This is a genomic window from Lutibacter flavus, from assembly GCF_900188355.1.
Classification (GTDB): Bacteria; Bacteroidota; Bacteroidia; order Flavobacteriales; family Flavobacteriaceae; genus Lutibacter; species Lutibacter flavus.
On sequence record NZ_FZNX01000002.1, the window covers coordinates 1 to 57,671 of the forward strand.

General features: G+C 30.7%; 52 protein-coding genes (1 of these 52 running past the window's edge). 25 read left to right on the top strand and 27 right to left on the bottom strand.

Annotation, left to right across the window (positions count from 1 at the left end):
• Window positions 1-3,250 (bottom strand): proprotein convertase P-domain-containing protein (locus tag CHB63_RS06225; RefSeq protein ID WP_176420279.1); only part of this gene is annotated, 3,250 nt, incomplete at its 3' end.
• Between the two features lie 528 nt (window positions 3,251-3,778).
• Window positions 3,779-5,119 (bottom strand): serine hydrolase domain-containing protein, encoded by a 1,341-nt coding sequence (locus CHB63_RS06230; protein ID WP_089377604.1) that lies wholly within the window; start codon window positions 5,117-5,119, stop codon window positions 3,779-3,781.
• 102 nt (window positions 5,120-5,221) lie between these two features.
• Between CHB63_RS06230 and CHB63_RS06235 the strand changes: the two genes are divergently transcribed.
• From CHB63_RS06235 to CHB63_RS06290, 12 genes are all read left to right on the top strand, one after another.
• The gene (locus CHB63_RS06235) at window positions 5,222-5,833 is read left to right on the top strand and encodes a TetR/AcrR family transcriptional regulator (RefSeq protein WP_089377605.1); all 612 of its coding nucleotides are present in this window, start codon (window positions 5,222-5,224) and stop codon (window positions 5,831-5,833) included.
• Window positions 5,834-5,837: 4 nt separating this feature from the next.
• The gene (locus CHB63_RS06240) at window positions 5,838-7,094 is read left to right on the top strand and encodes a TolC family protein (RefSeq protein ID WP_089377606.1); all 1,257 of its coding nucleotides are present in this window, start codon (window positions 5,838-5,840) and stop codon (window positions 7,092-7,094) included.
• Between the two features lie 10 nt (window positions 7,095-7,104).
• Window positions 7,105-8,004: an HlyD family secretion protein gene (locus CHB63_RS06245; RefSeq protein ID WP_089377607.1), complete on the top strand. Its 900-nt coding sequence runs from the start codon at window positions 7,105-7,107 to the stop codon at window positions 8,002-8,004.
• Between the two features lie 89 nt (window positions 8,005-8,093).
• Complete coding sequence (locus CHB63_RS06250; RefSeq protein WP_089377608.1) at window positions 8,094-8,996, top strand: ABC transporter ATP-binding protein; 903 nt, start codon at window positions 8,094-8,096, stop codon at window positions 8,994-8,996.
• Window positions 8,997-9,262: 266 nt separating this feature from the next.
• Window positions 9,263-10,033, top strand: coding sequence for an ABC transporter ATP-binding protein (locus tag CHB63_RS06255; protein WP_089377609.1), 771 nt, complete (start codon window positions 9,263-9,265; stop codon window positions 10,031-10,033).
• 54 nt (window positions 10,034-10,087) lie between these two features.
• Entirely contained in the window at window positions 10,088-11,194 is a 1,107-nt protein-coding gene (locus tag CHB63_RS06260; protein ID WP_089377610.1) for an ABC transporter permease, read from the top strand.
• Window positions 11,195-11,317: 123 nt separating this feature from the next.
• The gene (locus CHB63_RS06265; RefSeq protein WP_089377611.1) at window positions 11,318-12,439 is read left to right on the top strand and encodes an ABC transporter permease; all 1,122 of its coding nucleotides are present in this window, start codon (window positions 11,318-11,320) and stop codon (window positions 12,437-12,439) included.
• Between the two features lie 100 nt (window positions 12,440-12,539).
• The gene (locus CHB63_RS06270; RefSeq protein ID WP_089377612.1) at window positions 12,540-13,754 is read left to right on the top strand and encodes an aminotransferase class V-fold PLP-dependent enzyme; all 1,215 of its coding nucleotides are present in this window, start codon (window positions 12,540-12,542) and stop codon (window positions 13,752-13,754) included.
• A 157-nt stretch (window positions 13,755-13,911) separates the two neighbouring features.
• The gene (locus CHB63_RS06275; protein ID WP_089377613.1) at window positions 13,912-14,973 is read left to right on the top strand and encodes a zinc metalloprotease; all 1,062 of its coding nucleotides are present in this window, start codon (window positions 13,912-13,914) and stop codon (window positions 14,971-14,973) included.
• A gap of 77 nt (window positions 14,974-15,050) precedes the next feature.
• Window positions 15,051-15,458, top strand: a complete 408-nt coding sequence (locus tag CHB63_RS06280) for a hypothetical protein (RefSeq protein WP_089377614.1) — start codon at window positions 15,051-15,053, stop codon at window positions 15,456-15,458.
• Between the two features lie 558 nt (window positions 15,459-16,016).
• Entirely contained in the window at window positions 16,017-17,075 is a 1,059-nt protein-coding gene (locus CHB63_RS06285; protein WP_089377615.1) for a zinc metalloprotease, read from the top strand.
• Window positions 17,076-17,155: 80 nt separating this feature from the next.
• Entirely contained in the window at window positions 17,156-17,563 is a 408-nt protein-coding gene (locus tag CHB63_RS06290) for a hypothetical protein (protein ID WP_089377616.1), read from the top strand.
• A gap of 2 nt (window positions 17,564-17,565) precedes the next feature.
• Here CHB63_RS06290 and CHB63_RS06295 read toward each other — a convergent pair whose 3' ends face one another.
• Together CHB63_RS06295 and purN are read right to left on the bottom strand one after the other, a co-directional pair.
• A complete protein-coding gene (locus CHB63_RS06295; protein ID WP_089377617.1) occupies window positions 17,566-18,198 on the bottom strand; it encodes a ribonuclease H1 domain-containing protein in 633 nt (210 codons plus the stop codon).
• A 6-nt stretch (window positions 18,199-18,204) separates the two neighbouring features.
• Window positions 18,205-18,771, bottom strand: a complete 567-nt coding sequence (gene purN / locus CHB63_RS06300; RefSeq protein ID WP_089377618.1) for a phosphoribosylglycinamide formyltransferase — start codon at window positions 18,769-18,771, stop codon at window positions 18,205-18,207.
• A 174-nt stretch (window positions 18,772-18,945) separates the two neighbouring features.
• On the opposite strand from purN, the gene CHB63_RS06305 reads away from it, so the two are divergent.
• From CHB63_RS06305 to pyk, 5 genes are read left to right on the top strand one after another with little or no spacing between them, the layout of a single operon-like run.
• Entirely contained in the window at window positions 18,946-19,182 is a 237-nt protein-coding gene (locus tag CHB63_RS06305; RefSeq protein WP_068209181.1) for an acyl carrier protein, read from the top strand.
• 7 nt (window positions 19,183-19,189) lie between these two features.
• Entirely contained in the window at window positions 19,190-20,440 is a 1,251-nt protein-coding gene (gene fabF, locus CHB63_RS06310; RefSeq protein WP_089377619.1) for a beta-ketoacyl-ACP synthase II, read from the top strand.
• A 12-nt stretch (window positions 20,441-20,452) separates the two neighbouring features.
• Window positions 20,453-21,220, top strand: coding sequence for a ribonuclease III (rnc, locus tag CHB63_RS06315; RefSeq protein ID WP_089377620.1), 768 nt, complete (start codon window positions 20,453-20,455; stop codon window positions 21,218-21,220).
• A 60-nt stretch (window positions 21,221-21,280) separates the two neighbouring features.
• Complete coding sequence (locus CHB63_RS06320) at window positions 21,281-21,736, top strand: IPExxxVDY family protein (RefSeq protein WP_089377621.1); 456 nt, start codon at window positions 21,281-21,283, stop codon at window positions 21,734-21,736.
• A 2-nt stretch (window positions 21,737-21,738) separates the two neighbouring features.
• Window positions 21,739-23,175, top strand: coding sequence for a pyruvate kinase (pyk, locus tag CHB63_RS06325; RefSeq protein ID WP_089377622.1), 1,437 nt, complete (start codon window positions 21,739-21,741; stop codon window positions 23,173-23,175).
• Here pyk and CHB63_RS06330 read toward each other — a convergent pair.
• The 3 genes from CHB63_RS06330 to CHB63_RS06340 all read right to left on the bottom strand — a co-directional run bounded on the left by CHB63_RS06330 (window position 23,172) and on the right by CHB63_RS06340 (window position 27,009).
• Window positions 23,172-24,281, bottom strand: a complete 1,110-nt coding sequence (locus CHB63_RS06330) for a DUF2891 domain-containing protein (protein ID WP_089377623.1) — start codon at window positions 24,279-24,281, stop codon at window positions 23,172-23,174. The two genes, pyk and CHB63_RS06330, sit on opposite strands and share 4 nt — an antisense overlap.
• 3 nt (window positions 24,282-24,284) lie before the next feature.
• The gene (locus CHB63_RS06335) at window positions 24,285-26,597 is read right to left on the bottom strand and encodes a M28 family peptidase (protein WP_089377624.1); all 2,313 of its coding nucleotides are present in this window, start codon (window positions 26,595-26,597) and stop codon (window positions 24,285-24,287) included.
• Window positions 26,598-26,661: 64 nt separating this feature from the next.
• Complete coding sequence (locus tag CHB63_RS06340) at window positions 26,662-27,009, bottom strand: hypothetical protein (RefSeq protein ID WP_089377625.1); 348 nt, start codon at window positions 27,007-27,009, stop codon at window positions 26,662-26,664.
• Window positions 27,010-27,284: 275 nt separating this feature from the next.
• Here CHB63_RS06340 and CHB63_RS06345 point away from each other — a divergent pair, with 275 nt between their 5' ends.
• The 3 genes from CHB63_RS06345 (at window position 27,285) to CHB63_RS06355 (ending at window position 31,656) form a co-directional block, all read left to right on the top strand.
• Window positions 27,285-27,620: a single-stranded DNA-binding protein gene (locus CHB63_RS06345; protein ID WP_089378108.1), complete on the top strand. Its 336-nt coding sequence runs from the start codon at window positions 27,285-27,287 to the stop codon at window positions 27,618-27,620.
• Between the two features lie 526 nt (window positions 27,621-28,146).
• The gene (locus tag CHB63_RS06350) at window positions 28,147-30,729 is read left to right on the top strand and encodes a hypothetical protein (protein WP_141107274.1); all 2,583 of its coding nucleotides are present in this window, start codon (window positions 28,147-28,149) and stop codon (window positions 30,727-30,729) included.
• A 90-nt stretch (window positions 30,730-30,819) separates the two neighbouring features.
• Window positions 30,820-31,656 carry a BT1926 family outer membrane beta-barrel protein gene (locus CHB63_RS06355; protein ID WP_089377627.1) on the top strand — a complete coding sequence of 279 codons (837 nt, stop codon included), beginning with the start codon at window positions 30,820-30,822 and terminating at the stop codon, window positions 31,654-31,656.
• A gap of 171 nt (window positions 31,657-31,827) precedes the next feature.
• On the opposite strand, the gene CHB63_RS06360 is transcribed toward CHB63_RS06355, so the two are convergent.
• On the bottom strand, window positions 31,828-33,954 hold the full coding sequence (locus CHB63_RS06360) for a Tex family protein (protein WP_089377628.1): 2,127 nt from the start codon (window positions 33,952-33,954) through the stop codon (window positions 31,828-31,830).
• Window positions 33,955-34,197: 243 nt separating this feature from the next.
• Window positions 34,198-36,309 carry a methionine--tRNA ligase gene (gene metG, locus CHB63_RS06365; RefSeq protein WP_089377629.1) on the bottom strand — a complete coding sequence of 704 codons (2,112 nt, stop codon included), beginning with the start codon at window positions 36,307-36,309 and terminating at the stop codon, window positions 34,198-34,200.
• A 102-nt stretch (window positions 36,310-36,411) separates the two neighbouring features.
• On the opposite strand from metG, the gene CHB63_RS06370 reads away from it, so the two are divergent.
• Complete coding sequence (locus tag CHB63_RS06370; protein ID WP_089377630.1) at window positions 36,412-37,308, top strand: S66 peptidase family protein; 897 nt, start codon at window positions 36,412-36,414, stop codon at window positions 37,306-37,308.
• A 130-nt stretch (window positions 37,309-37,438) separates the two neighbouring features.
• Window positions 37,439-37,798 carry a YraN family protein gene (locus tag CHB63_RS06375; protein WP_089377631.1) on the top strand — a complete coding sequence of 120 codons (360 nt, stop codon included), beginning with the start codon at window positions 37,439-37,441 and terminating at the stop codon, window positions 37,796-37,798.
• A 2-nt stretch (window positions 37,799-37,800) separates the two neighbouring features.
• Here CHB63_RS06375 and CHB63_RS17125 read toward each other — a convergent pair whose 3' ends face one another.
• Genes CHB63_RS17125 through CHB63_RS06385 form a run of 3 tightly spaced genes read right to left on the bottom strand, consistent with a single transcriptional unit; the run spans window position 37,801 to window position 39,639 of the window.
• Window positions 37,801-37,959 carry a hypothetical protein gene (locus CHB63_RS17125; RefSeq protein ID WP_176420281.1) on the bottom strand — a complete coding sequence of 53 codons (159 nt, stop codon included), beginning with the start codon at window positions 37,957-37,959 and terminating at the stop codon, window positions 37,801-37,803.
• Between the two features lie 21 nt (window positions 37,960-37,980).
• Window positions 37,981-38,292, bottom strand: a complete 312-nt coding sequence (locus tag CHB63_RS06380) for a peroxiredoxin family protein (protein WP_089377632.1) — start codon at window positions 38,290-38,292, stop codon at window positions 37,981-37,983.
• Window positions 38,293-39,639: a TlpA family protein disulfide reductase gene (locus tag CHB63_RS06385; protein WP_089377633.1), complete on the bottom strand. Its 1,347-nt coding sequence runs from the start codon at window positions 39,637-39,639 to the stop codon at window positions 38,293-38,295.
• Between the two features lie 76 nt (window positions 39,640-39,715).
• On the opposite strand from CHB63_RS06385, the gene CHB63_RS06390 reads away from it, so the two are divergent.
• Window positions 39,716-40,510, top strand: coding sequence for an SDR family oxidoreductase (locus tag CHB63_RS06390; protein ID WP_089377634.1), 795 nt, complete (start codon window positions 39,716-39,718; stop codon window positions 40,508-40,510).
• Here CHB63_RS06390 and CHB63_RS06395 read toward each other — a convergent pair.
• On the bottom strand, window positions 40,507-40,860 hold the full coding sequence (locus CHB63_RS06395; protein ID WP_089377635.1) for a hypothetical protein: 354 nt from the start codon (window positions 40,858-40,860) through the stop codon (window positions 40,507-40,509). The two genes, CHB63_RS06390 and CHB63_RS06395, sit on opposite strands and share 4 nt — an antisense overlap.
• Before the next feature lie 64 nt (window positions 40,861-40,924).
• Here CHB63_RS06395 and CHB63_RS06400 point away from each other — a divergent pair, with 64 nt between their 5' ends.
• Window positions 40,925-41,440, top strand: a complete 516-nt coding sequence (locus CHB63_RS06400) for a CvpA family protein (protein ID WP_089378109.1) — start codon at window positions 40,925-40,927, stop codon at window positions 41,438-41,440.
• A 57-nt stretch (window positions 41,441-41,497) separates the two neighbouring features.
• A complete protein-coding gene (locus CHB63_RS06405; protein ID WP_089377636.1) occupies window positions 41,498-42,619 on the top strand; it encodes a TlpA disulfide reductase family protein in 1,122 nt (373 codons plus the stop codon).
• Between the two features lie 155 nt (window positions 42,620-42,774).
• Here CHB63_RS06405 and CHB63_RS06410 read toward each other — a convergent pair whose 3' ends face one another.
• From CHB63_RS06410 to CHB63_RS06475, 14 genes are all read right to left on the bottom strand, one after another.
• Window positions 42,775-43,527: an SH3 domain-containing protein gene (locus CHB63_RS06410; protein ID WP_089378110.1), complete on the bottom strand. Its 753-nt coding sequence runs from the start codon at window positions 43,525-43,527 to the stop codon at window positions 42,775-42,777.
• A gap of 1 nt (window position 43,528) precedes the next feature.
• Window positions 43,529-45,298, bottom strand: a complete 1,770-nt coding sequence (locus tag CHB63_RS06415; protein ID WP_089377637.1) for a BatD family protein — start codon at window positions 45,296-45,298, stop codon at window positions 43,529-43,531.
• A gap of 93 nt (window positions 45,299-45,391) precedes the next feature.
• Complete coding sequence (locus CHB63_RS06420) at window positions 45,392-46,201, bottom strand: tetratricopeptide repeat protein (protein WP_245856837.1); 810 nt, start codon at window positions 46,199-46,201, stop codon at window positions 45,392-45,394.
• On the bottom strand, window positions 46,191-47,240 hold the full coding sequence (locus CHB63_RS06425) for a VWA domain-containing protein (RefSeq protein WP_141107275.1): 1,050 nt from the start codon (window positions 47,238-47,240) through the stop codon (window positions 46,191-46,193). The genes CHB63_RS06420 and CHB63_RS06425 overlap by 11 nt, the downstream gene beginning before the upstream one ends.
• Window positions 47,241-47,351: 111 nt before the next feature.
• Window positions 47,352-48,356 (bottom strand): vWA domain-containing protein, encoded by a 1,005-nt coding sequence (locus CHB63_RS06430; RefSeq protein WP_089377639.1) that lies wholly within the window; start codon window positions 48,354-48,356, stop codon window positions 47,352-47,354.
• A gap of 2 nt (window positions 48,357-48,358) precedes the next feature.
• Entirely contained in the window at window positions 48,359-49,948 is a 1,590-nt protein-coding gene (locus tag CHB63_RS06435) for a hypothetical protein (RefSeq protein ID WP_089377640.1), read from the bottom strand.
• Between the two features lie 15 nt (window positions 49,949-49,963).
• Window positions 49,964-50,836 (bottom strand): DUF58 domain-containing protein, encoded by an 873-nt coding sequence (locus tag CHB63_RS06440; protein WP_089377641.1) that lies wholly within the window; start codon window positions 50,834-50,836, stop codon window positions 49,964-49,966.
• Window positions 50,837-50,884: 48 nt separating this feature from the next.
• Complete coding sequence (locus tag CHB63_RS06445; RefSeq protein ID WP_089377642.1) at window positions 50,885-51,892, bottom strand: AAA family ATPase; 1,008 nt, start codon at window positions 51,890-51,892, stop codon at window positions 50,885-50,887.
• A gap of 114 nt (window positions 51,893-52,006) precedes the next feature.
• Entirely contained in the window at window positions 52,007-52,753 is a 747-nt protein-coding gene (locus tag CHB63_RS06450; RefSeq protein ID WP_176420283.1) for a UDP-2,3-diacylglucosamine diphosphatase, read from the bottom strand.
• A 55-nt stretch (window positions 52,754-52,808) separates the two neighbouring features.
• Window positions 52,809-54,434, bottom strand: a complete 1,626-nt coding sequence (locus CHB63_RS06455) for a S41 family peptidase (RefSeq protein ID WP_089377644.1) — start codon at window positions 54,432-54,434, stop codon at window positions 52,809-52,811.
• On the bottom strand, window positions 54,431-54,853 hold the full coding sequence (locus CHB63_RS06460) for a deoxycytidylate deaminase (protein WP_089377645.1): 423 nt from the start codon (window positions 54,851-54,853) through the stop codon (window positions 54,431-54,433). The genes CHB63_RS06455 and CHB63_RS06460 overlap by 4 nt, the downstream gene beginning before the upstream one ends.
• Window positions 54,854-54,907: 54 nt before the next feature.
• Window positions 54,908-55,492: a HupE/UreJ family protein gene (locus CHB63_RS06465; protein ID WP_089377646.1), complete on the bottom strand. Its 585-nt coding sequence runs from the start codon at window positions 55,490-55,492 to the stop codon at window positions 54,908-54,910.
• Window positions 55,493-55,540: 48 nt separating this feature from the next.
• The gene (locus tag CHB63_RS06470; RefSeq protein WP_089377647.1) at window positions 55,541-57,028 is read right to left on the bottom strand and encodes an aminotransferase class V-fold PLP-dependent enzyme; all 1,488 of its coding nucleotides are present in this window, start codon (window positions 57,026-57,028) and stop codon (window positions 55,541-55,543) included.
• Between the two features lie 15 nt (window positions 57,029-57,043).
• Window positions 57,044-57,671 carry the final stretch of a protein-disulfide reductase DsbD family protein gene (locus tag CHB63_RS06475; RefSeq protein WP_089377648.1) on the bottom strand. 1,319 nt of this gene lie beyond the right edge of the window, so only the last 628 of its 1,947 coding nucleotides appear in the window; its start codon lies off the right edge, out of view; it ends in the stop codon at window positions 57,044-57,046.

The following is a 57,671-nucleotide window of genomic DNA, read 5'->3' on the forward strand; positions in this document are numbered from 1 at the left end:
CATCAATAGTTCCTGTTACTGCTGTACAATTATTCGCATCTGTAATACTATATAATTGCCCAGTTCCTGCAGATACGCCTGTAAAGACTCCTGTAGTATTTGTTTCACTATTAAAGGTATAACTTATTGGTGCTGTTCCGCCTAAAGCAACTATCGTTACCGTTCCTGTTCCGCCATTACAGTCTATCGCTGTTGTTACTCCTGCACTTGATATTGAAATTGCTGCAGGCTCAGTGATGGTTACTGGTGAAGCTAAACTTGCTGCACATCCATTGGCATCTGTTACAACTACATTATAATCTCCAGCCGCTAATCCTGTTAAATCTTCTGAACTAGAGGTAAAACTATTTGGCCCTGTCCATGCGTAAGTCAATGTCCCTGTTCCGCCTGTAGTTGTAATATTAATTGCTCCTGTTAAAGCTCCATTACATAATACATCTGTTTTTGAATCTAATGCAACTGTCCAGGCATTCACCGTTAATGTTATGGTTTCTTCAGTAGGACAAACATTGTTTACTGTTGTTACTTCTACTCGGTAATCATTTCCATTCATTCCGGTTGTAACACTATTAAGTGTAAGTGTGTTACCTGTACCTATTGAAGTTGTACTTGCTCCTAAATACCAATTATAAATATAATCACCAGCAGGGATTGATCCTGGTGCAGCAATAAAATCTGTTTCTCTAACTCCTGTAGGTGTTGCTGTGAATGTTATATCACCATCAACACAAACTGTTGCTGGTGTTGGACTTGAAGTAATTGCCACACTAGAAATAACATCACTTACTGTTACTCCAGCGGTTGTAGCTTGCCCTGTAATTTCTGTACCTGCTGTAGTACCTCCTGTTGCCGCTGTAGGAATACCGTTGGCATTTACAGTTGTTCCTAAATTAGCCGAACTACCTCCATTACTTCCACCTACTAATGTAGCAATAGTAGCTAAATTATTTATACCTTCTGTAGCATCCGGACAACCATCGTTGTCACTATCTGTATCTAAACTATTAATAATACCATCTCCATCTGTGTCATTAAAACTATCTGGACACTGTAAAAGGCCAAAAACGATATTATCAACACCAACATCATTTCCTGCCGAACCATTAGGTTGATCATTTATAATTACTATATCAACAGCGTCAATTGCAGCTGTAAAGTTTAAAACAACCCTTCTCCAGATGTCATCATTTGCAACTCCAATAGAAGTTGATGAAATTGAATGAAGAACAGTCCCTACACTATTTTGAATTTCAAGTCTAAAAATTGGTAAATCAGCACAACCAATACATAAACCTGCTAAATCCAATCTATATCTATAATCTGCACCTATAATCAAGTCGCTTAACGTCTGACGATAGAACTCAGTATTACCAGTATTAATCATATTAATAGATAAATACCTACCATTTGAAGAACCGCCAGCTGGACCTGTAAATTGATCAATGTTTGCATCTATATCTCCGTTTTGATCTGTACGATTGTATTGTGAAAGTCCAGAAGAGAGGGAGGAAACAACAGCATAAGAACCATCTGGAATTGCACCATTAGTATCATATAAGTGACTTATAACATTACTATTAGTTGCTCTTGCAGTACCTGTCCCAAAATCTTCACTAAATAATACTGATATTTCTTCCTTTTCTGAAATAAGGCAATTTCCATTCTCTATAACATCTAAAATGCCATCATTATCATCATCTAAATCACATATATCACTTATATTATCACCATCCGTATCTAAATTTCCAGATGCCGTAGCATCACAAGGATCTATACATGCCGAATTATCACCTGAGTCAGTCACAGCAGCTGTTGTAGCTTGTGGACTTCCTAAAATAGTTGGTACTCCATCACCATCTACAGTTATTCCTAAATTATCATTACTTCCTCCTATACTTCCTCCCGGAAGTGTTGATGTATCATTAGCTGTAAAACTGCCACCACCTTCAATAGCATCCGAGCAACCATCATTATCACTATCTGTATCTTTATAATCTGGTATTCCATCGTTATCTGTATCTTTAGGTACGCAAAACGATAAATCGCCAATTGCCATACCTTGATTAGCAGAAGGGTTTGAGCCAACCTGCTTATAATAAATGGTCATTGAATCAACCGGAACCGAAATATTTAATATTAAGTTCTCATCAACTCCACGACCTAAGAATGTATTATTTCCAGTATAACTAATATTTGTTGCTAAAGTATAATCAGATGGAGTTAAACTATAGGGAGCTCCATCAGAAATTATATCAATCGTTAATTCATCTTGAAAATTAGGCCCTGCATCTAAGTCAAACAAGGTGAATGATAAATCGTTTACAGCTCTCGAAAAGTTAAACGTATGAACTGTTTGCCCCCCTATAATTGATGCTTGTAACCAATTATAACCATAACTAATATAATTATTATTAATTTTCCAGTTTCCTGTTGTATTTGTTGTTCTACTAATGGTAAGGGTTACACCATTAAAAACTAAAGGCGGTACAGCTGTTGCAACTGTTGGATCCTGTCCGCCTGTACCATTACCACTAGTACCTTCAACAAAATGATCTTCCCAGTTTAAAATTGAGGAAGTACAATTAAATTCATCGGCATCTAAAATACCATCATTATCATCGTCTAAATCACAAATATCACTTACATTATCTCCATCAGTATCGAGATTTCCGGAAGCAGTGGCATCGCAAGGATCTATAGCTGCTGTTCCAAGAAATTGAAGCTGCGCCCTGTTAAATGTTCCCGTATCTAGACTTACAACATCCCAAATTCTTAAAGTCCAAGTACCTAACGAATTTTGCCCTTCAAAATTCGTTAGCACATTTAAATCTACACTACGTGTATAATATGGTGATGCTGTATTATCATTAGTTCCATTATCTAATGTTCCTGTACCATTGTCATCTAATAATATATCATAGTTGTCATCACTATCATTAGAGCTAGTAATAAGGTTAACAACTGTGCCTAAGGGTGATGTTAAAGTAGCTACTATATCACCACGCCAAGTATGAGTTGTGTTAAAACCTACATTTATATCATTAATTGTAAAATTATCAGTAACATTAAAAGTTCTGACCAAAGCAGTAGCTGAAGTTGAATTATCAAGAATTGTTCCCGAGATAGTATTATTGAATGTATAGGCCGTTTGCCCAAAAGAAATACTTCCAAAAAATAATGCGATTATAAAAATAAAATTTACTTGCTGTTTATTAAATTTTATAAGACTTTTAAAATAATGTTGTTCCAATATATTATTTTTTACTTTAATCAATAACTTCTTTACCTATATAATTACACCTCCCAAAATAGCATGAATGCATAATTTTGGGAGGTGTATTCATTAATTATTATATTTGAAAAATTCCAAATTTATTAGTTTTTAAAATTTAAATTTTTATTTAAATTTTTTCTAAGTAAGGATAAACCTTACTTAATGTGGGTTAAAACATTAATAATTATTAGATTAGTCGCCAAAATTAACGATTTTAACCCAATTTTCAAAGATTTATTAACAGTTTATTAACAGTTTGTTATGGATTTAAAACAAATTACTTTATTATTATAACAAACAACCTATACTTAATTTTTTTATGACACGTATTTTAGCACAAAGTCACACATCTGTCAATTAATTGACAGATGTGTTATGTATCAAAAGTTGCATTTAAAATATTTTATAAATAGATTTTATTTAAGAAAGTTTAAATACAAAAATAATCTAAACCTTTAGTGTAATTTTCTAAAAAGAATTAACACCATTAAAAAAGAGATTTTTTTAATTTATTGAAGCTAAAATTTCGCTTAAAAAGGTATCTACTTTAAAAACTGGATTTTCAGTTAATCCAAATCTCACTATTACAACATCTTTAGAAGGAATTATAAACACATGTTGTCCTTGGTATCCATTGCAAGAAAATAAATCTTTTGGTGCATTTGGGTACACACCGCCAGCATTTAGCCAAAATTGCGCTCCATATTCTCCATTAGCGCCATTAGTTGGAGTTTTAGAATAATCTATCCAAGATTCATTTAAAATTTGCGTTCCATTCCAATTCCCTTTATGTAAATACAATAAGCCAAACTTAGCCCAGTCACGCGCTGTTGCCCAGCCATATGATGAACCAATGTAATATCCAGTAGCATCAGTTTCAATTAACATAGAACTCATACCAATTTTATCAATTAGTTCTGAATACCAAAAATCTAGATATTGTTGATGCGTTTTAAATTGATTTCGAATAAAGCCTGACAATAAATTTGTAGTGCCTGAAGAATATACCCAACTTTCATTTGGTTTTCCAATTAGTGGTTTGTTTAATTGGATTTTAGTCATATCATCTTCTAAAAAAAGCATTTTAGTAACATCTGAAATGGTATTGTAATCTTCAACCCACTCCAAACCACTATTCATTTGTAATAAATTATTTAAGGTGATATTTGAACGCTCATCATCTTGCCATTCTGGAAATAAATTTGTTTGATTTATATTAATTCTGCCTTGTTTTTCAAGCACACCTAAAACTGCATTTGTAATACTCTTAGTCATAGACCATCCTAATAATTTGGTGTTTTTATTAAATCCAGGTGCATATTTTTCAGCAATAATTTGATCTTTATAAATAACAACTACAGCTCTAGTTCTTTTTATTTCTTCGTTTTCATTATCAAAAGCATTATTTACAGCTAATTGTAATTCATTATAATTTATAGTATTAAAAACTGTGTCTTTTTGAGGTAACTCTCCGTAAGGATATTGTAAATTGGTTTTATTAAAATTTCTAACTGGTTTAAATGAAGTTGTTTCTATAATATCTTCGGGAACAAGAATACATCCAACACCTTCTTTAAAAACAGCTTTTCTCTTTTTTAAGCCAAAAACAGTTGAAGTAACCGATTTCTCTTCTATATTAACCACATTTTCAGCATAAAATACAGGGTTTATATCATTGTCGCCTTCTTCTATTGACTGTAAATCTCTTCCTGCTTCAAACGTACAAGAACAGACACTTTTTGCAGAAAAACCCGTAATAATGTTTAGCCGAGGGTAATTAGAATAAACTACATAAGCAAAAAATAAAACAATTAGTAATAAACTAAATTTTATAAATTTTTTCATCGATTTTTCTTTTAAAGTATTTTATAAATCTAACTTTTTTTTGTCAGTTTAAAAAAAGAATTTACATTTGTTAACCAAATGGTTAAACTAAATAGTTAATTCATGAAAAAATCTAAGGATACAACAACAGAATCTGAGATTTTAAACGCGGCAAAACGTATTTTTCAACGTAAAGGAATGTCTGGAGCCAGAATGCAGGAAATAGCGGACGAAGCAGGTATAAATAAAGCGCTTTTGCATTACTACTTTAGAAGTAAGCAATTGCTTTTTGAAGCTGTTTTTAAAAGTTTATTTTTTATGTTAGCACCTGAATTAAATAAGGTACTGAATGATGATTCAAATCTTTTTGATAAAATAAAAAGTTTTACCGCCAATTATATTTCATTTGTAATTAAACACCCGTTTTTACCAAATTTTATTATTCAGGAATTAAATAGAAATCCAGAATTTGTTACAACATTAATTACTAACGAATATTTTCCTAATATTTCAACTTTTAAAAATCAGGTAAAGGAAGAAATTGCTCAAGGAATTATTAAACCTATAAAACCAGAGCAATTATTTATAAATGTTTTAGCCTTAAATGTTTTCCCGTTTATAGCATCTCCCCTATTAGAAGGTTTACTGGCAATAAACGATAAAGATTTCAACAAATTAATGGAAGAAAGAACTACTCAGGTAGCCGATTTCATAATTAACGCTATTAAAATTTAAGCCCATGAAAAATTTAAGCAAATTTATATTCTTGCTACTTTCAATAAGTGCTTTTGCACAAGAGAAATTAAGCTTAGAAAATTGCTACATTTTGGTTGAAAAAAATTATCCTTTAGCAAAACAAACCGATTTATTAGCAAAACAAAATGAATTAGATGTAGCAGTTATTAAAACTGAAAAATTTCCTCAATTGGATTTTTTAGCACAGGCTACCTATCAATCGGATGTTACACAAATACCAATTGCAATTCCAAATTCAACTATTGAACCTCCCAATAAAGACCAATACAAAACAACAGTTTCCGTAAATCAATTAATTTATGCGGGTGGTTTAATTGATGCTTCGGCTGAAGTTAAATTGGCATCGCTAAAAACAAAACAAAAACAAGTTGAAGTAAGTTTATACCAATTGAAAAAACAAATAAATCAACTCTATTTTTCCATCTTATTACAGCAAGAAAAAAAGGCGTTATTAACTTCTAAAAAAGAACTGTTAGAAGCTAAATTAAAAGAAGTAAAAGCTGGTGTAAAGTATGGTGTATTATTATCATCATCCAACAGTGTTTTAGAGGCTGAATTATTAAAAATAGAACAACAATTTACAGAAATAGAATTTAATAAAACCAGTTTATTTGAAACGCTTTCGCATTTAATTGGAGCTGAAATTTCTAACACTACAGCATTAAAAAATCCAGAATTTTTATCCAAATTAACATCCGAAATTAAACGCCCCGAATTGGACTTGTTTAAATTAAAAAAAGAACAGATTGAAACATCGGAGCAATTAAATTCATTGCAAAATGTTCCCAAAATTATGGGTTTTGTAATAGGTGGTTATGGAAACCCTGGTTTAAATATGTTAGATAATTCGTTTCAAACATTTTATATGACTGGAGTAAAACTTAACTGGACAATTTTTGATTGGAAAGCAACAAAAAAACAAAGCGAATCCCTTTTAATTAATAAAGATATTATCACTACAGAAGAAGAAATTTTTAAACTAAATACAAACATTGAGCTTAACCAACAGCAAGCTGAAATTAATAAAATAACATCATTAATTGAATCTGATAACAGCATTATAAAATTGCGGAATAAAATTGTAAAATCAGCTGAATCTCAATTAAAAAATGGTGTAATAACGGCATCCGCATATATAACAGAATTAACCAATTTATATGAAGCTCAAAACAATTTAAATACACACAAAATTCAGTTGTTGTTAGCAAAAGCAACTTATAAAGTAACTCAAGGAAATTAAAAAGTAACACATGAAAATTACTCAAATAATAACAGGACTAATTATAATTACAAGCTCATTTATTTCATGTAATAATGATGGAAATAAAGCAGATGGTTATGGTAATTTTGAAGCAACAGAAATCACAATTTCTTCTGAAAATAATGGGAAACTAATTCAGTTTTCAATTGAAGAAGGTCAAACTTTAAAAATTAACGAGTTTGTCGGTTTTATAGATACAATTCCGTTGGCATTAAAAAAAGAACAATTATTGGTTTCTAAAAATATAATAGCATCAAAATCCAGAGGTGTATTATCACAAATAAGTGTGCTAAAAGCCCAATTAAAAACTACAGCTATTTCAAAAAATAGAATTGAAAACCTTATTAAAGAAAATGCAGGAACACAACAACAACTTGATGGAATTAATGGAAAAATTGATGTTATAAATCAGCAAATTAAAAGTGTTGAAATTCAAAATGCACCTGTTGTAAATGAATTAAAAAACATTGATGTACAAATAAGCCAGTTAGAAGATCAATTACAAAAAAGCAACATTATTAATCCAATAAACGGAACAGTTTTGGTAAAATATGCTGAACCTAATGAAATTACTTCCTTTGGAAAACCTTTGTATAAAATTGCCGACTTAAGTACCATGCAATTAAAGGTTTATGTAAGTGAAAAACAGTTGCCTTCAATAATAATAGGACAAGAAGTTACGGTTAAAATTGATGCCGAAAATGGCATGAAAGATTATAATGGATCGATTTCCTGGATTTCATCTGAGTCTGAATTTACACCTAAAATAATTCAAACAAAAGAGGAGCGGGTTAACTTGGTTTATGCAGTTAAAATTAACGTTAAAAACGACGGAAGTTTAAAAATTGGAATGCCTGCTGAAATGTGGATTTCTAATAGTTTGCAATAACATTGAACAGTTTTGAATAAACATCATTTTATGTTGTCACACTGAGCTTGTCGAAGTGTTTCTTTTAGAATTTTATAGCACCAATTACCATGGGAATAAAAATAGAAAACATATCCAAATCCTTCAAGAAAATTGAAGCTTTAAAAGACATCACTTTTAATGTTAATGATGGAGAATTATTCGGCCTAATTGGCCCGGATGGCGCAGGAAAAACAACCCTTTTTAGAATTTTAACTACGCTTTTAATTGCAAATGAAGGAACTGCATCAATTGTTGGTTTTGATGTTGAAAAAGATTTTCAAAAAATAAGGAATATTATTGGTTATATGCCCGGAAAATTCTCTTTATATCAGGATTTAACGGTTGAAGAAAATTTAAAGTTTTTTGCTACAATATTTGGAACCACAATTGAAGAAAACTACGACTTAATAAAAGATATTTACATTCAAATTGAGCCCTTTAAAAATAGGAGAGCAGGTAAATTATCGGGTGGAATGAAACAAAAACTCGCATTATCATGCGCTTTAATTCACAAGCCAAAAGTATTGTTTTTAGACGAACCAACTACTGGTGTTGATCCTGTGTCAAGAAAAGAGTTTTGGGAAATGTTAAAAAGGCTGCAACAAAAAGGAATTACTATTTTAGTATCAACACCTTATATGGATGAAGCCGCTTTGTGCGATAGAATAGCACTAATACAAGATGGTAGGATATTACAAATTGACACACCAGAAGAAATAATAAAACATTACCCTAAAACAATATATAATGTTTGCGCTGATAATATGTATAAACTAATTGAAAGTTTAAAGAAATATACACACAATTACAATGTATATCCTTTTGGCGAATTTGTGCATTACACAGATAAAAGAATTGATTTTAACCCAAACGAATTGCTCCATTTTTTAGAAGAACAGCAACTTAAAAACATACAAATTAATAAGACCCAACCAACCATTGAAGATACTTTTATGGAATTGGCAAAATAAATTAAAAACTAATAATGGGGATAAAATTCCGTCAACCTGAACTTGTTTTAGGTTCACATAGTAATTGAAAATAGTAATTGAAAACAACATAAGGAGATTCTGAAACAAGTTCAGAATGAAGAGTTTAATAACGAATAAAAAATGAAGAAAGAAACTGTAATACAAGACAATTGTCATTCTGAATGTAGTGCAAACCAAATGAAGAATCTTCTGCTTGAAAAGATGAGATTTTTCACTATCGCTCAGAATAACACAAATAATATTAAATGAAAGAAGAAGCTGTAATACAAGTTGAAAATTTAACCAAAAAATTTGGTGACTTTACGGCTGTAAATGCAATTTCATTTGAAGTAAAAAAAGGAGAGATTTTTGGTTTTTTAGGAGCGAATGGAGCTGGCAAAACTACCGCTATGAAAATGTTGATTGGTATTTACAAACCAACTTCCGGTAATGCACAGGTAGCAAGCTTTAATGTTTATAAAAACCCCAATGAGATTAAAAAAAATATTGGCTATATGAGTCAAAAATTTGCATTGTATGATGATTTAACCGTAAAAGAAAACATTACTTTTTTTGGTGGAATTTATGGATTATCGAGATCTCAAATCAAAGAAAAAACAGCTCAACTAATTGAAGAGTTGAATTTACAAGAAACAGTGAATCAATTAGTAGGAACTTTACCTTTGGGTTGGAAGCAAAAAATTTCATTTTCAGTAGCATTATTACACAATCCTAAAATTGTTTTTTTAGATGAACCAACCAGTGGAGTTGATCCAATAACCAGACGACAATTTTGGGAAATGATTTATGAAACTGCTAATAATGGAACTACCATATTTGTAACTACGCATTATATGGATGAAGCTGAATATTGTGATCGGGTTTCAATTATGGTAAATGGAAATATTGAAGCTTTAGACACTCCTAAAAAACTGAAAAAACAATTTAACGTAGTAACAATGAATGATGTGTTTTTAAAATTAGCTAGAAGCCCATCCCTGACCCTCCCCTTTGGGAAGGGAGTAAAAAATGATTGAGTAAAAACTAAAAACATTAAAATTCTTCCCATTTGGGGAAGTCAGATGGGACTTATGAAACGATTTATAGGATTTATTAAAAAAGAATTTTACCATATCTTTAGGGATAAGCGATCTTTATTTATCCTTTTTGGTATGCCTATAGCTCAAATAATGCTTTTTGGATTTGCGGTAACCAATGAAATTAACAATGTTGATATTGCAATTTTAGATCACTCTAAAGACGTTACAACAAAAGAAATTATAAATAAAATTAGTGCCTCAAAATACTTTAGTGTAAGTAATTATATTCGAAATGAAGCTGAAATTGAAACCGCCTTTAAAAAAGGAAAAATTAAAGCCGTCTTAGTTTTTGAAAAAGATTTTAGCAAAAAAATTGGTAAGGAAAACATAGCCACTATTCAAGTAATTGCTGATGCCACAGATCCAAATACGGCAAATACAATTAGCAATTATACCAGTGCCATATTACAAAAATATCAACAGGAAATAAACACAACTATAAAAATACCCTATCAAATTATTCCAAAAACCCGTATGGTTTATAATCCGGAGCTAAAAAGTGTTTTTATGTTTGTTCCAGGAGTAATGACAATTATTTTAATGCTGGTTTCTGCAATGATGACATCTATTTCTATTACACGGGAAAAAGAATTAGGGACTATGGAAATTTTATTAGTTTCTCCTCTAAAACCATCTCAAGTTATTGTTGGTAAAGTAGTTCCATATATTTTCTTGTCAATTATAAATGCAGTTATTATAGTTTTATTAAGCATTTTTGTTTTTAAAATGCCAATTCAAGGAAGTTTGATTTTGTTAGGTATTGAGAGTATTTTATTTATAATTACTTCTCTTTCTTTAGGTATATTAATCTCAACTATTTCTGCCTCACAACAAACTGCAATGATGATTTCATTAATGGCCTTAATGCTGCCAACTATTTTATTATCTGGCTTTATTTTTCCAATAACCAGCATGCCTGTGGTATTGCAAGTAATAAGTAATATAATACCTGCAAAATGGTTTATTATCATTTTAAAAGGAATTATGTTAAAAGGCGTTGGCTTATCTTTTGTTTGGAAAGAAACGCTGATTTTAGTTATAATGACCTTGTTTTTTATAGGATTGAGTATTAAAAAATATAAAATCAGATTAGAATAATTCAATAAAAAATGAAAAAATAATAGTGAATTTTAAAAAATTGTGGCAATCTACTTCTGAAAAATGAGATAATCACATCGCTATCGCTACTCGTTATGACGAATTAAAATGAAGAATTATAAAATGAACACAATTTTATACATTATACAAAAGGAATTCAAGCAAATCTTTAGAAATAAAGCAATGCTTCCCATTATTTTTGTACTACCAATAATACAGTTAATAATACTGTCTAATGCAGCAACATTTGAGGTGAAAAATATTAAATTTTCTTATATCGATAACGATAAAACTTCATTTTCAAGGGAGTTAATAGAAAAATTTGACGCCTCTTCATATTTTAGTGTACAAACCGATTTTCCTTCAACTAAATTGGCAAGTTCAGCAATGTTAAACGGTGAGGTTGATGTAATTTTAGAAATTCCACAGCATTTTGAACGTAATTTATTAAAAAACAGAATAACAGATTTGGCGGTAACCATTAATGCCATTGATGGTGCTGCCGCAGGTGTTGAAAACGTTTATATTAACCAAATTATACAACGTTTTAACAAAAATGCACAGACTGAATTAATAACCCCTTTTGACTTAATAAATATCCCTAAAAACATTGTAAGCATCCCTTCATTTTGGTTTAATAAAACCCTGAATTATAAAACATTTATGGTTCCTGGAATCTTAGTTATCTTAGTTACCATGATAACTTTATTCTTATCTGGAATGAATATTGTTCGTGAAAAAGAAATTGGCACTTTAGAGCAAATTAATGTAACACCCATAAAAAAACACCAGTTTATTATTGGCAAATTATTTCCTTTTTGGATCATAGGTATGGGATTATTAACAATAGGATTAATAATAGCTAAAGTATTATTTAATGTTCCAATAGTTGGTAGTGTAGGGTTAATGTATTTATACACAGGTATTTATATCTTGGTTATTTTAGGAATTGGTTTATTTATTTCAAATTTTACAGATACGCAGCAACAAGCGATGTTTATTTCCTGGTTTTTTGCTGTAATATTTATTTTAATGAGTGGCCTTTTCACTCCAATTGAAAGTATGCCACAATGGGCACAACATTTAACAGAGTTTAACCCTATTCGATATTTTGTTGAAGTAATGCGTATGGTGATGCTTAAAGGGTCTGATTTTAATGATATTTTACCTCAGTTCTTAAAAACACTTTTTTATGCTTTTATAATGAATGGCTTAGCAGTTTGGAGCTATAGAAAAATTGCTTAAATAAATTAAGGTTAATATATTTTAATAATTTACTAATAACAACTTATAAAATAACATCAATTTTGTAATTTTGTATTTAGAATGATTCTAAAAAGAACAAATGATAGATATTAATAAAGTTAGAGCTGATTTTCCAATATTAAAGCAAACTATAAACGGCAAACCATTAGTATATTTAGACAATGCAGCAACAGGTCAAAAACCTCAAGTTGTTATTGATAGTATTGTAAATTACTACTCAACTTTAAACGCAAATATACATAGAGGAGTTCATACATTAAGTCAAAAAGCTACAGATGCTTATGAACTTGCACGCTTTAAAATTCAAAAACATTTTAATGCTAAACAAAACTATGAAATCATTTTAACTGCTGGTACAACGCATAGTATTAATATAGTTGCAACCGGTTTTACTACCTTATTACAAAAAGGTGATGAAATTATAGTTTCTGCTATGGAACATCATTCAAATATTGTGCCTTGGCAAATGCTTTGTGAACGAACAGGAGCTATTTTAAAGGTAATTCCAATGAATTTGGATGGTGAATTAATAATGACAGCATATGACAATTTGCTTTCAAACAAAACAAAATTAGTTTTTGTCAATCACGTTTCAAATGCACTAGGAACCATTAATCCTATTAAAGAAATAATTGATAAAGCACATAAAATCGGAGCCGCTGTTTTAATTGATGGAGCACAAGCTTGTCCACATATTAAACCAGATGTTCAGGCGTTAGATGTAGATTTTTATGTAGCATCTGCTCATAAATTATGTGGTCCAACCGGAGTTGGAATTTTATATGGTAAAGAAGAGTGGTTAAATAAACTTCCTCCCTACCAAGGTGGTGGTGAAATGATTAAACAAGTTACTTTTGAAAAAACAACTTATGCCGATTTACCTCATAAATTTGAAGCTGGAACACCAAATATTGCAGGAGTAATTGCATTTGGAACTGCTTTAGACTACTTAAATAATTTAGGTTTTAATAATATTGCTGCTTATGAAGCTGAATTATTAGATTACGCTACAAAAAAACTTCTCCAAATTGAAGGTTTAAAAATCTATGGTACTTCAAAAAGTAAAACCGCTGTAATTTCATTTAATATTGGAAACATACATCCATATGATATTGGTTCAATTATAGATAAATTAGGAATTGCGGTTAGAACGGGGCATCATTGCGCACAACCAATTATGGATTTTTATAAAATACCTGGTACGGTTAGAGCCTCTTTTTCTTTTTACAATACTTTTGAAGAAGTTGATTTGTTGTATAATGCATTGGTTAAGGCTAAAACAATGCTTTCCTAAACGTTTAATAAGCCATAGTGTATTGTTTTTTCTAATAATTATATTGGATTACTCTTATTTTTTTAAAATATATTTTACTCTTGTTGTTTTTTTAACGTAACTTTATTGTATTCATCCCGAAATAGAAAATTATTAATCAAAATAATCTAATTTTAAGATGAAAAAACTTATTTTTTCCTTGGCAATATTAGCATTAGCTGTAGTTGCCTGCCAGCCAAATTCCGACGACGTTGTACCAAATCAAGAAGCTACTACAATTGACATGAGTGATTTTTATGTATACACTTATAGTGATTTAGAAAAACCTTCAAGGGATGCAAAAAACAACAAATGTCAAACTATGAAAGTATTAAACAGACAATTAAAAGAAGATCCAGGATTGGAAAACCGTATGTTTGATATTGAAAAACACACACGTACTTATATTTATTTTAAAGGGAAACCTAAAAACCCAGGTGGTGGTGGCGGTGGTACTACGCCTACGCCTACTCCAACTCCTTATATAGGTACTATTACTATCCCTGTAGTTGTAAACATTCTAGAAGATCCTGCCCATCCTGTAACACAAGCGCATATCGATTCTCAAATTGCTATTTTGAATGCTGATTTTAATAATAATAATCCTAATACAGATGGAGTTCCCAGTGAATTTGCAGACTTAGTTGCTGACACTGAAATTACTTTTACGTTAGCTGCAATAAACAGAAAAGCTTCAATTACATCTGAATGGGGAACAAGAGACGCAATGAAACTAGTAAGCGAAGGTGGAATAGACGCTACTGACCCTACAAATTACTTAAACATTTGGGTTTGTGAAATTGGTGGTGGAATTTTAGGTTATGCACAATTTCCAGGTGGAACTTTAGCAACAGATGGTGTTGTTATTGGTTCAGATTACTTTGGTGAGAATGCAGCTGGTGGTGTTTACGGACATGGAAGAACTACAACTCACGAAGTTGGCCATTGGCTAAACTTACGCCACATTTGGGGAGATGGTAGATGTCGTCAAGATGATTTTGTTGCTGATACACCAAGTTCTGATGGCGCAAATTACGGATGCCCTTCATATCCTACAGTTAACTGTAAATCAAACGATATGACCATGAACTATATGGATTATGTTGATGACAACTGTATGTATATGTTTAGTAATGGTCAAAATGATAGAATGAGAGCAATTTTTGCTACTGAAGGACCTAGAGAAAGCTTTGTACAATAATATATCCGTATAAAAAAGATAATAAAAAGGGAGCTTAAGCTCCTTTTTTTATCTTTATATTAAAAAATTAATCTATAATGAGAACTTTAAGCACTTTTATTCTTTTTACACTTGTCTTATTTCAATCTTGTCAAAGCCAAGAAAAAATGAGTACCATTTCATTAAATTATTCAGCACAAACACGGGGATTTACTTATTCAATTCAATTAGAAAAAAATACTCTTAAAATAAATGATAACAACGTCATTAAAAAAGTTGAATTATCAAAAATTCAACTTTTAGAAATTAACCAAGCACTTGATAAAATCGATTTTAGCGAAATTGAAAATAATATATCAATAGATGATTTAGCAGTTGATAAAGCCATTAAAGGAACATTTAAAGTTCATTTCAGAGAAAATGTCTTTAAATTTGAGCTTAACCACAATAAACTCCCTAAGAATATTCAAGAGCTATTTAGACGATTAGAAGCATATTTAAATTAGAATTATTTTCTCCTAAAATTAGCAGGTATTTCGCCCCAAACTTTGGCTCCCCATTTTATAGCAATTCTTGAATTGAAATATTAATAGATTACTATTTGTTTGTTTCAAATACCCCAAACCGTAAACTAAAGATGGAAAATCTCCAATACTATTAGTACCTTTTTAAAAAGGGGCTTAAATAAATTGCTCCATTTTTGTTTTTATAGCCACTCCTCTATATTCCATTTTTCTTGAGTTACCTGAACAGGCAACATCTAATGAAAAGGAATATAAATTTGTTTTCCCATTTTTTAACGACTTAGGAGGTAATTTTTCTTTTTACAATACTTTTGGAGAAATTGATGCTCTATATGAAATAATTTTGAGAGCAAAAACAATGCCTATTAATTATTTAACATTTTACGGTATTCTGTTACTTTAATGGGTTTTTTCATTATTACCCTATTTAAAAGGTATATTTTTTTCATTATCTTACCTGTTTTAACATTTTTTTAATATATTCGGCTTTCTTAAAAACAAGAAAAACTCAAATATTAACTAAAAATTATTCAAATTAACATGAAAAAAATCACCTTATTCTTTGCTATTATAGCATTTACGATTATTGCTTGTCAGGACAATTCTAATGAAATTACCCCAGACCAAGAAGTTGCTGCAATTGACATGAGCGACTTTTATGTTTATACTGATGAAAATTTATCTGCAAAAGGAACTAACAACTCAAGTGGAGATAAATGTCACAGTATGAAAGTTTTAAATAAACAGTTGGATGAAAATCCAGGACTGTACACAAAAATGTACAATATCGAAAAACACACACGTCAATTTATTGCAGCTAAAAAACCAACAACCCCAGGTGGTGGAAATGGTGGAGGTGGAACCGATCCTGGAACAGACCCTGTTGATGATGGATTAGGCGTAATAAATATCCCTGTATATTTTCACGTTGTGTATAGTAACTCTTCAGAAAATGTAAGTGACGCACAAATAACTGCTCAAATGAAAGTCTTAAACGATGACTTTAGAAAGGCAAATAATGATATAAATCAAGTACCATCTGAATTCTCAGGTATTGCTGCTGATAGTGAAATTACATTTACTAATGCTGGTACTTTTAGACATTCAAATTCTACAACTTCTTGGGGAACTAACAATGCTGTAAAATCTGCTTACCCTCCTATTACTCCTTCAACTCACTTAAATGTTTGGGTTTGTAATATAGGTGGTGGAATTTTAGGATATGCACAATTCCCAGGTGGCTCATCATCAACTGATGGTGTTGTTTTACTTTACTCAAGCTTACCTGGAGGGTCTGCAGCTCCATACAACGAAGGTAGAACTGCGACACATGAGGTTGGACATTATTTAAACTTAAGACATATTTGGGGAGATGGTAGATGTCGTCAAGATGATTTTGTTGCGGATACACCAAGTTCTGATGGAGCAAATTATGGTTGCCCTTCTTATCCAACAGTAAATTGTAAATCAAACGACATGACCATGAACTATATGGACTATACTGATGATGCTTGTATGTATATGTTTTCTGAAGGACAAAAATCTAGAATGAGAGCAATTTTTGCTGCTGGAGGATCCAGAGAAAGTTTTATAAACTAAGGTTAGTTATCTTTATATACTAAAAAAGACGCTTTACAAAGCGTCTTTTTTTATATCTTTAAATTACAATTTATTTTACAATGAAAATTATTACACCGCTTTTTTTAGTAATCACTGTATTTACAATTTCTTGTAATAGTCAAGAAAAAACTAATGATATAATCATAAATTATACTGCTCAAACTAGAGGCTATATTTATTCACTACAATTAGAAAATAATACTCTCGAAATAAATGATAACAACGCCATTAAAAAAGTTGAATTATCTGAAAAACAACAAATTAAAATAGATAGTTTATTAAATTCTATAAACTTTAGCGAAATTGAAAACAATATATCGATAGATGATTTAGCCGTTGACAAAGCTATAAAAGGAACTTTTAATACTTATTTCAAAGAAAAGGTTTTTGAGTATGAGTTCGACCACAATAAGCTCCCAAAGGATATTCAAGAGCTATTTAAACGATTAGAAGCATATTTAAATTAAAATTATTTTCTCCCAAAATCCGCAGGAATTTCACCCCAGGCTTTGGTTTCCCATTTTAATATTTTTGTCGTATAAGTATTCTCCTTAAGCCATTTTTCAGCGCGTTTAACAAAGTCAAAAAGAGGTTTATTTTCTGAAGTAATTTGTAAATTGGTACGGCACTGACCTTTCTTCACCCAACTAATAGCAATTCTAGAATCTGAATAAATTGGCAGATCACTATTATTTTTCTTTAAATAACCCAAACCGTGAACTAATGCCAAAAATTCCCCAATATTATTAGTACCTTTTTCAAAAGGACCTTGAATAAATAATTGCTTTTTTGTTTTTGTATCAACTCCCCTATACTCCATTTTCCCAGGGTTACCAGAACAGGCAGCATCTACCGAAATAGAATTTAAATTTGGTTTCCCAATTATTTTTAATGCCTCAGGAGATAATTTTTCTTTTTTAGTTTCTTTCCCAACATAATCAATATATTTTCCTTTAAAAGCTTTATCAGCTTCCTCCTTTGATATAAATGATTTGTATTGAGCACCTTTAAAATTAGCAATATGTTTTTTGCAGATAGCCCAAGAATTAAACACTCCTGTTTGGTGCCCATTCCAAATAACATAAAATTTTTTTTTAGCCATATAAAATTATTGACCTTTAATTACTTGTTCAATTATTTTTGGAAAGTACTCATATTCCAAAATATGCACTTTATTGGCAACATCTTCAGCCGAATCTGAAGGTAAAACATCAAAATTCTTCTGAAAAATGATTCCTCCTTCATCATAATTCTCATTTACAAAGTGAATTGTAATACCCGATTTTTTCTCTTTATTTTTTACAACTGCCTCATGAACATGCATTCCATACATCCCCTTTCCACCATATTTTGGCAATAATGCAGGGTGAATATTTATTATTTTATTGGGAAAAGCTTCAATAATTTTAGTAGGTATTTTCCATAAAAATCCAGCTAAAATTATATAATCAGCAGTTGATTTTAGTAAATTCAGCACCTTATCTGAGGTGAAAAAATCTTCTTTTTCAAAACTTATACCGCTTATTTTAAGTTGTTTAGCCCTTTCTAAAACTTTGGCATTCTTCTTGTTAGAAAGCACTTGTACAACAGAAATTGATTTACTGCCTTTAAAGTACTTTATAATGTTCTCGGCATTTGTTCCAGAACCTGAAGCAAGAATTACAATTCGTATCATAAAATTAAATAATGTTGCACAAAAATAAATTAAAATAATAGTAACTATTGCTTGTTAAAACAAAAAACTTACAAAATTATTTTTGACTAAATCATCTTTTATCAGTTAAATGATTTTGAATTAAATAAAGTTTTATATTTTTGCCAAGTAATTAAATTTAAAATTAAACAAATTATGTCAGACATTGCATCAAGAGTAAAAGCCATTATCGTAGATAAATTAGGCGTTGACGAAAATGAAGTAACAACAGAAGCTAGCTTTACTAACGATTTAGGAGCAGACTCACTTGATACTGTAGAATTAATCATGGAATTCGAAAAAGAATTTGATATTCAAATTCCAGACGATCAAGCTGAAAATATTGGAACCGTTGGTCAAGCGATTAGCTATATAGAAGAAGCTAAAAAGTAATTTTTATATGGAAATAAAACGAGTTGTTGTAACTGGACTTGGTGCGTTGACACCTATAGGGAATACTGTTGAACAATATTGGAATGGCCTTGTTAACGGAGTTAGCGGGGCTGCTCCAATAACATATTTTGATGCTACCAAGTTCAAAACTCGTTTTGCCTGCGAACTTAAAAACTTTGATGTTAAAGATTTTATTGACAGAAAAGAAGCTCGTAAAATGGATAGATTTACACAGTATGCTATGGTTGCTGCTGACGAAGCTATTCTTGATTCTAAATTAAATTTAGAGTCTTTAAATAAAGATAGGGCCGGAGTTATTTGGGGCGCAGGAATTGGTGGATTGGAAACTTTTCAAAATGAAGTTTTAAATTTTGCATCAGGTGATGGCACTCCAAGATTTAACCCATTCTTTATTCCTAAAATGATTGCAGACATTGCACCTGGTCAAATTTCTATTAAATATGGATTTCGAGGACCAAATTTCGCAACTGTTTCTGCTTGCGCTTCTTCATCAAATGCTATTATAGACGCTTTAAATTACATTCGCTTAGGATATGCAGATGTAATGGTTTCTGGTGGTTCTGAAGCTACAGTAACAATTGCAGGAATTGGTGGCTTTAATGCTTTACAAGCACTTTCTACAAGAAATGATGATCCAGCAACGGCATCACGACCTTTTGATAAAGACAGAGATGGTTTTGTTTCAGGAGAAGGAGCTGGTGCACTTATTTTAGAGGAATACGAACATGCCATTGCTCGTGGAGCAAAAATTTATGCAGAAGTTGGTGGCGGAGGCTTATCAGCAGATGCTTATCATATTACAGCGCCGCATCCAGAAGGATTAGGAGCCCGAAATGTGATGCTAAACTGTTTAAAAGATGCTGGTTTAAAACCAGAAGATGTAGACGCTATAAATATGCACGGAACTTCAACTCCACTTGGAGATATTGCTGAATCTAAAGCAATAATGGAGGTTTTTGGTGAACATGCTTATACGCTTAACATTAATTCAACCAAGTCAATGACTGGTCACTTATTGGGTGCTGCTGGTGCTGTGGAAGCAATTGCTTCTATTTTAGCAATTAAACATGGTATAGTACCTCCTACAATAAATCATTTTACTGATGATGATCAAATTGACAGTAAATTAAATTTCACGTTTAATAAAGCACAAAAACGTGATGTGAAAATAGCCATGAGTAATACTTTTGGTTTTGGAGGACACAATGCTTGTGTGCTCTTTAAAAAATTTGAATAATAGTACACCTGAATGAACTTCATTCGAAAAATTATAGAAACTCGATCTAAAGAAGATGAGGCTTTTTATTATAATTTAAAAAAAATAATAGGATTTACTCCTAAAAATTTACAATTTTATAAAAAAGCTTTTATTCATCGTTCTATAAAAGAATTTGATAAATCAACAGGACTCCCTTTAAATTATGAACGCTTAGAGTTTTTAGGTGATGCCATGTTAAGTGCTGTTATTGCATCCCACCTATTTCAGGAAGTTCCTTCTGGAGATGAAGGATACCTTACTCAAATGCGTTCTAAAATTGTAAGTAGAGAGCATTTAAACGAACTTGGAAAAGATTTAGATTTATTTAGATTTGTAAGAAGTAACGTTACCAAATCTAAATTTGGAGAAAACATTCACGGAAATATATTTGAAGCTTTAATTGGGGCTATTTATTTAGATAGAGGTTATAATTATTGTAGAAAATTTATTTTTAAAAGGGTTATTATTCCATATGTAGATGTTCCAAAACTTGAAGGCAAAATAACAAGCTACAAAAGCTTATTTATTGAATGGTGCCAGAAAGTTAAAAAAGATTTTCTATTTGATGTTTATGATGATACTGGGAACGATACTGTAAAACATTTTAGTGTAAAGTTAGTTTTGGATGGCAAAATTATAGCTAAAGGTAGAGCAACTTCTAAGAAAAAGGCTGAAGAGACAGCAGCTAAAAGGGCTTATTACGCTTTTCAAAATGAAATATCAGATTTTAACTTAGAGAGCTCGAATACGATTTCGTAAAATAATTAGTTACTGTTATTAAACAATAGTATTTTTACAAACTTAATTTTCATTCTTTATATGCAACTATTAACGTTTGATTTAGAAGATGATTATTTATTAATTGGGATTCATTCAACCGAAGAAGATTATAGATTGGCTTTTCTAATAAACAAGCATTTAAAAACTAAGTTTATCAGATATAAATCTAATTTAGATTTTAAAGATTCAAATGCTGAATTCCCCTTATTTGAATATAGAGATGAAAATAATTTTATTAATTATTATTTAATTAACAACAAACATTTACAGGTTGTTAATAAACAATATAAAGAAGGGTTATTTGGTGGTAATTACAGTACAACATCGTACTTATTACCAGAGAAAAAAAAAGTTGATTTCTTTTTAAAAATAGAAGGTTGTACTCAAAGTTCTATTTTAAAAATAGTGGAAAAACTAAATAATATAAATCAAATAATTACTTCATACTCAATTGAGACTAACACATTAAAATCAAAAAATAATCTAATTTTTTAACAATGGCTAAAAATAGAAAACGCACCAAAATAGTAGCAACTTTAGGTCCCGCTTGTGGAACTAAAGAAATTATGGAAAGTATGATGGAATCAGGTGTAAATGTATTCAGAATAAATTTTTCACATGCTGATTATTCCGACGTTGAGGAAAGAGTTAAAATAATAAGAGAAATTAACAAACGTAGAAACTTTCACGTTGCAGTATTGGCCGATTTACAAGGTCCAAAATTGCGTGTTGGAGTTATGGGAAATGGCGTAAAACTTGCACCCGGAGACACTTTTACTTTCACAACCGAAAAATGTGAGGGTACTAAGGAGAAGGCTTTTATGACTTATCAAAATTTCCCAAAAGATGTTAAAAAGGGTGAGCACATTTTAGTTGATGACGGTAAATTATTATTTGAGGTAACGGATACTGATGGTGATAAAAACGTTACTACAAAAGTATTGCGTGGTGGAAAATTAAAATCTAAAAAAGGAGTTAATTTACCAAATACGAAAATATCGTTACCTGCACTTACCGAAAAAGATCAGAAAGATGTGGTTTTTGCAATTGGATTGGATGTAGATTGGATTGCTTTATCTTTTGTTAGAACATCAGAAGATTTAATTGAATTACAAGAAATAATTAAAAAACATTCAGATCATAAAATACCAATTATTGCTAAAATTGAAAAACCTGAAGCAGTAGCTAATATTGATAAAATCACTCCTTTTTGTGACGCTTTAATGGTTGCTCGTGGAGATCTTGGTGTTGAAGTACCAATGGAAAAAGTGCCACTAATTCAAAAACGTTTGGTATTAAAAGCTAAAAAAGCGCATATTCCTGTTATTATTGCAACTCAAATGATGGAAACTATGATTGATAATCAGGTTCCAACAAGAGCTGAAGTAAATGATGTTGCAAACTCAATTATGGATGGTGCAGATGCAGTTATGCTTTCTGGAGAAACTTCTGTGGGAGATTATCCGTTAGAAGTTATTCAACAAATGCGTAAAATAATTGAAAGTGTTGAAAATTCACCTTTAATTTCAATGCCAGAAGAATATATACAATGTATTAATGACCGTTTTATTTCAAAAACTATATGCCATCAAGCGGCTTTAATGGCAAATAATATTAATGCTGAAGTAATTACTACTTTAACAGATTCTGGATTTACAGCATTTCAAATATCTTCATGGAGACCAAAATCTAATATTTTAGTGTTTTCATCTAACAGAAGAATTTTAGCAATGCTAAATTTATTATGGGGTGTTAAAGGTGTTTATTACGATCGTTTTGTAAGTACAGATCAAACTATTGAAGACATTAATAATTTAGCCGCAGAAAGAGGATATTTACGTGATGGTGATTACGCCATAAACATAACCTCAATGCCTGTAAAAGAAAGAGGTATGGCTAATACAATGCGTATTACAGAATTTAAAAAAGACTAATTACTTTTTAGTATCGCATACAAAGCAAAAGAAGCAAGCCAATGGGCTCCGGCATATTCTCCAGAGTCCATTTTTTTATAACTAAACTCAAAATGTTTATTTGCTAAATTGATCATTTTTTTATTATCTAAGGCAGTTCCCATTTCATACAAACACCAAGCTCTACTATAGTTTAACCCATCTAAATGAGCCAACTTTCCATCGGATCTATCTGTAACTTCCGCAACCTCTAAATATAATTCCGGATTTTTTCTAAAATCAGGTAAAAATGTATCTAACCAAGGTATAAATTCTTCTTTTGGCAACACCTTCATCATTAAAGAAGCTTCTTGTAAACAAGGAGATAAAAAATCGAATCCTCCAGGCTCCCAGGTTAATGGACACCCTTGATCGTTTAAATAATATTCTTTTGCTTTTAAAACAATTAGGGCTGCCAATTCTGGTGAATATTTTTTTGCATAATCTAGGGCAAAAGACATTCCAAAAGCGGTATTCGAATGCTCCCCTATTCTAATTGGATATTTTAATTTTGGTAAAAATTCAATGTATTTACGTACAATTATTTCAACCAACGGTTTTAGGTTTTCGTTTAATTGTTTGGCTTCATCTGTATCCCAATCTTGCAATGTTTCAGAAACTTTTAGCAACCAGGCCCAACCATAAGTGCGCTCAAAATTTTTATTAAAAGCATCATCAAAATATGTTACTTCTTTTAGAATATTTTCTTTGGTGATATTTTGAAGTAATTTTTGTAAAACAGCTTCTTTATGCTCAAAATTGGGTACTTCTTTTAATATATTCAATAAAGTCCAATGCCCGTGAACAGAAGAATGCCAATCAAAACAACCATAAAAAGCAGGATGCAATTCTGATGGTTCTTTTAAATACGTACCATCTCCTAAAACCTGCCCTAATTTATTTGGATATTCCTGATCAATACATTCAAAAGCAAAATGATATAAATACGCAGCAGTTTTATCATTTAATTCTGGCTTCGGATAAACGGTATTATCAACCAATTTTAAATCTTCTTTAGACGTTTTTTTAGTTTTATTACAGCTTACAAAACAAGAAATTATTACTAGAATTACAAATACTCTTTTCATTTTTTAAAATTGAATGTTAGTTTTTATTACGGTTGCATCATTTAATACAAAAGGTGTTGGAATCATTGTTTTAGAACGTGGCTGGATTTCAAATGCTGGATTTGAATATAAATCATATTTGATTTCCAAAATATCAATATCAAATTGTTGATCTTTATTAACAACAAACTCCAAATCAATTAGTTCATTCTCGCTGGTTCTATAATAGCTCAAAATTGTTCCATAATCAATAGCTAAAACATACGCACTTTCTGCATCTTTCTTTAATGCTTCATCATTTACTTTAAACTGTTTAAATTTTATTGGTATTTTTGCTAATAATTCAATTTTATTAGCATTTCTGTTAGAAACAATGCTTAAATACACTTTTCTATCTGAATTAATAATAGTATCAGAAATAATTGAAATTAATGGTTTTTCAAAATTCCTTATTTCGGTTTTAGTATGTAGTTTAATTTTTGTTTTATACTTACTTGCTGTGGTGTTTTTATCATAACTTCCACTTTCAGGGTTTTCTCCAAAAAACTGTTTTGTAAATTCATCGGTTGTTGAATTATAACTTGCCCAATAAGCTTCGTTTTTATTAGCATCTAAAACATATAAAATACTGTTTGGTTGTTTTCTGTCTAAATTATAAGATGCATATAAAGATGCCGATACTAAAGCCATTCCTCCTATTAACAAAAATAAACTAGCTAGTTTTTTCTGATTTTTATATTGTTGAAACACCGGAATCATAAACCCAAATAGCAATACTGTAAAAACCGAACTTATGGCCAGCATTTTTAAACCCAAACCTTCAGGTAGCATTTTTACTAAAGGCGCAAAAATTACAAGTACTGGAATTGATAAAATGGTAAATAATAACAAGGTTTTATCTTTAGTAGTTGAAAAAATTAAAATTGACAGCATTACCAATAAAATAAGTACTGGTAAAATAAAAAACCCTGCTCCTTGTAAATAAAAAACAATACCTCCATTTATAAGAACCCAAAGTAATAATGGGGCCACTAACAAATCTTGTGGGCTTCTTTTTTTAAAGAAGCCTTTATAAAACCAAAAACAGATTGCTAAAGTAAGTGCAACTACAACTGCTATATAATAATAGCCATTGTAGGTAAACCCGTGTAAAATATCGTTGTATTGCGGATGAATTTTTAATAACAATTTCCAACCATAAAAAGCAACCAGACTTGAGATTACTAAAGAAAAGACTAAAGGAATAAAACCTTTCAGAATTCCAATAACAGAAAGTCTCTTTTTTGAGATCCCAACAATAAGCAATCCTAAAAATAACAGCACACAAACTACAAACATTGGTAACACCCATGAAAACGGGTAATAAACCAACCCGAAATAAGGAAAATTAAAATAAACATAGTCTTGTGCTGCATTGAAATTTTCCAAATCACTGTTTGCAAAATAATTTAGAGTAGCCATTAAATAAGAAGCCTGATGGTTTAACGATTTTAAATCCATTCTCTCAAAAGAATCCTGCTCGGTATGATAGTCAAAATGATCTCCAATAAAAGCAAAATTAAATCCGTCAATATTACCATCTTCTCTAAAAACAGTTAAATCTGTATCATTTGGCAACATTTTATAAATGCTATACATAAGTGAATTACCAACAGGATACGGCGTATTTGCATTCTGAAAAGCTTCAATTAATTTTTTGTTCCCCCCATTTGTTTCTAGCAGTATATAACTTGGTCCGCCACTACCACGTGCTTCAAAATTTAAAACCAACCCAACATCTTTTGCCCAAGGGTGATGGTTTACAAAAGCATTGGCACCTAGTAACCCCAATTCTTCAGCATCTGTAATACAAATAATTATATCATTTTTAGGCGTTTTATTTGTTGCTAAAAAAGCTCTTACGCCTTCTAAAATTGCTACTACTCCACTTCCTGCATCACTTGCCCCTAAAGATGAGTGCGGATTAGAATCGTAATGAGATAATAACAACAGCGCTTTCCCATTTTCACTTCCTTTAATTCTGGCAAGTATATTTCTATTATTTGTTGCTGCTCTCCATTTTTTATTTATAGCAACCTGTTCCTGAATTTCAACCTGCAATCCTAATTTTTCAAACTCATCTACAAGATAGTCTCTAACCACTTCATGTTCTGGTGAACCGGTATAATGCGGTTTTTTAGTGATTTCTTTTAAATGATGTAAAGCATTGGAAGTTGAGAATTGAGTAGTTCCATTTGTGGTATTCGTTGTTGAAGGAGTTAAAGAATAAAAACTATAATAAATTATTGCAACTAAAATTAATAGTGATACAACCTGATAATTTTTTTTTGAAATCATTTTTATAAATGTATTGTTCTAAATTAATTCATTTTTAGATTGTTTTTAAGAACTTCTTAAAAAATTACTCTCTCCTAATCAACAAATAAAAATCGTTATCCAGTGCTAAATATCCCTGATCGTAAATATAATAATAGGTGTTCCCTGTTTTGGTAGTATAAATGGAAGTAAAAAAACTAAAATCAAAATTACCATCTAATAACTTTGTTCTGGTCACTTTTGTTTTGCCTGTTGTATTTAAATCACAAAGTAACTTGTGGTTTTTTCGCAATCGATTATTAATATTTCTAATTAAATTTTTGCTTCCCTTGTTTACTTTATTGTTGTATGAATTTCTGCAATAATCTGAGCAGAATTTTTTATCAACTCTCCCAACTAGTTCTTCTCCACATTCTAAGCACGTTTTTTTCATAAGTTATTCCCAATTAAATTAAACTTTTATGTTTAGCTATGATACTCTAACAAACAGATGATGCATTTCGTTTCACTACATTCAGAATGACAACAATTGTCATTCTGAGTAATAACTAAGAACCTCAAATATACAATATATTATCCATTTACAAACGACTACAAACATTTACAACCGAAAGTAATTACATACAAACCGAATAAAAATTTTGAATTGACAAATATTTGCACCGTTGAATTGACCAAATGATATTCAGCTTATTAAAACCTTATCTTATGAATACGTTAAGAAACAAAGTACAGTTAATTGGAAACTTAGGAAATGCTCCTGAAATTATTACATTAGACTCTGGAAAAAAATTAGCAAAATTTTCTATTGCAACAAATGAAAGTTACAAAAACGCCCAAGGCGAAAAAGTAACAGAAACACAATGGCACAATATTGTGGCCTGGAACAAAACCGCCGAGATAGTAGAACAGTATTTAGATAAAGGTAAAGAAGTTGCTGTTGAAGGCAAATTAACCACAAGAAATTATAACGACAAAGATGGTAATAAAAGATACGTTACAGAAATTGTTATAAATGAACTATTGTTGTTAGGCACTAAATAAAACAAAAAAATTAACATTGAAAAAAAAGAGTGCAAAATTGCGCTCTTTTTAATTATAAATTAAATTTTAAAAACAATCCAATTTTTATGCATAACTACTCATTTAAATGGTAGGTTATCCTAATATTAGCAACTAATGGCATCAAAATCCGAGTAAAACAGATTTAATAAAACAGAACAAGTAAAACTTCTCTTTTTTTTTTGTCAAAAATGGTAAAATCTATCGTTTTATTAAAAAAAGCCATAAAAAAAAATGTGTTTAAATGGTTTTTTACCTTTAAACTAAAGATATCTCCATTATAAATTAAAGAAATTATTATCATATTAACACCCTTAACTAGTTATTTATTAACGTTTTACAAAGGTAATCTAAAAATAATTATTAAATTAGCATTAAAAATCAATAGTTTTAGTAAATCAATTATTGCATAATAAAAATTATATATGTAGTTTTGTTGACTAATTGTAATAACACAAGTTTATTAACCTATTTAAATTTTAAAGAATATTAATTAAAAAGTTACAAAATGAAACATTTAAAAAAATTGTCGGTAGTTCTGATGATGACTACCTTATTCAGTGTTAGTTTTACTTCTTGTATAGACAACGAAGTATCCCCATTAGTTGAGGCTATTTACGAGGGACAAGCTGACCTATTAGCTGCACAAGCTGCAGTACAAACTGCCGAAGCTGCATATCTTACAGCTCGAGCAAATGCAGAAGATGCTCAAGCTGATTTAACTATTGCTCAAGCTGCACAAGTTGATGCGTATACTGCTGGACTTCTTGAAAACAATGCTTACAATGCGCTAGTTCATGAGCAACAATTAATGTCATTAGCAGCTTCAACTGCTACTGCAGTAGCTCAAGCTGAAATGGCTTTAGAAATTGCTCAAGCGAATTTTAATATTGAAATGGCTGAATTAGCTGCTGATTTAGAAGCCGCGGGTGCACAATTAGCAACTGAATATGCATATGCGTATAGATATGCTATGGAGGCTGCAAATTATATCCTTATGGATAAATTAGAAGCTGAAGCTGATTTAGCAGAAGCTCAATTAATGTTTACTGACTATGGTTCAGATACTCTTTCATGGGCATATGTTTTAGCAATGCTAGAAGGAGATATCGCAACTGAGATGGCTAACAAAGTAGCTTTAGAAGATGCAATTGCTGTTTTAGAAGCTACTATGGCAGATCCTACTTCTATAGAGGCTATTCGTTCTCAATTAGATGCTGAAGAAGATGCAATAGATGCATTAATTGATGCTAAAAACATTGAAATGGCAGAAAAATTCAATGAAATTATGGCTATCTACGAAGAAAATGGTATAGCTGATGAATTTATTGATAGATTTGAAGAGGCTAATGATGATCTTGAAGACATCATAAGTGAAAAAGAAGATCAAGAAGATATTATTGAAGCTGCTCAAGAAGCAATTGTTGAGTTAGAAGCTATTTTAGCTGATTATCCAGCTGCTTTAGCTGCTGCTGTAACTGCTGACGCTGATGCCACTCTTGCTGAAGAAGCTGCTCAAACAGTTGTTGATGACGCTGTTGCTGCTTTAGGTGAAGAAGTACTTCCTGCTGCTATGGCTGGTGATGACGCTATTGATCCTGTAGTAACTTATTATGAAGAATTATGGAATGCTCAATTAGTACTTGCTGACGCTCAAGCTGCTTGGACTTTATTAGATACTGATGTTGCTGCTTTATATGTAACTTATCAAGATGCAATCGATGCTTTAGCTTTATTAGATGCTGGTTTACCTGCTCTTGAAGCTGCTTTAGCTGCTGCGGAAGCTGCAATGGTGCCGTTAGTTGCTACTCAAGTTACAGAACAAGGACAATATGATGCTGCTCTTGCTATTTATGTTGCAGATCCTTCTGGAGTTACTTGGAATTCCGATGATGTTTCAGATCCAACTACTGCTGATGATGTTATTGGTGACCATACTGATGATGATGATCCAAATACAACAGAAACTTATTACGAAGTTCTTACTGCTGCTCCAGACCCAGTTACATTTGCTGCAACTGCATACCCATCTGCTGCAGGTGGTGCTGACTTAACTGTTGCTCAATTTGCTTTAGTTAATAATGATTACTCAACTTTAGCTGTTGGTGAATTTTATAATGTTGAAGCTAATGATGCTTCTGATACAAACGCTGACTTGTTAAATATTGAAGTTGCAGATTTAGATGCCGCTAACGATGCTGTTGCTGCTCAACAATTACTTATTGATGCTGCTAACGAGGCTATTACTGATTATGACGTATTATTAGCAGAGGCTAATGAAACATTCTTATATCAACAATCTTTATATGAAGAAGGTGCTGCTTTATTAGCTGCTGCTCAAGATGTAGTAGATGCTGCTGATGCTGATGTTGTTGCTGCTCAAACTGTTGTTGATGACGCTGTTGCTGCTTTAGGTATGGAAGTACTTCCTGCTGCTGAAGCTGGTGATGATGCCATTGAAGATGCTGAAACTTCTTACGAACTTTTATGGAATGCACAATTAGCTGCTCTTGATGCTGCTGAAGCATTAGCTGATTTAGAAGCCTGCGATGAAGCTTGTATCCAAGCTGATATAGATGCAGAAAACGATACAATTGAAGAAGCTACAGCAAAAATTGCTGCAATTCAACCGGTATTAGATGCAAAACAAGCAGTTGTTGATGCAATGCAAGCTGAGTATGATGAGTACATTGCAAACGAAGGTTTCTTAAGTTCTTTACAAGCTGATTTACACGCTGCAATTATAGCTGAATGGCAAGCATATTGGGTTCTTGAACAAGAACTTGCAGCTTTAGAATTCCAAGAAGAATTGAAAATTTCAATGATCAACGCTTATGGTGGTTGGGGAGCTGATAACTTAGATGATTTAGCTGGTTATATTGAAGATTTACAAGAAGACATCTTAGAAGCTAATACAGATATTGAAGCAGCAGAGGTTGCTTTAGCTTTAGCTCAAACTGAAGAAGCTGCTGATACTGCTTACTTAGAATATCTTCAAGCTTTAATTGATACTTTAAGCGCTAGACATGCAAATGCTGTTGCAATTGCAAATGAATATAAAGCATTATTAGACGCTGCATTAGCATCTTAAAAGATTCTTTAGGATATAAACAATATAGGGCTGACTTTAACCAGCCAGCCCTTTATAAAACAAATTATAACTCTTAAAGAACTAGAACATATGAAAAAATATTTAATTTTATGCTTTATCTTAGTCATTACACTTACAAGTGTTAATGCACAGGATAAAGATTCAGAACACGTTTGTGCTACAGACTCTTGTTGTGTGGAGGCATCTAAATTTGCACCACAAAAAGGAGACTTTACTGCAGCGATGGTTTTGGGACGAGGAGCATATCTAAATTCTGGTTTAACTGTACCATACTCTAATGGAACAGTTAGTGGTGTTGCCGCTTATGATAACGGAGTAGATACAAACTCTAACTCTATAACAAATATGGTTGGTGCAGAAGGAAGATATTTTGTAAGTAACAAATTCGCTGTTTCTTTTAGCGGAGGTGCTATTATACGTAATACACCTTCTCAATTAGGAATTCCTGCTGTTAGAGATGTTAATGGAGTAATTCTTATTCCTGCGTACAGTTCAGTTGTTGCTGATGAAAGAGTAGATGTAAATGTATCTGTTGGAGGACAATGGATATTTAAAACTAAAAATGAAAGATTATTTCCATATTTAGGTTTTGCACTTCCTTTTGATTATGCAAGAAGATCATTGTATGATCCAACTGTAATAGTTGATGATAACACATATACTCAAACGATAACAGATTTAGGTGCTCGTCACGTAGATATAACAGCTTTTGGAGTACAAGCCGTTGCTGGTGTAGATTATTATATCGCTAAAGATTTATTCTTTGGTTTTGATATCAAACCAGTATCTTATACTTACGCTGTTAATATGAAAACACCAGGTCCAGGGTTAATGAACCTTGAAGCTGAAACCGATACAGTATCATTCTTTGCACAATTTTCAGCGAAAATTGGGTTTAAATTTTAACTTGTGGGATTATTACTAATACCTAAAAAGGCTACCTATCGGTAGCCTTTTTTTTGTGTTTTATTTTTGTTTGCTAGATAGTATGTCATCCTAAGTGCAACAAAAGATCCCATGGAATTATTAGAAGAGATACTTACATACGCAGAACTACTTTTAGAATGACAAAATTAACTATTTATGATTCATAGATAATTGAATGCGTTTTCTTGCTACATCAACTTCTAACACTTTTACAATTACTTGTTGATGCAAACTAACAATCTCGCCAACATCGCTTACAAATTTATCAGCCAAATTAGAAACGTGTACCAAACCACTTTCTTTTATTCCAATATCTACAAAACAACCAAAATTGGTAATGTTATTTACAATACCCGGTAATAATTGACCTTCATGTAAATCATTTATAGATCTAATATTTTGATTGAATGTAAAAACCTTTGCTTTTTTACGTGGATCTAAACCTGGCTTTTCCAATTCAGCAACAATATCTTTTAGAGTAGGAAGTCCAACAGGATTTGTACAATATTTTTGAAGTTCTATTTTTTGAAGCACTTCTTTATTTCCAATTAAATTAGAAACACTCATTTTTAAATCTTTTGCTATTTTAGAAACAATGGTATAACTTTCTGGATGCACTGCAGAATTATCCAATGGGTTTTCCCCATTTTTAATACGTAAAAATCCTGCACTTTGTTCAAAAGCTTTATTTCCTAAACGTGTTACTTTTTTTATATCATTCCTTGAATTAAATGCTCCCTTCTCCTCTCTATAGTTTACAATATTCTCTGCTAATTTTTGACCAATTCCTGAAACATAACTCAACAAAGGAACACTTGCTGTATTTATATTAACACCAACCGAGTTTACACAACTTTCCACAACGGTATCTAAAGAAGTTTTAAGCTTCGTTTGATCTACATCGTGTTGGTATTGCCCAACTCCTATCGATTTTGCATCTATTTTTACCAATTCAGCCAAAGGATCTACCAATCTTCTCCCAATTGAAACAGCACCTCTTACTGTAACATCGTAATTTGGAAACTCGTCTCGTGCAATTTTTGATGCAGAATATATACTTGCACCAGCTTCACTTACAACAAACACCTCAACATCCTTATTAAAACGCATTTTACGTATTAATTGCTCTGTTTCTCGAGAAGCAGTTCCGTTTCCAATAGCAATAGCTTCAATTTTATAAGCAGCGACCAAAGAATTAATTTTTTTCATTGCCCCAATTGCATCATTTTTTGGCGCATGAGGATAAATAGTTTCGTTGTGCACCAAAGCTCCCTGAGCATTTAAACAAACGATTTTACAACCAGTTCTAAAACCCGGATCAATCGCTAAAATTGTTTTTTCACCTAAAGGCGCTCCCAATAATAATTGTTTTAAGTTTTTCGCAAAAACATTTATAGATCCTTCATCAGCCTTTTGTTTTGCTAAACTTAAAATTTCATTTGATAACGCAGGAAACAACAATCTTTTATAAGAATCTTGAATAGCTAATTTTATTTGTAAAGAACACTCATTATTAGAACGAATAACTCTTTCTTCTACTTTAGTAACTGCTCTATCATCATCAATTTCAATTTTTACACGAATAACCCCTTCCTTCTCGGCTCTTAAAATTGCTAATAAACGGTGAGAAGGAATTCTGTTTAAAGATTCACTCCATTCAAAGTAATCTCTATATTTCTGAGCTTTCTCGTCTTCCTGTTTCGATTTTATAACTTTGGTGTTTATCGCCGCAAATTTTTCCAATTGGTATCGAATATTGTTTCGAATATCTGTACGTTCATTAATCCATTCAGCTATTATGTATCTCGCACCTTCTAATGCATCAACCGCTGTTGCAACTTCGTCATTCAAATATTTTACGGCTATAGAATGAATATCAGTAGCATTCTGACTCATAATAATCTTAGATAACGGTTCTAATCCGATTTTTAGAGCAGTTTCAGCCTTTGTTTTCCGTTTTTTCTTATATGGTAAGTAAACATCTTCTAAAGCCGTTAAATCACTTGTATTCGTTATTTTCAGCTTTAAATCATCAGTTAAAACTCCTTGCTCATCTAAAGATTTTAAAATACTACCTTTTCGTTTTTCTAATTCTTCAAATTGAGCTTTATATTTTACAATATCTCCTATTTGAACTTCATCTAAATTTCCTGTGCGCTCTTTTCTATATCGTGAAATAAAGGGTACTGTACAATCTTCATTTAATAATTGAATGGTATTTTCAATTCCTTTTATAGGAAGGTTGGTTTTTGATTTTATAAAGTGTCCTAATTGCATTTTTAAAATTTGAATATTGAAATTTACAAAAAACCCTAAAATAAAGCCGTCATTGCGAATGAAATGAAGCAATCTTTTTCTAATGAGAGATTACTTCGTCGCTTACTCCTCGTAATGACGAGAAATAATATAATTAAATTATCTTATGAAGATATTACAGAATGACAATTTATATTGAAAATTGAAATTAACAAAAAACCCCGAAACAAGTTCAGGGTTTAAGTTATATTTTTTACTATAAATTTAACTCACTTGCTCTCCATTACCAACTGAATCATTTTCCGGTTCAATAAAAGTTAATTTACCTTCAGGAGTATCAGTCATTAAAATCATTCCCTGACTTTCAACGCCTCGTAATTTTCTAGGTGCTAAATTTACCAAAACTGTTACTTTTTGCCCAATAATATCTTCTGGTTTAAAGCTTTCAGCAATTCCAGAAACAATGGTTCTAACATCTATACCAACATCAACTCTTAGTTGTAGTAATTTTTTAGTTTTTGGAACTTTTACCGCTTCAATTATAGTACCAACTCGCATATCTAATTTGGTGAAATCATCAAATTCAATGGTTTCTTTTTGTGGTTCTACAACTTTGTTTTCCGCCTCATTGGCTAGTTTAGTAGCTTCCAATTTATCTAACTGCGCCTGAATTTCAGCATCTTCTATTTTAGCAAATAACAATTCTGCTTTTCCTATTTGATGATTTGGTTGAATTAATTCCACTTTTTCTGAAACATCGCTCCAAGTAAGTTGGTGATTGAGCGGAGTCGAAATCACTCCCTCGCCAACACTTCGACTCCGCTCAATGTCCATCAAATTCAAAATTCCTTTTAATTTTTCAGAAGTAAAAGGTAAAAATGGCTCAGATACAACTGATAATCCAGCAGCAATTTGAAGCGCAACATACATTATAGTCTTTACCCGTTTCGGATCCGTTTTTATTTGTTTCCAAGGTTCTTCATCTGCTAAATATTTATTTCCTAATCTCGCTAAATTCATCAACTCTTGAGAAGCTTCTCTAAAACGGTAACGTTCTATAGAACTTGCTATAATTGAAGGGAATTTTTGTAGTTTTTCTAAAGTTTCATTATCAACATCAGAAAACTCATTTGGTTCTGAAATAATTCCTTCGTAATATTTATTTGTAAGCACTACTACTCTATTAATAAAATTACCAAAAATAGCTACCAACTCGTTGTTGTTTCTTGCCTGAAAATCTTTCCAAGTAAAATCGTTATCCTTAGTTTCTGGTGCATTTGCAGTTAATGCATAACGCAGCACATCTTGCTTTCCAGGGAAATCTTCTAAATATTCATGTAACCAAACAGCCCAGTTTTTAGAAGTGGAAATTTTGTTTCCTTCTAAATTTAAAAACTCGTTTGCAGGTACATTTTCAGGTAAAATATAACTTCCTTCTGCTTTTAACATTGCTGGAAAAATTATACAGTGAAATACAATATTATCTTTTCCAATAAAGTGAATTAGCTTCGTGTCTTTATCTTTCCAATAAGGCTCCCAATCTTTTCCTTCTCTTGCAGCCCATTCTTTTGTTGATGAAATATAACCAATAGGTGCATCGAACCAAACATATAAAACTTTTCCTTCCCCACCTTCAACAGGAACCGGAATTCCCCAATCCAAATCACGCGTTACAGCTCTTGGTTTTAAACCATCATCTAACCACGATTTTACTTGTCCTAATACGTTTGTTTTCCAATCATTTTTATGGCCATCAACAATCCACTCACGTAACCATTTTTCGTATTTATCTAAAGGTAAATACCAATGTTTTGTTACTTTGGTTGTTGGCACATTTCCAGTAATTGCAGATTTTGGATTGATTAAATCTGTTGCATTATGGCTAGTACCACAACTTTCACATTGATCTCCATAACTTTCTTCATTTCCACATTTTGGGCAAGTTCCAACAACAAATCTATCTGCTAAAAACTGATTTGCTTCCGCATCATATAATTGCTCTGAAGATTCTTCTATAAATTTTCCATCATCATATAATTTCTTAAAAAATTCTGAAGCAGTTTTATGATGAATTTCTGCAGAAGTACGAGAATAATTATCAAAAGAAATTCCGAAATCACTAAATGATTGCTTTATAATTGCGTGGTATTTATCTACAATATCTTGAGGCGTAACACCTTCTTTTTTAGCTTTTAAAGTAATTGGCACACCGTGCTCATCGGAACCACAAATGTATAATACATCATTACCTGTATTACGTAAATAACGCGCATAAATATCAGCTGGCACATAAACACCTGCCAAATGACCAATATGTACTGGTCCGTTGGTATAAGGCAAAGCCGCTGTAATTGTATATCTCTTTGAATTGCTCATCAAAATTTGTTTAAGAAAGTGCAAAAATAAGGATTGTTTATTAGAAAAGTGAATAGTTGTTTCGGTTTTCGTAATTTGCAATCTGATTTATTAAATTTTAAGATGATTCAACCCTTATTTTTACAAAAAAACGATATTGTCGCTATTGTTTCAACTGCTCGAAAAATAGCTTTAAAAGAAATTCAACCAGCCATTGATTTACTAGAAAATTGGGGGTTAAAAGTTGTAATTGGTGAAACTATTGGTTTTGAAGAAAATCAATTTGCAGGAAGTGATAATCAACGTATTTTAGATTTTCAAACAATGTTAGATAATCCTGAAATAAAAGCAATCTGGTGTGCTCGAGGTGGCTATGGAACTGTTAGAATTATTGATCAATTAGATTTTACAAAATTTAAGCAACACCCAAAGTGGGTTATTGGATATTCTGATATTACTGTTTTACATAACCACATTCATAATTTTGGAATTGAAACTTTACATGCCACAATGCCATTAGATGTTAAAAAAAACACCCAACAGGCTTTAACATCATTAAAAAATAGTCTTTTTGGAGATCCAATTTCCTATTCAATTTCTTCTTTTAAAGAAAATAAAAAAGGAATTGCTTCTGGAGAACTTGTTGGTGGGAATTTGTCTATTTTATATAGTTTATTAGGAAGTAAATCCTCAATAAATACTGATGGTAAAATATTATTTATTGAAGATTTAGACGAATATTTATATCATATTGATAGAATGTTTATGAATCTAAAACGAAATGGATATTTTAATAATTTAAAAGGATTGATTGTTGGTGGTATGACGAATATGCACGACAATAGAATTCCTTTTGGGAAAACAGCCATAGAAATTATTTCTGATTGTATTTCCGATTTTAATTTCCCTGTAGTATTTAATTTCCCAGCGGGACATTTAAAAGATAACAGCGCATTATTTTTTGGAAGAAAAATGAATTTAGAAGTTGGTGAAAAGAAATGCTTAATTAGATTTGAATAGCAATTATATTTGACAGTCGACAGTTCGTCATGCTGAACTTAATTCAGCATCTCATCATAAAATGCTAAATATTATGTGACCTAGAATCAAGTTCAAGGTGACAGAATACAGTTTGTAAAAAAACAAAAAAATGGCTACACACAATGAATTAGGTAAAAAAGGTGAAGATTTAGCAGTTGAATTTCTTCAAAAAAACAACTATAAAATTTTAGAGCGTAATTGGCGGTTTAAAAAGGCAGAAGTAGATATTATTGCTATTAAAAAAGATATTTTAGCAGTTATTGAGGTTAAAACACGTTCCAGTAATTATTTTGGGAACCCTCAAGATTTTGTGAATCAGAAAAAAATACAATTATTAGTTGAGGCAATTAATGAATATGTAATTTATAAAGATTTAGATGTAGAAGTTAGATTTGATATTGTTGCTATAATTCAAAATAAAAACATTTCTAAAATAGAACATTTAGAAGATGCTTTTTTATATTTTTAAAATCATATAACCTTTTCTATTTCAGCATCTAAAAGAGTATCAATCTCTTTTGAGGAGCCTTCAAGAATATAAGAAATATTTCCCGCCTTATCAATTATAACATGTGAAGGATACCTTCTAACTGGATTGTAAATTTTTAACATTTCATAAGAACCTGACATTACGGTAAAGTCAAAATCTACTTATCGTTTAAACTTTTTTAACGTTTTTTTGCTATTTGGTGCGGGAGCAATAAAAACAATATCATTACGATTTTTATATTTTTCTAAGAGTTTATTAACTTTAGGAATCTCATGCAAACAAGGTGCGCAAGTTGTAAACCACATTTTAATTACAACCACTTTATTTTTATATGTATCTAGGGAGTTTATAGTTCCGTCTAGGGCATACAGCCTAAAATCAGGAGCCTTGGCTCCCTTTTGAACAATTTGGGCATTACCTATAAATAATACACCAATTATTAAAACAAAAAATAGTAGTAATTTTCTTTTCATTTATTTATCTAAAAATTTCTTTACATCCTCAACATATTCAGGTTTTGAGATAATTTTTTTATTTGAATCTAAAACAAAATAGGTAGGTGTAGAAACTATTTCATATTTCCTTGCTATTTTATTTTGCCATTTTTCTAAGCCTAAAACATTTGTCCATTTTTCAAAGTTTTGAGTGTGATGGTTAAACCCTAACTCATCATTTTCTAAAGCAATAGCAATTACATGAACTTCTTCGTTATCTTTTATAAATTCATATAATTGAGGAACTTCTACTAAACAATGAGAACAACTTGTACTCCAAAACACTAAAATATAAGTTGATGCATTATTCAATTCTGATAAATTGACTGTTTTATCCCCTACATCCCAAGAAAAATCTGGAGCAGTTTTTCCTAATGCTAATTTTACTTTAGATTGTATTTCTTTTAAATCTGCCGAGTTTTGAAATTCTTCTGGAAGTTTTTTATAAAAATTATCAATTACATAATCTAAAATAACAGTACTTTCAAGTTGTGCAAAATTGTACATTAACGTTGTTAAAAGTTCTGCTTTTAAAAAATAATTCTCTTCTATTTTTTCAAGAACTTCTTTTATCGAATTTAAATACAAACTATTTTGTACCTCAACATCATCGGAAGTGTTCAAATAGAAAACATAATCTGTTACCCTTTCGGTATAAAAAATTGAGTTTAATAACATTGAATCATTGAAATCTATAAAATCAAAATAATGCTGTTTTTCACTGTTTAAAAATTCTTGTGGAGTTTTAATTAGTGTTGGCGAATAGTATTTATTACTTGATTTTATAAAACTATTAGCTATTTGCCCTTCGCTTTTTTCGGTAAATAATTCTTGAGAAATTAAATAATGTTCATAGGTTCTTTTATAAATCTTTTGTGTTGATTTTATTGCATTTTCACTTTCTAAATTAAAGAAATTCATTTGTAATGAATCCAATTTACGCCTAATATCATTAGTTTCAGCCTGATAATTAGTATACGTTTTATTTTCATCAGACACTATAAACTCCAGTGTTCCTGAAGGAAAAGTTGGATCAAATTTTAATTCAACACTTTCTTTGTTGTATAAAAAATCAACAAAACCACCATTTTTCATATCATAAGTTAAGCGGTACATCCCTTTTGAAGCATTTTCAGGAAAATCCATTTTAAAAACGCCCTCCAAAACAGTAACATTTGCAATATAAATTTGCTTAGCCCCTTTTAATTGATATAAAATAACATAATTATAATCTTCTATAACAGGATCCATAGTTCCTGTAACCGAAGTTTGACTTTGAAGTGTGGTACTTATTAAAATTAATGCTAGTAGTATTTTTTTAATCATCTCTTTTTTTAGTTGAATTATTCAATAATCAGACCAAATGTAAGTATTTTTATTATTTTGCATAAAAGTATATTAAATGGAATTTACAAATAAAGTAATTTGGATAACTGGCGCATCATCTGGAATTGGAAAATCTATAGCCATTGAGCTCTCAAAACAAAACGTTAAACTTATACTTTCTTCTAGAAATAAAGATAAATTAAGAAAGGTACAAGCTGAATGCAACACTCCTGAGAACGTAAAAATATTAACACTCGATTTAGAAGATTACAATAATTTACAACCTAAAGTTACCGAGGCAATTACACTATTTGGAACTATCGATATTTTATTTAACAATGCTGGAATTAGTCAACGATCTTTAGTAAAAGATACGGCTATTGCTGTTGATAAACGCATTATGGATATTAACTATTTAGGAACCGTTGCTCTTACTAAAGCTATATTACCTCATTTTATAGAAAAAAATAATGGGCATTTTGTAGTTATCACAAGTATTGTAGGAAAAATAGGAACTCCTTTACGCTCTAGTTATTCAGCATCTAAACATGCATTACATGGATTTTTTGACAGTTTGAGAGCTGAAGTTTTTTCAAATAACATAAAAGTTACGCTTGCTTGCCCAGGTTTTGTACAAACAAATGTTTCTTTAAATGCATTAACAGGAGATGGTTCTCCTCAAAACAAAATGGATGCTGCTACTAAAAACGGTTTAACAAGTGAACATTTTTCAAAACTACTTTTAAAAGCTGTAAAAAATGAAAAACAAGAAGTTTATATTGGTGGTTTTAAAGAAAAATTAGCGGTTTACGTTAAACGATTTTTTCCAACATTACTTTCAAAAATGATTCGAAAATTGGCTGTTACTTAAATTAGTTCCTGTACTTTAAAATACAACACAATGGCTTCCTTCATAAGTACAGTTTGTTCTCCGGATTTTAAAGGTGGAAGCTCTTCTAACATGTTATAATGTGGCCAACCATCATCATCAAAAAAATCAAACTCATAATACCCAAAAGGCTCTAACAATCTGCAAATTGCTATATGCATTAAGTTAACTTTATCGTCTTTTTTAAATTCCACAGCACCTTTCCCTAATTCCTGAACACCAATTAAATAAATAATTGCATCTAAATTAAGTTGTTCTCCTTCGCCAAATTTTGTTGCCAAAATTGCAAGTATTTGCTCGTAATCTTCCTTTAATTTTTGATCTCTTGACATCTGAAATTTCTAGTTAGGTTGCAAATATACAAATCCATTCATGTATATTTACAAAAACATTAATATGAATACTTTTGACATTATAATTGCCGCATTATTAATTTTTGGATTTATAAGAGGATTAACTAAAGGGTTATTTGTTGAAGTTGCTTCTTTAGTTGCTTTAATTGCCGGAGTTTATGGTGCAATTCACTTTTCTTATTTTGTAGGAACTTTCTTGGCTAACCGTGTTTCCTGGGAAGAAAGGTATATTACAATAGTATCATTTGCAATAACTTTTGCAATTATTGTTTTAGTAATTGGCTTATTAGGAAAACTCTTTACCAAAATTGCAGATTTTGCCTCTCTGGGTTTAATTAATAAATTACTTGGAGGCGGTTTTGGAGCCTTAAAAATTGGACTTATTTTAAGTATAGTTTTACTATTATTTACAAAATTAAATAATACAATTCCTTTCATTTCTGATGAGCAAAAAGATGAATCTGTTTTATATGAACCCGTAAAAAACTTAGCGCCTACTTTATTTCCAAACTTTTTAACTATTGTTGAAAATGAGGCTGAATTAAAAATTTCTGAATAAAATACTGTTAGTAAAAACAATAATTAACGTCAAAAAAGAAGATACCAATTTTTTAATATGCGATATACGTTTTTCTTAGCTTTTAGTTTTTTTTCTTTTACTTTACTTTTTAGTGGCTGTACTCCAAAAAAAGAAAACTCATTTATTATTTCTGGAAATGTTCCTAATTTAACTAACGATTATATTTTACTTTCTCATGTTGAAGATCTACAAAACAATAAAACAGTACTAATTGATTCTTTAAAAGTTAATAAAAGAGGTAAATTTAATGCTGTTTATTTTTTGGAACCTGATATCTATACTTTGTCATTTGATAATAAAAAAACGATTCCACTAGCTATTAACAAAGGGCAACATATTGTTTTAAAAGGTGATAATTTAGATGAATTAAAAATTACTGGATCTTCAGACACACAATTGTTAAATGATTATGAATCTTTTAGAAAAGAATCTTTAAACCGATTGGTGAAATCCGTGAGAGATACCATTAAAAAGCTGAAAAAGGAAAATATAAAAGTACATGAAATTGCTGAATTACGTGAAGTTGAAGTTGAAAATTACGAAAAACACTTAGATGAATTAACACTATTTATAAAAGAAAAAATGGGTACTTCCATTGCTGTTTATGCAACTTCTACTCGTTGGAATAGTAAAAACTTACCTTTTTTAAAAGAACTAGTTTCTGAATTTGAAGGTGAACATCCTGAAATAGACATTACAAAAAAATTAAAAAACAAAATCCAATTACTTCAAAAAACAAGTATTGGAACTATTGTTTCTAATATTAAAATGCCAAATCAATTAGGTGAACTTATAAGTTTAGATTCAATAAAAGGAACTTATACTTTAATAGATTTTTGGGCAAGTTGGTGTCCACCTTGTAGAACAGAAAGCACATTGTTAAATGAGCTATATAAAGCCTATAATTCTAAAGGTTTTGAAATTTATGGAATATCCTTAGACTCTAAAAAAGAACGTTGGTTAAAAGCGCTTGAAATGGACAATCGTATCTGGACAAATGTTTCAACTGTTGAAGGGTTTAAAACTCCTGTTTCTATTGAATATGGAATTACAGCTTTACCAACAAACTTTTTAATTGATGCTGAGGGTGAAATTATTGCTTCAAATATTCATGGAAAACATTTAAAAGCTAAAATAGAAGAATTATTTAGTAATTAATGTAAATTCATCTGTTCTTGTCATTCTGAAAGGAATGTAACGAATTGAAGAATCTTTTCTTTAATGGAACGTGAGATTCTTCTCTATAGATCAGAATGACAGAATTAAAAAATTCTAATAAATTCATAAAAAGAAACTTTACAGAACTCACATTCTTAAATCTCTTTTAATTCATCCGAATGAACCCAACCAATTTTACCATCGGCTATTTTTATTTTTTTCCAATTATCAAGTTCATCTAATACAATAACTTTTGTCCCTTCGTGTAACTCAAAAACCTCATCACTATTTGTTGATGGCGCGTTTTTAATTTCGGCTTTTGCAGCAAATATAATTGCTGTTCTATTTTTTTGAACTGTTTTGAAATTATTAAAAGCAAAAAACACACTTATTGCCAATACAAAAACAGAAAATATGGTTGCATTAAACAAGAACAGCTTCCTTTTTGTTGAAGAAGAAAAATGATACATCAAGAATAATAGTGAAGCTAAAAATGAAGCAATAACTGCTATTATAGCCCAAGTGTCAAATGGTAATTTTTGAATTACAGATGCAGAAAAACGTTGAAAAAATGTTTTTGGCAGTTCTTCAATTACATCAATTGTCATTCTTTTTGCAAAAGCCAAATTAGACTTAGCGTCAGCGTAATTTGGATTTAATTTTAACGTTTTTTCGTAGTAATAAATTGCCGGAGCAACTTTATTCATTTTATAATAGCAATTTGCAATATTAAAATACAAATCATCAGACTCCAACCCTTGTTCTTCAATTGCTAAATAAACCCCTACGGCTCTAGTATAATTTCCTTCTTTATAAAACGTATTACCTTCTGCAAATAACTTATTTGCTTCTTGTGGGTAAGCAACCAAGCTTAAAAGCAACACTATAATGCTAACTAACTTTTTCATTTTATAATTGCTTATCAATATTAGTAATTACTTCTTTTGCCTTTTCAAATTCTTGCTCCATCATCACATTTGTAGTTGGTGTATAACGAGCAAAATCACAATCGTTTAAAACATCTACAAACTGTTTAATTGTATCCAAATCAACATTTTTATTTTGCAATATTTCTGAAATTCTCTCTTTTGAAATATCTGAAGTTTCTACTTGAAGTTTTGCTTTTAAAAAGTTATGAAGTGCTTTTTCCAATGCAACATAAAATGCTTCATGGTTACCTAATTGCTTTTTCGCTTCTGATAAATATTTCTTTGCAAGCCTATCTGCTTTTCTAATTTTGTTTCCAAATACGTCACCTGCACGCTGTGCTCGTTTTTTACCAATTAATATTCCAATTGGAATTGCCAAAAACGGTAAAAATAGCAATAGATAAAATAAGTTAGAATTTAAAAACTCAGATTTTATTTTTGGTTCGAATTCAGATTTTAAAGCTATAAATCTAAAATTATTGTCATTAGCTACAACATTTTGCTTAATTATGTTATTCTCAGTACTTGAAACAGAAGACGGCAGTTCTTTACCTTCAGTTACATTAACAATAATTGCATCAGCTTTTATTGTTTTGTATTTTTTTTCTTTGGTGTTAAAATAAGAAAATGTTACTTCCGGGATTTTATATTTCCCTTTAAATTGAGGAACTACAGTATAAGTATCAGAAACACTTCCTCTTAATCCATTTAAAGATGTAGAAACTTTCTCTTTATGTTCTGGAGTATAAACTTCCAATTCTGCAGGAGTTGTAATTTTTGGTATCTCAAATAATTTTAAGTTCCCTCTACCCGAAACTTCAACTTTAATTTGAGCGGCATCATTCGCTTTTAATACATTTTTATTAGCTGCAACTTTAAACTCAAACTCTCCAACTGCTCCAGTAAAGTCAATTGGTTTCCCCAGTTCAGGTAAAGATTTAACTCTAACTGTTTTTATTGCTGATTGTGCAGAATAATTGATATTCTTGGTAATCATATTTCCAAAAAAGTCACCTTTCCCTGTTGGAATTCCAACAGAAAAATCCATTTTCATTGGTTCTATCTTTAGGTTACCGTTTCTTTGAGGAATTAAAACAGCTCTTTTTAAAATAATATATCTATAATCTTCCCCGTTGTACTTTCCTTTTTTAACATTAATATCCTTTACTTCAATGTCTTGGTTCCAAAAACCATTGTATTGAGGTGATTCACTCACTCGCCAATCATTAACACTAATATTTTCACTTACATACAATTTATAAACAACATAAATTCCTTCGCCAACATAGGGGTTTAAATTAGAAACCTCAGCAACTAAATGAATATTTTGTTGCGCAACATATTCGGGATTATTTGGGTCTTTTGGTATCTCAACTGCCTTTGTAACAGTTATTTTAACTGAATTAGATTTAATAATTTGCTTATTATATTCAATTGATGCAGGCGCAAGAATTAAGTCTCCTTCTGTTTTAGGCTCTAAAATATAAATATATGATTGCGAATAACTGGCTTTTCCATTTATCCACGATTGATTTACAGATGAACTTGGACCACCAACAACTTTAAAATTAGAAAATGGAGGTGCTTTAAAATTATCTGCGCCTTGTTTATTAACTGTAAACTCAACTCTAAAACGCTGGTTTACACCTAATTTGTTTTTACTCACAGAAGTTTTAAACTCAATTTGAGCAAAAAATAATTGTGATGTAAATAATAAAAGAGTTAATATGTAAAACTTCAATAATTTCATGTGTCTATATTATCTGTTTTAAACGGTCACATGCGGTTCGCTGTTTTCATTTACTTGTGCGATAAGCTTTTTAGCATGCTCGTTTCATTTTAACTACCAGTCTTTTTCTTGTTTAACTTTTTTGCCTTTGGCTTCTTGAGCATTTAATTTCTTTTGAGTTTTGTTTTCCTCATTATTCATAGCCTCTAACAACTGTTTCATTTGCTCAGGAGACAATTGGTTTGGTCTAGGTTTTTGATCCTGTTTTTTCTCTTCATCTTTCTTATCGTCATCCTTTTTTGGATCTCCTTTATCATCTTGCTTGTCTTCTCCTTTATCTTTTTCGTCGTTTTTATCTTCTTTCTTTTCGTCGTCTCCTCCTTCTTTGTCTTTTTGATCTTTATTTTTATCGTCCTTCTTATCGTCCTTGTTGTCCTTATTATCTTTATTGTCTTTGTTATCTTTATTTTGTTGGTCCTTTAATAACTCCTGAGCCATTGCCAAATTATAACGAGTTTCATCGTCTTTTGAATTATTTCTCATGGAGTTTTTATAAGCCGCAACCGCCTTATCATATTGCTTTTCTTTCATAAAAGCATTTCCCATATTATGATAAGTTTCTGCTTTACTCATCTTAGTTGGAGCTGTTTTTTCAACCAATTCAAATTGAGAAACCGCTTCTTTATTTCTGTTTTGCTGATAAATTGTATTCCCTAAATTATACGATGCTTTTGGATAATTTGGATTTTTTGACAATGCTTTCTTATAGGCAACTTCAGCATCCTCAAATTTTAATTGATTATACAATTTATTTCCTTCTCTAACATCTTCTCTTGCTTCACGTTCTAATTGCTCCAGATTTTTTTCCTGAGAAAAAATTAGACCTGTAAAACACATAAATAATATGACTAATCTATTTTTCATTCTTTTCAGTTTGATTAAATAAATTTAACTTTTGAATCCATTTTGTTTTCTTTTCAAGCAATAATACATCTATTATTAAAAACAATAGGCCTAAACCAACAAACCATTGAAATTGATCTTTATAATCAGAGAATTTCTTTGTTTCAAATTCACTTTTTTCAGCTTTTAATAATATATCTTCAATAATATCAATTGTTTCCTGAGTTCTATTTCCATTTATATATTTCCCATTCCCTTCATTTGCAATATCTCTTAAAACCTTTTCTACCATTTTGGTGATAACAACTTCTCCTTTATTATCTTTTTTATAGCTAATAACAGCTCCATTATTTCTAATTGGAATGGGACCTCCTTTTTCTGACCCAACCCCAACAGTATAAATTTTTATTCCTTCTTTTGTTGCTTCTTGTGCTAGTGAGACTGTATTTTCTTCGTGATCTTCACCATCTGAAACAATAAACAAAAATCTGTTGGTTTGCTCATCATTGTCATAATAGGTCATTGCTCTTTCAATAGCTTCATTTATTGCTGTTCCCTGACTTGAAACCATATCTGGATTTGCGTTTTGCAAAAACATTTTAGCTGCTGCGTGGTCAGTTGTAATTGGAAGCAAAGGATATGAATTTCCAGCATAAATAATGATTCCAACTCTATCACTTCCCAATTTTTCAATAACTCTTGTTATTATCTGTTTCGCTTTTTCCAAACGACTTGGAGCAATATCTTCCGCTAACATACTTTTAGAAACATCTAAAGCAAATACAATATCAACACCTTCTCGTTTTACAGTTTCTAATTTGGTACCCATTTTTGGATTTGTTAAAGAAATCATTAAAAAAGCGAGCCCTAAGCATATTGCCAAAATTTTTAAAAACGATTTAAAAGTAGATCTCTCTGGGCTTAATTTATCGATTAACCCCGTATCTGCAAATTGTTTCTGTTTTCTTTTTTTCCACCAAAACACCAACAAAAACAGCACAAATATTACTGGAATAATTGCTAAGTAAATAAAATATGTTGGTTCTTCTATTTGATACATAAGCCCCTTTTAATTCCCCAAAGGGGAAATTTAATTTGTTTTAGTTTTAACTATTCTTCTATTTCTCAATTCTTTTGTCATTCCTGCCTTTGTAGGAATGACACTTTTCTTTTAAATAAAACTTTTAAATATTGTGTGCTTTAACAACATTTCAATTAAAATTAATAACCCCGCTAATAGGACCAATAATCTAAATTTCTCTTGATAATTATAATATTTAAATTCTTCTATTTCAGTTTTTTCTAACTTATTAATCTCATCATAAATAGCTTTCAATTTAGAGTTGTCTGTTGCTCTAAAATACGTTCCTCCTGTTTCTTTTGCGATATATTGAAGTAATTCCTCATCAATTTCAACTGGTGAACTTCTAAATAGTAATTTCCCTGTTTTTGGGTCCTTTGCATACGGAAATGATGCTGTACCATTTGTACCTAATCCAATAGTGTATACCTTTACTCCCAACCCAACAGCTAATTCCGTTGCCGTTTTAGGATCTACAAAACCTGTGTTATTTACACCATCTGTCAATAAAATGATTACCTTACTTTTTGCTTTACTTTCCTTTAATCTGTTAACTGCCGAACCTAATCCCATACCAATGGCCGTCCCTCCATCCAATTCTCCCCATTTAATTTCGGAAATGGTATTTCTAATTATACGCTTATCACTTGTTATAGGTGTTCTGGTAAAACTTTCACCTGCATAAACAACAATTCCTATTCTATCATTTGGACGCTGATTTACAAACTCTGTAGCTACCTTTTTTAAAGCCTCTAAACGGTTTGGTTTTAAATCACGCGCCAACATACTTGCAGAAACATCAATTGCCATTACAATATCAATTCCTTTATTTGTTTTGGTACGTTTGCTTACAGAAACATTTCTTGGTCTGGCTAAAGCAATAATTAACAACGTTAGTGCCAACAACCTCAAAATATTTAGTAAAGGCTTTAATTTAGCTAAAATAGAAGGTTTAACTTCAAATCCTTTTGTACTGGCAATAGTTAATGTTGCACTGTCTTTTTTGCGCACCAAATAAAGCCAAATAGCCAGTAATGGTATTAAAACTAATAACCATAAAAACTGTGGATGTAAAAATTCAAAATTTTGAAACATGTTTATGGTTTTAATGATACTGATTTTATAATTCTATTAACAACACTTTCAGCTGAATCATCACTCCATAAAGAAGAAACATAAACTTGTCTCATCCCCTTTTTATCAGCAAAAAATAACATTGTTAATTTATAATCTTCCTTTAGTTGGGTTGATTCGTTTGTTCTTTTATATTCAATACTTGCTTTTTTACCTTTTACGCCGTTAATTTTAATATTCTCTTTTTTAATATTTGTAAATCGTGTATTCATTTGAGATTCCATTCCGTTTAAAGCCCCATTAAGGCCTGTATCCAAATCCATCCCATCTAGTTCTGTAATAAAATTAGTAGTTGAAACGGCTATGTAAAAATTACTTATTGGACTACCATAAGTATAAATAGAAAAATCACCAACTGTTGATACACCATTTTCAGGAAGTTGAACTGATTGTACTGTTAATATTTCAGGAGTTTCTATGGTAATTTCTGGAAAACCGTAAGTGGCTTTGTACCACTGCTCTTCCATCATTTCAGTAGTTGTTTTTCCTAAAACATTATTTTTAATAAATTGATATCCAAAATAGCCCATTAAGCTTAATCCAATAACAATTAATGCTAAAATAATCACTAATTTTTTCTTGAAATAATTATTCCTTTTTACAGGTTTCTCAATAAAAATAGCCTCTTCAATTACTTTTTCACCAATTTTTTCTTCTCTTTTATGAACAGCATCTTGCGTATTTTTCAAAATTTCTTCAACAATATTTCTGTCACTTCTTATTTCTTCAATAATAGGTTTAGATTTTGCGAATTTTACCAAATCGGCACTTTGCAACACATGTTTTAATTGCTTAATTGTTTCTTTTGAAATTCCTAAATTACTTGATTCATTAAAATCTATAATTGTTTCAACTAACTCATTAGTAGTAGATTCTAACGCTGGAATTTTAATATCTTTTTCAATATAGGTTCTTACAATATCTGTTAGTTCAGAATAATAAATTTTAATTTTATTTTGTTGTAATAACTGTTTTTCATCTAATTCCTTTAGACGTTGCATTGCCTCCTGTATTGGTGCAACATAAACTTTTACAACTTCTTTTTCTTTTTTCTTTCTAAAAATAAAATACAGTAGAATTGCGAATAAAATTAAAATTGGAATTGCCCACCACCATAAATGTTTATAATCCTCAAAAGTTTTAGGCTCTCTTTGGATTGATTTTATTTCAAACATTTTTTGTTGAGTAGTATCAACTTTAACTGTTGAAACATTCACTAACAAAGAATCCGTTAAAAACAATTTATTATTAATACGTACTTGTTGCTGTGGAATTATATACTGACCACTATCAAAACTGGTTAGTAGATATCTTTTTTCAAGTATATTTTTTAATGTATCAATTGGTAATGCTTCCACAACCTCAACTTTTCCTAAACTGTCTAATTTTAACTCAGGAAAAATTACATTGGTAGTTTCTTTTACAGAAATTTTATACTGTATTTGCTCTCCAATTCTAATGTTTGTAGTATCAGTAGCAATAGAAACTTTGCCTTCCTGTGCAAAACCTATTAAACCAATAAAAAATAATATATAAACTAACTGTTTTTTCATTTTAAATCTCACTTTCTATCTTGCTCCTTTATGTTTAAAATAACCTAATAATTTTTTTACATAACTTTCATCAATGCGAGAACTTATTGTTCCTGCACCACTATGTGTAAATGATTTTTCAAAATAATCAACAGATTCTTTATAATGTGCTTCGTATCCTGTTCTTACTCTTTTAGAAGCTGTATTTACCAACATTGTTTTACCAGTTTCAGCATCTAACATTGGTACCATTCCTAAATTTGGAATTGAAACATCATGTTTGTCAAAAACTCTAATTCCGGTTACATCATGTTTTCTTCCAACTATTTTTAAAGTGTGTTCATAATGCGTATCCATAAAATCTGAAAGCACAAAAACAATAGCTTTTTTCTTCATTACACTTGATAAAAATTTTAAAGCCTCATTAATACTTGTTTTGGTACTTTTTGGTTTAAATTCTATCAATTCTCTAATAATTCTAAGCACATGACTTTTCCCTTTTTTTGGAGGAATAAACAATTCCATTTCATCAGAAAACAATAATAAACCAACTTTATCATTATTTTGAATTGCTGAAAATGCTAATGTTGCCGCTATCTCTGTAATGGTATCTCTTTTAAATTGTTGTGTTGTTCCAAAAAATTCTGAACCACTAATATCTACCATTAACATCATTGTTAATTCACGTTCTTCTTCAAAAACCTTTATATAAGGTTCATTATAACGTGCGGTAACATTCCAATCAATTGCTCTTACGTCATCCCCATATTGGTATTGTCTTACTTCAGAAAAAGTCATACCTCGTCCTTTAAACGAACTATGATATTCGCCAGAAAATATATGATCAGACAAACGACGTGTCTTAATCTCTATTTTACGAACTTTTTTAAGTATTTCTTTGGTATCCATTCTTTTTAAGCTTTTGGCTATTGGCTAATTGCTATTAGCTAAAGGCTTTTAAGGTACTTCTATTATATTCACAATTTGATTGATGATATCTTCTGAAGTGACATTTTCTGCTTCAGCTTCATAGGTAATTCCAATTCTGTGACGCAATACATCGTGCACTACAGCGCGAACATCTTCTGGAATAACATAACCTCTTCGTTTAATAAAAGCATAACATTTTGCAGCCATTGCCAAGTTGATACTTCCACGTGGTGAAGCTCCAAAACTTATTAATCCTTTTAAATCTGGTAAGCTGTATTTTTCTGGAAAACGTGTTGCAAAAATAATATCAAGTATATATTTTTCAATTTTTTCATCCATATATACTTCTTTCACTGCTTCTCTTGCTCTAATAATTTGCTCTAAAGATGCAACTGCATTTACAGTTCCAAAAGTTCCTTGTAAATTATGACGCATAATTAATTGTTCCTCGTCTAATTTTGGGTAGTGAATAACAGTTTTAAGCATAAAACGGTCGACTTGGGCTTCTGGTAATGGATATGTTCCTTCTTGCTCAATTGGATTTTGAGTTGCCATTACTAAAAACGGCACATCTAATTTAAAAGTAGTATCTCCAATTGTTATTTGGCGTTCCTGCATTGCTTCTAATAAAGCCGATTGTACTTTTGCCGGTGCACGATTAATCTCATCTGCCAATACAAAGTTTGCGAAAATTGGTCCTTTTTTAATGGTAAAATCATTGTCTTTTACACTATAAATCATGGTACCAATAACATCGGCTGGAAGTAAATCTGGAGTAAATTGAATTCTACTAAAATCTCCATGGACAGCTTTTGCCAATGTATTAATTGCTAATGTTTTTGCCAAACCAGGAACACCTTCAAGTAAAATATGTCCATTTCCTAATAAACCTATAAGTAATCGTTCAATCATGTGCTTTTGACCAACAATTACTTTGTTCATCTCCATCATCAATAAATCTACAAATGCACTTTCTTTCTCAATCTTTTCATTGATAGCTCTAATATCTACCGAAACGTTATTTTCTTCAATCATTTTTATAGTTTTTAACCGCGTGAATTTAACATGCTTTATTTCACAATGCAAATAGCAGAATTATTTTTTTAAATGTTGTTAAAAATTGGTTAAAAATACAGTGAAATATAAGGTTTAATAAGATTTTAACACTGTTTCAACACCATTAAAAACACCATAAGTAAAATGAGTTATCCAATCTCCAGTATTAATATATTTTGAATTTTTTGAAAGTTCAATTTCTAAAGGCAAGTGTCTATGCCCAAATATAAAGTAATCAAAATGTTTTTCAGTTAATTTTCTCTTGCAATAAATCACCAACCATTCATTTTCTTCCCCAAGAAATTTAACATCCTCATCTCCTGAAATCAATTTGTTTTTTACTGATAAATATTGTGCTAATTTAACTCCAATATCTGGGTGCAACCATCTATAAAGCCACTTAGAAAATGGGTTTGCAAATACCTTTTTCATACGCTTATACCCCTTATCTCCAGGGCCTAAACCATCTCCATGACCAATTAAAAATGTCTTATTATTAAACGTAAATTCTTTTGGATTGTGATAAATTGGAATGTTTAATTCTGTTTCAAAATAATCTTGCATCCAAAGGTCATGATTCCCAACAAAAAAATGGATTTGAATTCCACTATCCCTAAGTTCGGCCAGTTTCCCTAAAACCCTTACAAAGCCTTTTGGAACAACTTTTTTATACTCAAACCAAAAATCAAATAAATCACCAAGCAGAAAAATTACTTCAGCATCGTTTTTTATAGCATCCAACCAAGCAACAAATTTCTGTTCCCTAATTTTACTTTTTTCAACAGTAGGAGCTCCAAAATGTTGATCAGAAGCAAAATAAATATTTTTATTTGTTGTCAAAATTAATGTGAATTAAAACTGAAATATACATATAAGTTCCTATTAGATAAAAGGTTTAATTTTTACTATCTAATTCAATAACTTTTAAAATCATATTATCTTTCTTTTGAGTAATCATAAAATAACCTGTTTGATCAAATAAATCACGTGCAAAAAAGGCTTTAAAATATCTTTCTAAATCTTCTCTTGAATTTGGTCCTAAAGGAATATTTAAATCTAATTCTTCTAAGTACTGATTAAATATTTTATCATCTTTATCAAAATTATCAACAAAATCCTCTAATTTCCATTTATTTAATTCTTCCCTGTGAGTATCTACATATTTAAAAACAAAACTATTTAACCCTCTATAAAGACGATTATTATAAGTACGAGTTGTATCTAATGGAACAAATACGTCTGGAATTATTCCTCCACCACCATATACTGTTTTCCCCTTAGGCGTGGTGTATTTTAAGGAATCAATAACTTTAATACTATCCTTTGAAATAAGCTCCCCACTATGTATCCTGTTTAAATAATCATTTCCGTATTTCTTATTTCCATTGTGATTATATGGTTTTTGAATAGATCTTCCAGTTGGAGTATAATATCTTGATGTTGTTAATCTAACTGCTGAACCATCTCCTAAATCCATTTCCTGCTGAACAAGTCCTTTACCAAAAGAACGACGTCCAACAATAGTTCCTTTATCATTATCTTGTAACGCTCCAGCAACAATTTCACTTGCTGAGGCTGAATTTTGATCAATCAAAACAAATACTTTTCCTTCTTCAAAATCACCTTCATCAGTTGCAAAAGATTTATCTACTTCACCATTTTTATTTTTAGTGAAAACAATCAATTTTCCATCCTCTAGAAATTCATCAATAATATCATTAGCAATATCCATAAAACCTCCTGGATTCCCTCTTAAATCTAATACTAAGGAAGTCATTCCTTTATATTTTAATTCATTAAGTGCTAACTTAAATTCCAGATACGTTGTTCTTGCAAAACGGTCTATATTTATGTAACCTAACGTTCTATTAATCATATAATAACCTGGTACACTCTTAATTGGAACCTCATCTCTATCGATTGGAATTTCAATAATTTCATCTGTAGATCGTCTATAAACTGAAACCAACACATTTGTTTCTGCCTCCCCTTTTAGAGATTTCATAACTGCATCAGAAATTTTTCTATTTCCTAAAATTGTTCCTTTCTCAATCTCTTTAACACCTGCTTTTCTTTCAATACTTTCACCAAACAAAGTATCATTATCGGCAATAATAATTCTATCTCCTGCTTTTATTCCAGCCTTATAACTTGGCCCCCCTTTTATAACACCTGTTATTGCTACCGAATCTTCATGCATTAAAAAAGAAACTCCTATACCAACAAATTTTCCTTGCATATTTTCGGTTACCTGTTTTAAATCTTCCTTTGGAATATAAACAGAATGCGGATCCAATTTTATCAACATATTTGTAATTGCGTCATCTAACAAACTATCAGTATTTACTTTATCTACATAATCATACTGTATATAATTTATTAAACGTTTTATTTTAGCTTCATTCGTATTTGAACTAAATAAAACAGCTTTGTTTTTAAAGTTAAATGAACTACCAATTAGTATTCCAACAGCCACTGCCAAACCAATAAATAGTGGCAAATTTGCTTTTCCTTTTATCATTTTAAATCATTAAGATATGTTAATTCAACCCCAGCTTTTTCCAAAAACTCTAAACCAGAAGTATCTTTATATTGATTGGCATAAACAACACGTTTTATACCTGATTGATGTATTAATTTACTGCATTCTTTACAAGGTGATAATGTAATATATAACGTAGAATTTTTACAAGATTGTGTTGAACTTGCAACTTTTAATATTGCATTGGCTTCAGCGTGTAAAACATACCATTTTGTATCTCCTAATTCTTCACAACAATTTTCAAATCCTGTTGGAGTTCCATTAAACCCATCAGAAATTATCATTCTACCCTTTACAATTAATGCACCAACTTGTTTGCGTTCACAATACGATAATTTAGCCCATTCTAAGGCCATTCTCATATAGGCCTGATCGTATTTTAATTGTTTTTTATTCATTTATTATGATAATTACGAAAGTAAAAAGATTCTCAATACTCTTAAGTTAAAATTTTACCAAAAAATAGCAGATTTTAATATTGGTAAAACTACGCCAATAACAATAGACGATATAATAATAACCCAATCGCGTTTGGAAAATCTGAAAATAGTTTGAAAAATAAAGCCTAAAATTAATATAATTAGTACAATTATTATCTGAGCTAATTCAACTCCTAATGCAAATTCTAATAGCGGCAATAATTTATTTGTTGAATTGCCAATTAAAATTTTAAAATAACTAGAAAATCCAAGTCCGTGAATTAGACCAAAAAAAAGTGCAAAAATTAAATTTGTATTCGTTTTTAATTGTTTTGTACTTTTACGAACATATAAAATATTAAATAGTGCAGTTATAATAATTGTAACAGGAATTAAAAATTCAATCCATTTAGTATCAACCGAAACTATTTTATAGGCTGCTAATATTAATGAAAGTGTGTGCCCTAAAGTAAAAAGTGAAATCAGCCATATTACTTTTTTCCAATTTCCAAAATCGTAAACAACTGCTAATGCGATTAAAAATAAGATATGGTCGTATGCATTCCAATCCAACACATGAAATAAACCTTCTCTACCAAAAAATATAAAATTGTCCATTAATACCTACTATTTAAGAACTCAAATATAAAAAACTTTACCCTCAAATTATTGCTTAAACCAATTATTTACAAGGGATTTTTCAATAGCATTTGCTGTTTTGTGAATAAATTCATTTTTTATTGCATTGTAATCGTAATCTTTTCCCCACTCTTTCCAATTTTCAGCCACTTGTCTTATGCTTTCACAAACAAATAAAACTTCTTTATTAGTCATTGTTGGATGAATAGACATTCGCACCCATCCAGGACGCTCTGTTAAACAACCTTCAATAATTTGTTTTTCAATATTTTTTGAAGTATGCTGATCAACATGTAATAAAAAGTGGCCGTAAGTACCTGCGCACGAACAACCTCCACGAGTTTGAACTCCAAAACGATCATTTAATAATTTAACAATTAAATTAAAATGCACCTCTTTAATATAAAAAGAAAAAACCCCTAACCTATCTGTATGTTGAGGAGCTAAAATTTTAAGATTTGAAATTTTTGAAAGCTCCTTAAAAACTATGTTATTTATTTCATGTTCACGTGCCAGTATATTTCCAACACCCATTTGTTCTTTAAGCTGAATTGATAAAGCAATTCTAATGGTTTGCAAAAACCCAGGTGTACCACCATCTTCTCTGGTTTCAATATCATCTATATAATCGTGATCTCCCCAAGGGTTTGTATAATTAACAGTACCACCTCCCGGATTGTCAGGAACTATATTTTTATATAGTTTTTTATTGAAAATTAGCACACCAGATGTTCCTGGACCACCTAAAAACTTATGTGGTGAAAAGAAAATTGCATCTAGATAACTTTCTTCATCTTTTGGATGCATATCAATGTGTACATAAGGTGCAGAACAAGCAAAATCAACAAAACAAAGCCCACCATATTGGTGAATCATTTTTGAAATTTTATGATAATCCGTTCTAATTCCTGTCACATTTGAACATGACGTTATAGAAGCTATTTTAATGGGTCTGTCTTTATATTGAATTAATAACTTTTCAAAACTTTCAAAGCAAATAAGACCTGATTCCTCACAAGGAATTATTTCAACATTGGCAATAGTTTCTAACCAGGAAGTTTGATTAGAATGATGCTCCATATGCGAAATAAAAACAATAGGTTTTAGTTCATCTGGAATATTTGTATGTTCTTTTAAATTTTCAGCAACCTTTAACCCTAAAATACGTTGCAGCTTATTTACAACACCGGTCATTCCTGTACCAGATGTAATTAAAACATCATCTTTGGTTGCATTTACGTGGTTTTTAATAATATTTCTGGCTTTATGATATGCCATAGTCATTGCAGAGCCCGTTATTGAAGTTTCGGTATGGGTATTGGCCACAAAAGGACCAAATTCATTCACAATTTTATCTTCAATAGGCCTATATAATCGTCCGCTTGCTGTCCAATCAGTATAAATAATTTCTTTTTCTCCATATGGAGATTGAAAGGTTTGATTCACCCCAACAATATGTTTTCTAAATTGCTGAAAATAGGTTTCCAAGTCTGTAGAATTATTTACTGAATTCATTAAAATACTTTTGATTTAATTAAAATTTGCTATTCCTTTTTTCAACCAATTATAATATTCATCAACGTCTGGAGTATACGCTACCGGATCGATTAAGTTATCTTCATTATGATCCATTAGCACATAAAATGGTTGTGCATTTGCACCATATTTAATCGTTTGAAATTCACTCCATTTCTGGCCAATATATTTCAGTTTTTTACCAGGACGAAGTTTTGAATCCATCTCTTCTCCAGGCTTTAATTTCCTTTTATCATCAACATACAAAGAAATTAAAACCACATCATTTTTAAGAATTGGCAAAATTTTGTCTTTAGCCCAAACATTTTGTTCCATTTTTCTACAATTTACACAAGCGTGACCTGTAAAATCAATCATTACAGGTTTATTTACTTTTTTGGCATATGCCAAACCTAAATCATAATCATTAAAAGCTAAAATATTATGTGGAGCCATCAAATGCGCTCCCTCAGGAATATCATCATGATTTCCATTCGTACTTCCACCTAATTTTGAGAACCCAACTCCATAAGGAGATTCGCTATAATGTTGAGCTGGTGGGAAAGCACTAATTAAGTTCAATGGCGCTCCCCAAAGCCCTGGAATCATATAAATTGTAAAAGCTAAAGTAATTAAACCTAAA

Coding starts and splice junctions, on each gene's coding strand:
- CHB63_RS06250 (WP_089377608.1), top strand. CDS start 8,094: ATGGGAATAAAAATAGAAAACATATCCAAATCCTTCAAGAAAATTGAA.
- fabF (WP_089377619.1), top strand. CDS start 19,190: ATGGAAATAAAACGAGTTGTTGTAACTGGACTTGGTGCGTTGACACCT.
- CHB63_RS06265 (WP_089377611.1), top strand. CDS start 11,318: ATGAACACAATTTTATACATTATACAAAAGGAATTCAAGCAAATCTTT.
- CHB63_RS06260 (WP_089377610.1), top strand. CDS start 10,088: ATGAAACGATTTATAGGATTTATTAAAAAAGAATTTTACCATATCTTT.
- CHB63_RS06405 (WP_089377636.1), top strand. CDS start 41,498: ATGCGATATACGTTTTTCTTAGCTTTTAGTTTTTTTTCTTTTACTTTA.
- CHB63_RS06470 (WP_089377647.1), bottom strand. CDS start 57,028: ATGAATTCAGTAAATAATTCTACAGACTTGGAAACCTATTTTCAGCAA.
- CHB63_RS06445 (WP_089377642.1), bottom strand. CDS start 51,892: ATGATTGAAGAAAATAACGTTTCGGTAGATATTAGAGCTATCAATGAA.
- CHB63_RS06340 (WP_089377625.1), bottom strand. CDS start 27,009: ATGAAAAAAACGTGCTTAGAATGTGGAGAAGAACTAGTTGGGAGAGTT.
- CHB63_RS06390 (WP_089377634.1), top strand. CDS start 39,716: ATGGAATTTACAAATAAAGTAATTTGGATAACTGGCGCATCATCTGGA.
- CHB63_RS06380 (WP_089377632.1), bottom strand. CDS start 38,292: ATGAAAAGAAAATTACTACTATTTTTTGTTTTAATAATTGGTGTATTA.
- CHB63_RS06420 (WP_245856837.1), bottom strand. CDS start 46,201: ATGAAAAATAGATTAGTCATATTATTTATGTGTTTTACAGGTCTAATT.
- CHB63_RS06255 (WP_089377609.1), top strand. CDS start 9,263: ATGAAAGAAGAAGCTGTAATACAAGTTGAAAATTTAACCAAAAAATTT.
- CHB63_RS06330 (WP_089377623.1), bottom strand. CDS start 24,281: ATGAAAAGAGTATTTGTAATTCTAGTAATAATTTCTTGTTTTGTAAGC.
- CHB63_RS06235 (WP_089377605.1), top strand. CDS start 5,222: ATGAAAAAATCTAAGGATACAACAACAGAATCTGAGATTTTAAACGCG.
- CHB63_RS06335 (WP_089377624.1), bottom strand. CDS start 26,597: ATGATTTCAAAAAAAAATTATCAGGTTGTATCACTATTAATTTTAGTT.
- CHB63_RS06305 (WP_068209181.1), top strand. CDS start 18,946: ATGTCAGACATTGCATCAAGAGTAAAAGCCATTATCGTAGATAAATTA.
- CHB63_RS06385 (WP_089377633.1), bottom strand. CDS start 39,639: ATGATTAAAAAAATACTACTAGCATTAATTTTAATAAGTACCACACTT.
- CHB63_RS06460 (WP_089377645.1), bottom strand. CDS start 54,853: ATGAATAAAAAACAATTAAAATACGATCAGGCCTATATGAGAATGGCC.
- metG (WP_089377629.1), bottom strand. CDS start 36,309: ATGAGCAATTCAAAGAGATATACAATTACAGCGGCTTTGCCTTATACC.
- CHB63_RS06455 (WP_089377644.1), bottom strand. CDS start 54,434: ATGATAAAAGGAAAAGCAAATTTGCCACTATTTATTGGTTTGGCAGTG.
- CHB63_RS06425 (WP_141107275.1), bottom strand. CDS start 47,240: ATGTATCAAATAGAAGAACCAACATATTTTATTTACTTAGCAATTATT.
- CHB63_RS06350 (WP_141107274.1), top strand. CDS start 28,147: ATGAAACATTTAAAAAAATTGTCGGTAGTTCTGATGATGACTACCTTA.
- CHB63_RS06295 (WP_089377617.1), bottom strand. CDS start 18,198: ATGGCTAAAAAAAAATTTTATGTTATTTGGAATGGGCACCAAACAGGA.
- CHB63_RS06370 (WP_089377630.1), top strand. CDS start 36,412: ATGATTCAACCCTTATTTTTACAAAAAAACGATATTGTCGCTATTGTT.
- CHB63_RS06270 (WP_089377612.1), top strand. CDS start 12,540: ATGATAGATATTAATAAAGTTAGAGCTGATTTTCCAATATTAAAGCAA.
- CHB63_RS06355 (WP_089377627.1), top strand. CDS start 30,820: ATGAAAAAATATTTAATTTTATGCTTTATCTTAGTCATTACACTTACA.
- CHB63_RS06275 (WP_089377613.1), top strand. CDS start 13,912: ATGAAAAAACTTATTTTTTCCTTGGCAATATTAGCATTAGCTGTAGTT.
- CHB63_RS06360 (WP_089377628.1), bottom strand. CDS start 33,954: ATGCAATTAGGACACTTTATAAAATCAAAAACCAACCTTCCTATAAAA.
- CHB63_RS06240 (WP_089377606.1), top strand. CDS start 5,838: ATGAAAAATTTAAGCAAATTTATATTCTTGCTACTTTCAATAAGTGCT.
- CHB63_RS06415 (WP_089377637.1), bottom strand. CDS start 45,298: ATGAAATTATTGAAGTTTTACATATTAACTCTTTTATTATTTACATCA.
- CHB63_RS06395 (WP_089377635.1), bottom strand. CDS start 40,860: ATGTCAAGAGATCAAAAATTAAAGGAAGATTACGAGCAAATACTTGCA.
- CHB63_RS06345 (WP_089378108.1), top strand. CDS start 27,285: ATGAATACGTTAAGAAACAAAGTACAGTTAATTGGAAACTTAGGAAAT.
- CHB63_RS06440 (WP_089377641.1), bottom strand. CDS start 50,836: ATGGATACCAAAGAAATACTTAAAAAAGTTCGTAAAATAGAGATTAAG.
- CHB63_RS06285 (WP_089377615.1), top strand. CDS start 16,017: ATGAAAAAAATCACCTTATTCTTTGCTATTATAGCATTTACGATTATT.
- CHB63_RS06375 (WP_089377631.1), top strand. CDS start 37,439: ATGGCTACACACAATGAATTAGGTAAAAAAGGTGAAGATTTAGCAGTT.
- CHB63_RS06465 (WP_089377646.1), bottom strand. CDS start 55,492: ATGGACAATTTTATATTTTTTGGTAGAGAAGGTTTATTTCATGTGTTG.
- rnc (WP_089377620.1), top strand. CDS start 20,453: ATGAACTTCATTCGAAAAATTATAGAAACTCGATCTAAAGAAGATGAG.
- purN (WP_089377618.1), bottom strand. CDS start 18,771: ATGATACGAATTGTAATTCTTGCTTCAGGTTCTGGAACAAATGCCGAG.
- CHB63_RS06320 (WP_089377621.1), top strand. CDS start 21,281: ATGCAACTATTAACGTTTGATTTAGAAGATGATTATTTATTAATTGGG.
- pyk (WP_089377622.1), top strand. CDS start 21,739: ATGGCTAAAAATAGAAAACGCACCAAAATAGTAGCAACTTTAGGTCCC.
- CHB63_RS06290 (WP_089377616.1), top strand. CDS start 17,156: ATGAAAATTATTACACCGCTTTTTTTAGTAATCACTGTATTTACAATT.
- CHB63_RS06245 (WP_089377607.1), top strand. CDS start 7,105: ATGAAAATTACTCAAATAATAACAGGACTAATTATAATTACAAGCTCA.
- CHB63_RS06435 (WP_089377640.1), bottom strand. CDS start 49,948: ATGAAAAAACAGTTAGTTTATATATTATTTTTTATTGGTTTAATAGGT.
- CHB63_RS06430 (WP_089377639.1), bottom strand. CDS start 48,356: ATGTTTCAAAATTTTGAATTTTTACATCCACAGTTTTTATGGTTATTA.
- CHB63_RS06280 (WP_089377614.1), top strand. CDS start 15,051: ATGAGAACTTTAAGCACTTTTATTCTTTTTACACTTGTCTTATTTCAA.
- CHB63_RS06230 (WP_089377604.1), bottom strand. CDS start 5,119: ATGAAAAAATTTATAAAATTTAGTTTATTACTAATTGTTTTATTTTTT.
- CHB63_RS06410 (WP_089378110.1), bottom strand. CDS start 43,527: ATGAAAAAGTTAGTTAGCATTATAGTGTTGCTTTTAAGCTTGGTTGCT.
- CHB63_RS06400 (WP_089378109.1), top strand. CDS start 40,925: ATGAATACTTTTGACATTATAATTGCCGCATTATTAATTTTTGGATTT.
- CHB63_RS17125 (WP_176420281.1), bottom strand. CDS start 37,959: ATGTCAGGTTCTTATGAAATGTTAAAAATTTACAATCCAGTTAGAAGG.